The 56,128-nt window shown below is 63.7% G+C and carries 56 protein-coding genes (2 of these 56 only partly in view); 14 read left to right on the top strand and 42 right to left on the bottom strand.

The window, feature by feature from the left end:
- On the top strand, positions 1-34 hold the 3' portion of the coding sequence (locus ACYVNQ_RS12720) for a DUF3331 domain-containing protein (protein WP_460902851.1). 257 nt of this gene lie to the left of the window's left edge; only the last 34 of its 291 coding nucleotides appear in the window; its start codon lies off the left edge, out of view; its stop codon occupies positions 32-34.
- Positions 35-76: 42 nt separating this feature from the next.
- Here the strand turns inward: ACYVNQ_RS12720 and ACYVNQ_RS12715 are convergent, their stop codons facing one another.
- Positions 77-595 (bottom strand): thioesterase family protein, encoded by a 519-nt coding sequence (locus ACYVNQ_RS12715; RefSeq protein ID WP_460902850.1) that lies wholly within the window; start codon positions 593-595, stop codon positions 77-79.
- Positions 596-773: 178 nt separating this feature from the next.
- Here ACYVNQ_RS12715 and ACYVNQ_RS12710 point away from each other — a divergent pair, with 178 nt between their 5' ends.
- Entirely contained in the window at positions 774-1,421 is a 648-nt protein-coding gene (locus ACYVNQ_RS12710) for a hypothetical protein (RefSeq protein WP_460902849.1), read from the top strand.
- Positions 1,422-1,505: 84 nt separating this feature from the next.
- Positions 1,506-2,324 (top strand): alpha/beta hydrolase, encoded by an 819-nt coding sequence (locus tag ACYVNQ_RS12705; protein WP_460902848.1) that lies wholly within the window; start codon positions 1,506-1,508, stop codon positions 2,322-2,324.
- A gap of 123 nt (positions 2,325-2,447) precedes the next feature.
- Here the strand turns inward: ACYVNQ_RS12705 and ACYVNQ_RS12700 are convergent, their stop codons facing one another.
- Positions 2,448-3,173 (bottom strand): response regulator transcription factor, encoded by a 726-nt coding sequence (locus ACYVNQ_RS12700; protein WP_460902847.1) that lies wholly within the window; start codon positions 3,171-3,173, stop codon positions 2,448-2,450.
- Positions 3,174-3,469: 296 nt separating this feature from the next.
- Here ACYVNQ_RS12700 and ACYVNQ_RS12695 point away from each other — a divergent pair, with 296 nt between their 5' ends.
- Complete coding sequence (locus ACYVNQ_RS12695) at positions 3,470-6,022, top strand: adenosylcobalamin-dependent ribonucleoside-diphosphate reductase (protein ID WP_460902846.1); 2,553 nt, start codon at positions 3,470-3,472, stop codon at positions 6,020-6,022.
- Between the two features lie 41 nt (positions 6,023-6,063).
- Here the strand turns inward: ACYVNQ_RS12695 and ACYVNQ_RS12690 are convergent, their stop codons facing one another.
- From ACYVNQ_RS12690 to ACYVNQ_RS12680, 3 genes are all read right to left on the bottom strand, one after another.
- The gene (locus tag ACYVNQ_RS12690; RefSeq protein ID WP_460903572.1) at positions 6,064-7,401 is read right to left on the bottom strand and encodes a type II toxin-antitoxin system HipA family toxin; all 1,338 of its coding nucleotides are present in this window, start codon (positions 7,399-7,401) and stop codon (positions 6,064-6,066) included.
- Positions 7,401-7,847, bottom strand: coding sequence for a helix-turn-helix transcriptional regulator (locus ACYVNQ_RS12685; RefSeq protein WP_460902845.1), 447 nt, complete (start codon positions 7,845-7,847; stop codon positions 7,401-7,403). The genes ACYVNQ_RS12690 and ACYVNQ_RS12685 overlap by 1 nt, the downstream gene beginning before the upstream one ends.
- Before the next feature lie 265 nt (positions 7,848-8,112).
- Entirely contained in the window at positions 8,113-8,781 is a 669-nt protein-coding gene (locus ACYVNQ_RS12680; protein ID WP_460902844.1) for a 2OG-Fe(II) oxygenase, read from the bottom strand.
- 306 nt (positions 8,782-9,087) lie between these two features.
- On the opposite strand from ACYVNQ_RS12680, the gene ACYVNQ_RS12675 reads away from it, so the two are divergent.
- A complete protein-coding gene (locus ACYVNQ_RS12675) occupies positions 9,088-9,987 on the top strand; it encodes an exodeoxyribonuclease III (protein ID WP_460902843.1) in 900 nt (299 codons plus the stop codon).
- A gap of 69 nt (positions 9,988-10,056) precedes the next feature.
- Positions 10,057-11,019 (top strand): alpha/beta fold hydrolase, encoded by a 963-nt coding sequence (locus ACYVNQ_RS12670; RefSeq protein ID WP_460903571.1) that lies wholly within the window; start codon positions 10,057-10,059, stop codon positions 11,017-11,019.
- Positions 11,020-11,105: 86 nt separating this feature from the next.
- On the opposite strand, the gene ACYVNQ_RS12665 is transcribed toward ACYVNQ_RS12670, so the two are convergent.
- Together ACYVNQ_RS12665 and ACYVNQ_RS12660 are read right to left on the bottom strand one after the other, a co-directional pair.
- Positions 11,106-11,426: a DUF4148 domain-containing protein gene (locus ACYVNQ_RS12665; RefSeq protein ID WP_460902842.1), complete on the bottom strand. Its 321-nt coding sequence runs from the start codon at positions 11,424-11,426 to the stop codon at positions 11,106-11,108.
- A gap of 311 nt (positions 11,427-11,737) precedes the next feature.
- Positions 11,738-11,968: a hypothetical protein gene (locus ACYVNQ_RS12660; RefSeq protein ID WP_460902841.1), complete on the bottom strand. Its 231-nt coding sequence runs from the start codon at positions 11,966-11,968 to the stop codon at positions 11,738-11,740.
- 152 nt (positions 11,969-12,120) lie between these two features.
- Between ACYVNQ_RS12660 and ACYVNQ_RS12655 the strand changes: the two genes are divergently transcribed.
- A complete protein-coding gene (locus ACYVNQ_RS12655; protein ID WP_460902840.1) occupies positions 12,121-12,285 on the top strand; it encodes a hypothetical protein in 165 nt (54 codons plus the stop codon).
- A 10-nt stretch (positions 12,286-12,295) separates the two neighbouring features.
- Here the strand turns inward: ACYVNQ_RS12655 and treF are convergent, their stop codons facing one another.
- From treF to ACYVNQ_RS12580, 15 genes are all read right to left on the bottom strand, one after another.
- Positions 12,296-14,125, bottom strand: a complete 1,830-nt coding sequence (treF, locus tag ACYVNQ_RS12650) for an alpha,alpha-trehalase TreF (RefSeq protein ID WP_460902839.1) — start codon at positions 14,123-14,125, stop codon at positions 12,296-12,298.
- 222 nt (positions 14,126-14,347) lie between these two features.
- A complete protein-coding gene (locus ACYVNQ_RS12645) occupies positions 14,348-15,037 on the bottom strand; it encodes a GntR family transcriptional regulator (RefSeq protein WP_460903570.1) in 690 nt (229 codons plus the stop codon).
- A gap of 140 nt (positions 15,038-15,177) precedes the next feature.
- Entirely contained in the window at positions 15,178-15,594 is a 417-nt protein-coding gene (hpxZ, locus tag ACYVNQ_RS12640; protein ID WP_460902838.1) for an oxalurate catabolism protein HpxZ, read from the bottom strand.
- A complete protein-coding gene (locus ACYVNQ_RS12635; protein ID WP_460902837.1) occupies positions 15,594-16,268 on the bottom strand; it encodes a cysteine hydrolase family protein in 675 nt (224 codons plus the stop codon). Before ACYVNQ_RS12635 ends, hpxZ begins: the two co-directional genes overlap by 1 nt.
- Positions 16,269-16,308: 40 nt before the next feature.
- Positions 16,309-17,307, bottom strand: coding sequence for a formamidase (locus ACYVNQ_RS12630; RefSeq protein ID WP_460902836.1), 999 nt, complete (start codon positions 17,305-17,307; stop codon positions 16,309-16,311).
- A gap of 19 nt (positions 17,308-17,326) precedes the next feature.
- Positions 17,327-19,045, bottom strand: a complete 1,719-nt coding sequence (locus ACYVNQ_RS12625; protein ID WP_460902835.1) for an ABC transporter ATP-binding protein — start codon at positions 19,043-19,045, stop codon at positions 17,327-17,329.
- Between the two features lie 2 nt (positions 19,046-19,047).
- Positions 19,048-19,740: a biuret amidohydrolase gene (biuH, locus tag ACYVNQ_RS12620; protein WP_460902834.1), complete on the bottom strand. Its 693-nt coding sequence runs from the start codon at positions 19,738-19,740 to the stop codon at positions 19,048-19,050.
- A 103-nt stretch (positions 19,741-19,843) separates the two neighbouring features.
- Positions 19,844-20,770 (bottom strand): ABC transporter permease, encoded by a 927-nt coding sequence (locus tag ACYVNQ_RS12615; RefSeq protein WP_460902833.1) that lies wholly within the window; start codon positions 20,768-20,770, stop codon positions 19,844-19,846.
- Positions 20,763-21,902 (bottom strand): ABC transporter permease, encoded by a 1,140-nt coding sequence (locus ACYVNQ_RS12610; RefSeq protein WP_460902832.1) that lies wholly within the window; start codon positions 21,900-21,902, stop codon positions 20,763-20,765. The genes ACYVNQ_RS12615 and ACYVNQ_RS12610 overlap by 8 nt, the downstream gene beginning before the upstream one ends.
- Before the next feature lie 90 nt (positions 21,903-21,992).
- Positions 21,993-23,090 (bottom strand): BMP family ABC transporter substrate-binding protein, encoded by a 1,098-nt coding sequence (locus ACYVNQ_RS12605; RefSeq protein ID WP_460902831.1) that lies wholly within the window; start codon positions 23,088-23,090, stop codon positions 21,993-21,995.
- Positions 23,091-23,551: 461 nt separating this feature from the next.
- Positions 23,552-23,959 carry a RidA family protein gene (locus tag ACYVNQ_RS12600; protein ID WP_460902830.1) on the bottom strand — a complete coding sequence of 136 codons (408 nt, stop codon included), beginning with the start codon at positions 23,957-23,959 and terminating at the stop codon, positions 23,552-23,554.
- A gap of 43 nt (positions 23,960-24,002) precedes the next feature.
- On the bottom strand, positions 24,003-24,989 hold the full coding sequence (locus tag ACYVNQ_RS12595; RefSeq protein WP_460903569.1) for an agmatinase: 987 nt from the start codon (positions 24,987-24,989) through the stop codon (positions 24,003-24,005).
- Positions 24,990-25,059: 70 nt separating this feature from the next.
- A complete protein-coding gene (locus ACYVNQ_RS12590; protein WP_460902829.1) occupies positions 25,060-25,722 on the bottom strand; it encodes an amino acid ABC transporter permease in 663 nt (220 codons plus the stop codon).
- Positions 25,712-26,395 (bottom strand): amino acid ABC transporter permease, encoded by a 684-nt coding sequence (locus ACYVNQ_RS12585; protein ID WP_460903568.1) that lies wholly within the window; start codon positions 26,393-26,395, stop codon positions 25,712-25,714. Before ACYVNQ_RS12585 ends, ACYVNQ_RS12590 begins: the two co-directional genes overlap by 11 nt.
- 45 nt (positions 26,396-26,440) lie before the next feature.
- Complete coding sequence (locus ACYVNQ_RS12580; RefSeq protein WP_460902828.1) at positions 26,441-27,289, bottom strand: transporter substrate-binding domain-containing protein; 849 nt, start codon at positions 27,287-27,289, stop codon at positions 26,441-26,443.
- A gap of 134 nt (positions 27,290-27,423) precedes the next feature.
- On the opposite strand from ACYVNQ_RS12580, the gene ACYVNQ_RS12575 reads away from it, so the two are divergent.
- The gene (locus ACYVNQ_RS12575; protein ID WP_460902827.1) at positions 27,424-28,308 is read left to right on the top strand and encodes a LysR family transcriptional regulator; all 885 of its coding nucleotides are present in this window, start codon (positions 27,424-27,426) and stop codon (positions 28,306-28,308) included.
- 51 nt (positions 28,309-28,359) lie between these two features.
- On the opposite strand, the gene ACYVNQ_RS12570 is transcribed toward ACYVNQ_RS12575, so the two are convergent.
- Both ACYVNQ_RS12570 and ACYVNQ_RS12565 read right to left on the bottom strand, forming a co-directional pair.
- A complete protein-coding gene (locus ACYVNQ_RS12570; protein ID WP_460902826.1) occupies positions 28,360-29,523 on the bottom strand; it encodes a mandelate racemase/muconate lactonizing enzyme family protein in 1,164 nt (387 codons plus the stop codon).
- 63 nt (positions 29,524-29,586) lie between these two features.
- Entirely contained in the window at positions 29,587-30,954 is a 1,368-nt protein-coding gene (locus tag ACYVNQ_RS12565; RefSeq protein ID WP_460902825.1) for an MFS transporter, read from the bottom strand.
- 224 nt (positions 30,955-31,178) lie between these two features.
- Between ACYVNQ_RS12565 and ACYVNQ_RS12560 the strand changes: the two genes are divergently transcribed.
- The gene (locus ACYVNQ_RS12560) at positions 31,179-32,282 is read left to right on the top strand and encodes a LacI family DNA-binding transcriptional regulator (RefSeq protein ID WP_460902824.1); all 1,104 of its coding nucleotides are present in this window, start codon (positions 31,179-31,181) and stop codon (positions 32,280-32,282) included.
- A gap of 91 nt (positions 32,283-32,373) precedes the next feature.
- Here the strand turns inward: ACYVNQ_RS12560 and ACYVNQ_RS12555 are convergent, their stop codons facing one another.
- The 4 genes from ACYVNQ_RS12555 to ACYVNQ_RS12540 all read right to left on the bottom strand — a co-directional run bounded on the left by ACYVNQ_RS12555 (position 32,374) and on the right by ACYVNQ_RS12540 (position 37,635).
- The gene (locus ACYVNQ_RS12555; protein WP_460902823.1) at positions 32,374-34,410 is read right to left on the bottom strand and encodes a M3 family metallopeptidase; all 2,037 of its coding nucleotides are present in this window, start codon (positions 34,408-34,410) and stop codon (positions 32,374-32,376) included.
- Between the two features lie 103 nt (positions 34,411-34,513).
- On the bottom strand, positions 34,514-35,212 hold the full coding sequence (locus tag ACYVNQ_RS12550; RefSeq protein WP_460902822.1) for a hypothetical protein: 699 nt from the start codon (positions 35,210-35,212) through the stop codon (positions 34,514-34,516).
- Positions 35,212-35,694, bottom strand: coding sequence for a glycoside hydrolase family 108 protein (locus ACYVNQ_RS12545; RefSeq protein WP_460902821.1), 483 nt, complete (start codon positions 35,692-35,694; stop codon positions 35,212-35,214). The genes ACYVNQ_RS12550 and ACYVNQ_RS12545 overlap by 1 nt, the downstream gene beginning before the upstream one ends.
- A gap of 333 nt (positions 35,695-36,027) precedes the next feature.
- Positions 36,028-37,635, bottom strand: a complete 1,608-nt coding sequence (locus ACYVNQ_RS12540) for a serine hydrolase (protein WP_460902820.1) — start codon at positions 37,633-37,635, stop codon at positions 36,028-36,030.
- 271 nt (positions 37,636-37,906) lie between these two features.
- Between ACYVNQ_RS12540 and ACYVNQ_RS12535 the strand changes: the two genes are divergently transcribed.
- Together ACYVNQ_RS12535 and ACYVNQ_RS12530 are read left to right on the top strand one after the other, a co-directional pair.
- Positions 37,907-38,248 (top strand): hypothetical protein, encoded by a 342-nt coding sequence (locus tag ACYVNQ_RS12535; protein ID WP_460902819.1) that lies wholly within the window; start codon positions 37,907-37,909, stop codon positions 38,246-38,248.
- 502 nt (positions 38,249-38,750) lie between these two features.
- Positions 38,751-39,881 carry a TIGR03118 family protein gene (locus ACYVNQ_RS12530; protein ID WP_460902818.1) on the top strand — a complete coding sequence of 377 codons (1,131 nt, stop codon included), beginning with the start codon at positions 38,751-38,753 and terminating at the stop codon, positions 39,879-39,881.
- A gap of 122 nt (positions 39,882-40,003) precedes the next feature.
- On the opposite strand, the gene ACYVNQ_RS12525 is transcribed toward ACYVNQ_RS12530, so the two are convergent.
- The 7 genes from ACYVNQ_RS12525 to ACYVNQ_RS12495 form a co-directional block, all read right to left on the bottom strand.
- Positions 40,004-40,420, bottom strand: coding sequence for a hypothetical protein (locus ACYVNQ_RS12525; RefSeq protein ID WP_460902817.1), 417 nt, complete (start codon positions 40,418-40,420; stop codon positions 40,004-40,006).
- A 158-nt stretch (positions 40,421-40,578) separates the two neighbouring features.
- Entirely contained in the window at positions 40,579-41,469 is an 891-nt protein-coding gene (locus ACYVNQ_RS12520) for a LysR family transcriptional regulator ArgP (RefSeq protein WP_460902816.1), read from the bottom strand.
- Positions 41,470-41,515: 46 nt separating this feature from the next.
- Positions 41,516-41,929, bottom strand: coding sequence for a hypothetical protein (locus tag ACYVNQ_RS12515; protein WP_460902815.1), 414 nt, complete (start codon positions 41,927-41,929; stop codon positions 41,516-41,518).
- A 164-nt stretch (positions 41,930-42,093) separates the two neighbouring features.
- Positions 42,094-42,936, bottom strand: a complete 843-nt coding sequence (locus ACYVNQ_RS12510; protein ID WP_460902814.1) for an AraC family transcriptional regulator — start codon at positions 42,934-42,936, stop codon at positions 42,094-42,096.
- 73 nt (positions 42,937-43,009) lie between these two features.
- Positions 43,010-43,399 carry a DUF2000 domain-containing protein gene (locus tag ACYVNQ_RS12505; protein ID WP_460902813.1) on the bottom strand — a complete coding sequence of 130 codons (390 nt, stop codon included), beginning with the start codon at positions 43,397-43,399 and terminating at the stop codon, positions 43,010-43,012.
- 350 nt (positions 43,400-43,749) lie between these two features.
- On the bottom strand, positions 43,750-44,616 hold the full coding sequence (locus ACYVNQ_RS12500) for an MOSC domain-containing protein (RefSeq protein WP_460902812.1): 867 nt from the start codon (positions 44,614-44,616) through the stop codon (positions 43,750-43,752).
- 109 nt (positions 44,617-44,725) lie between these two features.
- A complete protein-coding gene (locus tag ACYVNQ_RS12495; RefSeq protein WP_460902811.1) occupies positions 44,726-45,472 on the bottom strand; it encodes a 4'-phosphopantetheinyl transferase family protein in 747 nt (248 codons plus the stop codon).
- Between the two features lie 528 nt (positions 45,473-46,000).
- On the opposite strand from ACYVNQ_RS12495, the gene ACYVNQ_RS12490 reads away from it, so the two are divergent.
- From ACYVNQ_RS12490 to ACYVNQ_RS12480, 3 genes are read left to right on the top strand one after another with little or no spacing between them, the layout of a single operon-like run.
- Positions 46,001-46,951, top strand: a complete 951-nt coding sequence (locus tag ACYVNQ_RS12490) for an aliphatic sulfonate ABC transporter substrate-binding protein (protein WP_460902810.1) — start codon at positions 46,001-46,003, stop codon at positions 46,949-46,951.
- Positions 46,952-46,964: 13 nt separating this feature from the next.
- Positions 46,965-47,918, top strand: a complete 954-nt coding sequence (locus ACYVNQ_RS12485) for an ABC transporter permease (RefSeq protein WP_460902809.1) — start codon at positions 46,965-46,967, stop codon at positions 47,916-47,918.
- On the top strand, positions 47,915-48,676 hold the full coding sequence (locus ACYVNQ_RS12480) for an ABC transporter ATP-binding protein (protein ID WP_460902808.1): 762 nt from the start codon (positions 47,915-47,917) through the stop codon (positions 48,674-48,676). The genes ACYVNQ_RS12485 and ACYVNQ_RS12480 overlap by 4 nt, the downstream gene beginning before the upstream one ends.
- A gap of 222 nt (positions 48,677-48,898) precedes the next feature.
- On the opposite strand, the gene ACYVNQ_RS12475 is transcribed toward ACYVNQ_RS12480, so the two are convergent.
- From ACYVNQ_RS12475 to ACYVNQ_RS12445, 7 genes are all read right to left on the bottom strand, one after another.
- The gene (locus ACYVNQ_RS12475; protein WP_460902807.1) at positions 48,899-49,906 is read right to left on the bottom strand and encodes an ABC transporter substrate-binding protein; all 1,008 of its coding nucleotides are present in this window, start codon (positions 49,904-49,906) and stop codon (positions 48,899-48,901) included.
- Positions 49,907-50,227: 321 nt separating this feature from the next.
- The gene (locus tag ACYVNQ_RS12470) at positions 50,228-50,995 is read right to left on the bottom strand and encodes an amino acid ABC transporter permease (protein WP_460902806.1); all 768 of its coding nucleotides are present in this window, start codon (positions 50,993-50,995) and stop codon (positions 50,228-50,230) included.
- A complete protein-coding gene (locus ACYVNQ_RS12465; RefSeq protein ID WP_460902805.1) occupies positions 50,992-51,723 on the bottom strand; it encodes an amino acid ABC transporter permease in 732 nt (243 codons plus the stop codon). Before ACYVNQ_RS12465 ends, ACYVNQ_RS12470 begins: the two co-directional genes overlap by 4 nt.
- 58 nt (positions 51,724-51,781) lie before the next feature.
- Positions 51,782-52,606, bottom strand: coding sequence for an ABC transporter substrate-binding protein (locus tag ACYVNQ_RS12460; protein ID WP_460902804.1), 825 nt, complete (start codon positions 52,604-52,606; stop codon positions 51,782-51,784).
- 142 nt (positions 52,607-52,748) lie between these two features.
- Complete coding sequence (locus ACYVNQ_RS12455) at positions 52,749-53,372, bottom strand: ATP-binding cassette domain-containing protein (RefSeq protein ID WP_460902803.1); 624 nt, start codon at positions 53,370-53,372, stop codon at positions 52,749-52,751.
- Positions 53,369-54,823: an MFS transporter gene (locus ACYVNQ_RS12450; RefSeq protein WP_460902802.1), complete on the bottom strand. Its 1,455-nt coding sequence runs from the start codon at positions 54,821-54,823 to the stop codon at positions 53,369-53,371. The genes ACYVNQ_RS12455 and ACYVNQ_RS12450 overlap by 4 nt, the downstream gene beginning before the upstream one ends.
- Positions 54,824-54,920: 97 nt before the next feature.
- Positions 54,921-56,128: the 3' portion of an LLM class flavin-dependent oxidoreductase gene (locus tag ACYVNQ_RS12445; RefSeq protein WP_460902801.1), read on the bottom strand. The gene runs 226 nt beyond the window's last position; the window shows 1,208 of its 1,434 coding nt (coding positions 227-1,434); its start codon lies off the right edge, out of view — the gene reads right to left on this strand; it ends in the stop codon at positions 54,921-54,923.

Here is a 56,128-nt window from a genome sequence, read left to right as displayed (position 1 = left end):
CGACATTCTCACCAATCTGATCAGCAATCTGTAGCGACACACACGCGTCATCGTACTGTCATACGTTATTGCAGGATTATTCCGGTGCATCTGCACTGCTTCGCTGCCGATTGCGCGTGAGACCGATCACGCGCCCCGCATGAGCAGGCGGGGGCAGCACAGCCGCGGCAGCCGCCAGCGCCTCGACACGCAGGTTCACGTCGCTGTCGAAAGCCACTGCGCGCGGCCCGCGCGTATCGACGTGCAGCAGCAGCTGTTCGCTTGCAGCGACCGGCGCGCTGTGCGGTTTTGCAAACATCTCGAGGTACAGGTGTAGCCGTTTCGCATCGTGCGCGATGAGCCGCGTATCGACGCGCAAGCCCGCGCCCTGCCGGGTCTCACGCAGATAGAGCAGATGCGCCTCGAGCGTATAGACCGAGCGCTCGCGCGCGGTGCGCGCCGCGGCATCGAGGCCGATGAAATCCAGCACCGCATCGGTTGCGTAGCTGAACACCAGCATGTAGAACGCGTCACGCATGTGGCCGTTGTAATCGACCCATTGTGCATGCACCACGTCGTGGTAAGGCGGTAGCGCCACAGGCGGTTGCTGCGTCATGCCCTCTCTCCTTTTTCTGCACGCAATGCGCGTCGCGCGACGCATGGTGGCCTGCTGCGCCGTTTTGCAGACGATAACGTAACCCGTACTGCAGTTCAGCCGCGGCCTGCCGCGCCGCGCACAGCTTTCGTTGGTGCAGATGCGTTGTACCAACGCATAACCGCTGCACGCGTCACCTATGCGTTGGTATAACCCGCCTCGCACGCCGCATCCCCATGCATTGCCCGGCTATGCCGACGTATCGAAACACGACGCGATCATCGAGAGCGCACGGCTCCTTCGTATCCCTTTACGCTCGCGCGCCGCACGCCTAAATTTCATCCAACGCAAACGCCGGCACCGGCAAGCACTGCAAGCAGCAAACACGCTTGCCGGGCGCAGTTCGCGCAATGCAACACCTGCCCGAACCGTCACGCTTCAGCCGTTTTGCCCAGCGTATCAGCAAACCGGCTGGCGACTCGCATCAGTTAGCGATGCTATTCGTCATTCGCAGGCAGGCGCGTTGCGTTCGATCGATCCGTGCATTGCAGTTCTCATATCTATTCTGGAGGTATTCATCATGAAAAAACTTTCCCTGTTGGTTGCACTGTCCGCCGCACTGCTTGGCGCTCCTGTCGCATCGTTTGCACAAACCAGCGGCGCGTCGGCTAACGTCGAAACAACTCAATCGGTGCATGCGCAAGCCGCCAGCACGCCAGAGCGCACCACCGCCGACTCATACGGCGGCACGACCAGCGGTTCTTCAGCGGCAGGCTTTGGCAAGCACGCGGCCAAACAGGCATGTGTCGGCCCGGTGAGCTTCTGCAACATCTATTTCGGCAGCTAGGCGGGCCGCCGGGTTGCCAGCCAGGCTGACTGGCAACCCGGCGACACAGTGCGACCCATTCCCTATCGAAAGGCAAGTTTCCCAATGAAGTCATCGAACGCAATCAAGACAGCAGCATCCGTGTTGACGTTGTCCGCGGCGCTGTTCTCCGCCGCAGCCGGCGCCGCTACCGCACAACCGCAGCATGCGCAGCAAACCGCCAGCGCGCCCGTCAAGAACATCGTGCTGGTACACGGCGCGTGGGTCGACGGGTCCGGCTGGAAGCCCGTCTATGAAATCCTGACGAAGGACGGCTATCACGTGACCCTCGTGCAGGAACCGCTGACCTCGCTCGAAGGCGATGTCGCGGCCACGAAACGCGTGCTCGATCTGCAGGATGGTCCGACGATCCTCGTCGGACACAGCTACGGCGGCTCGGTGATCACCGAAGCCGGCACCGATTCGCACGTGGTCGGTCTCGTGTATGTGGCCGCGCATGCGCCGAACGTCGGTGAAGACGAAGGCACGCTCGGCAAGGGCAAGCCGAGTTTCACGGCCCAGCAGCCAGGGGCGATCGAAAAGACCGCAGACGGTTATACCTATCTGAATCCAGCAGACTTTCCGCGCGACTTCGCCGCCGACCTGCCGCTCAGGCAAGCGCAGTTCGAAGCACATTCGCAGATGCTGACGTCCGCCAGCGTATTCACCACGCCGCTGACTGCTGCCGCGTGGACCACCAAGCCAAGCTGGGGCATCGTTGCGGGTAACGACAAGATCATCAATCCGGATCTGGAGCGCTGGTACTACGCACGCGCGCACAGCCATACCACGGTGATTGCCGGTGCGAGCCACTCCGTCTATGAATCGCGGCCGAAGCAAGTGGCGGCCGTGATCGAGGATGCCGCACGGCACGCAGTGCAGTGACGGGTGACGCGGCCTCGCCGTTGCAAGGCGAGGCCCGCGTCGGGGCCGGACGTGCGGTTCGACGTCCGGCTTTTTTTGCGTGTGGCTTTGCTGTTACTGGCGGTGCTTCGGCTGTCGCCCCGCCTATTCGCGTTCATCGCCCGTTGCATCGACGTGCCACGGCGTCTGTTGCGCCGCGTCGCTCTGGTTGAACTGCAACCTGATCAGTCTCAACGCATACGCCATCACGACCAGATCCGCGAACGAACTCGCCTGCATCTTGCGCATCAGATTGCTGCGATGGATCTTCACGGTCACATCGCTGATGCCGAGACATTGTGCGATTTGCCGGTTCACCATGCCGGACGTCGCAAGTTGCATCACTTCGCGCTCGCGCTCCGATAGCCGCTCGTAGCGCGCGGCGATGTCGGCATTTGCATTGAGCGCCGCGCGCTGCTTGCGGTCGCGTTCCAGCGCCGCCCAGATCGCATCGAGCAGATCCTGATCGCGCAGCGGCTTGGGCAGAAAGTCGACTGCGCCAGCCTTCATCACCTGCACGCACATCGACACGTCGCCGTGCGCACTGATGAAAATCACCGGAATCGGGTCGCCGCGCGCGTTCAACTCACGTTGCAGCGCGATGCCGCTCGTTACGCCATGCAGCCTGACGTCGAGTACCAGACAGCTCGGGCCTGCGTGATTGCGCTCTGTGGCGAGGAACGTGCCTGCATCGGTAAAGCCGTGCACGGCGAGGCCAATCGATTTGACGAGGTTGCATAGCGCGGCGTTTAGCGCGATGTCGTCGTCGACGATGTAGACGGTCGAGGTGGATTCTTCGGGTGGGGGCGGTTCGGTAAGGTTGGTGCTCACGTTGCAATCGCGGTTGTACGACGCCCGGTCTGGTTGCGCCGCTATCCCGACCGAAGGTCAATGCAGTAAATGAATCGGGCAAGCCCGCTGGCAAATGCCTGCGGCACATATGGGCAGTATCGTGCCGCACCGCTACGCGTGCTACGAAGCCAGATGCATAGCTGCTATGAGCGCTGCGCCCTGCAGCGCCGGGCCAGGGCGTTGCAGGTCATCGCCGACTGCGTTAATGTGAACCTCCGACGAACCCGGCTACAGGGTGCGCAAACGCAGCACTCAATCCGCCCAGAGGGACTCCCATGGCCGATACCGATACCGACCGCGCCCCGCTTGCGCCTGCCATCGCAGCGCAGCAGTTCTCGCTCGACGTACTGCTCGAAAAATACGCAAAAGGCGACGAACGCAGCGTCGACGACGTCTACCGGCGTGTCGCGCGCGGCGTCGCAATGGCCGAGCCCGAGGCGCTGCGCGCCACGGTCGAGGCACGCTTCGTCGACAACCTGCGGCACGGCGCGCTCGGTGCCGGCCGCATCATGAGCGCGGCCGGCACCGAAGTGGCCGCCACGCTGATCAACTGCTTCGTGCAGCCGGTCGGCGATGCGATCCAGGGCGTCGACGAACAGGGCCTGCCGGGTATCTATGTAGCGCTGCTGCAGGCGGCGGAGACGATGCGGCGCGGCGGCGGAGTCGGCTACAACTTCTCGGCCATCCGCCCGCACGGCGCGCGCGTGCGCACCACCAGCTCGTCGGCGTCGGGGCCGTGCAGCTATATCGACGTATTCGACGCATCATGCCGCACCGTCGAAAGCGCCGGCTCGCGGCGCGGCGCGCAGATGGCGGTGCTCGACTGCACGCACCCGGACCTGCTCGAATTCATCGAGGCGAAGCATTCGAAGGGGCGCTGGAACAACTTCAACGTCTCGGTGGGCGTCACCGATGAGTTCATGCAGGCGGTCGAGCGCGATGAACCGTGGCAGCTGGTGCATCGGGCCGAACCGTCGCCGGCGCTGCGCGCGGCCAACGATCTGCAGCAGCGCGCCGACGGCATGTGGGTTTACAGCGAACGGCGCGCGCGCGACATCTGGGACAGGATCATGCGCTCGACCTACGACGTCGCCGAGCCGGGCATCGTGTTTATATCGCGGATGAACCAGGACAACAACCTGCGCGCCATCGAGACCATCCGCGCCACCAACCCATGCGGCGAACAACCGTTACCCGCATACGGCTGCTGCAATCTGGGGCCGCTTAACCTGACGCGCTTCGTGATCGAACCGTTCGCGCAACGCGACGGCGGCACGCCGTCATTCGACTGGCATGCGCTTGCGCAACGCACCCGTACCCAGGTGCGTTTTCTCGACGACGTGCTCGACGTCACGCTCTGGCCGCTTGTCGAGCAATACGACGAATCGCGCGCGAAGCGCCGCATCGGCGTCGGCTTCACCGGGCTCGGCGACACGCTCGTGATGCTCGGTCTGCGCTACAACTCGGCAGAAGGGCGCGAATTTGCCGCGCGCGTCGCACGGCTGATGCGCGATGAAGCGTATCGCGCATCGGTGGAACTGGCGCGCGAGCGCGGCGCGTTCACGCTGTTCAATGCCGCGCAATATCTGGAGGCCGGCACCTTCGCGTCGCGCCTGCCCGATGATCTCAAAGAGGACATCCGGCGCTACGGCATCCGCAACAGCCACCTGCTATCGATCGCGCCGACCGGGACGGTGAGCCTCGCGTTTGCGGACAACGCGTCGAACGGCATCGAGCCCGCGTTCTCGTGGACCTACACGCGCATGAAGGTGATGGCCGACGGCAGCCGCGCATCGTTCGCGGTGGAAGATCATGCGTACCGGCTGTACCGCGAGCTCGGCGGCGACGTCGACAGGCTGCCCGAGGCTTTCGTCAGTGCGCTCGAGATGTCCGCGCGCGATCATCTGGAGATGATGGCCGCCGTGCAGCCGTTCATCGACACATCGATCTCGAAGACCGTCAACGTGCCGGCCGACTATCCGTTCGACGCATTCGAGAGCCTCTATTTCGATGCGTGGAAAAGCGGCCTGAAAGGCCTCGCGACTTACCGTCCGAACGAGACGCTCGGCGCCGTGCTGAGCGTGACACCGCAGGCCGACGATGCGCTCGCCGAGAACGATCTCGATCCACTGCGGGTGGCAATCGATCACCGGCCGAAGGGCGAGCTGCCCGCGATCATCGAGAAGGTCGAATACCTGACGCAGGCCGGCAAGAAATCGCTCTATGTCGCGGTGTCGTTTATCGAGGTGACCGGCCGCATGGCCGGCGCCGACGTGACGATCGAGCGGCCGATCGAATTCTTCATTCCGGTCGGACAGCGCGATGAATCGCAGCAATGGATCACCGCGACGATGCGCTCGCTGTCGCTGGCCGCGCGCGGCGGTTTTGTCGCGCGCAATCTGCAGGACCTGCGCAAGGTGTCGTGGGACCGCGGCCAGGTGCGGCTTGGCGACGTGCAGCGGCTCGACGGTGTGCGCACGCCGCGCTGGCACGATTCGGAAGTCGCGGCGCTTGCGTATGCGATCCAGCAGATCCTGCACCGGCGCGGTTTTCTCGATGCGGAAGGCAACCAGGTGCCGTCGCGGTTGCTCGCGCATCTGCCGCGCGCGCCGCGCGTCGCGCTGCCGCTTGCGGCGAGTTTGAACGCGCAGCAGGAAGCGCCGGGAAATGCGGTGGAAAGCCTGGACGGCGACGCTCACGAAGCAGGTTTGCGCGAGCTGCGCACGATGCACGGCCGCAAGTGCGGTTCGTGCGGTGCGAATGCGGTGATCCGGAAAGACGGGTGCGATTTCTGTACGGCGTGCGGGGAAATTGGTGCGTGCGGGTGACGCTGGTGACGGTGGTGACGAGCGGCCGGCCCGCGCGGCGCTTACTGCGCCGCGCTCAGCCGCGCATTCAGGCGCGTCATTCCACTAAACACCTTGGTCGCGATATCGACTGGAAAGTCGGCGGGCAGCGCCGATGATACTTCGTCGATCACGGCCTTGGTACGCAGCGAAATCTGCGCGAGGATTTCTTCCACCTGCCCGGGCAAAAACCCGACGCGACGGCCCTGCTCGATCCAGTGGCGACGCTGGATCTGTTCAATGTGATAGTGGTTGTTCTGGCCGTGCACGCTCATGGCCAACTTGACCTTTTGCCGCGCAAACTGGTTGCGCCCGCTACCGATGATCGGGTGCGCCGACAGCACATCGTAGAGTGGTGTCGAACGGTACTGGTTCAGCGGGAAATGGGCGATGCTGAAGTTCTTCGCATGGCCGTCGGTTGCGGCAAGCAGCCAGAATACGATCTGCGTGGCGAAGAAATTGCGCTGATCCGTCATGGCATCTTCGGACGCGGCGAGAATCTCCATGATGCGCTCGATACCCGGCCCTCCGTCTGTCTGGTACTTGTATAGCGCGGGCGTTCCGGTTGCCTGACACATGTCCTCCTGAGGCAAGCGCAGAATCCAGCGCCCGTCAGCGGATAACCTGCGGTCAAAACGCGTAACGACGAGCACCTTCTGATCTTCGAAGCGGGCAATGTCGCACGCTGCGATCGGCAAGCCATACGCAGCGACAATTTTCGAGCAAAGCCACTCGTTTTCGACCGAGGTGCGCATGTCAGCCTGCATGTTGCCGACCAACCCCAGCGGAAGCTTGAAGATATGCGTGGTGGGCGTGCTGCCTTCCGGCAGCAGCCACTGGTTGTCGTGCCACAGCAGCGCGGTTTTTTCCTGTGCACCGGCGATCGACAGGCGCAGATCGTCGATGGCTTCGTGCTGGCCGAGCGCGGCTGTCGCGGTGGTGTCGCGCAGTAGCCGCGCAATTGCCGCCTCGTCGAGCGGCCGGCCCCGGATGGAGCGCAGCTCCGCCGGTGTCTGATCAGGCGGCAGCAACTGGATTGCGCCGACGCAGTCGCGGCCCAATTCGGCCAGCAACCCGAATGACGACGTGTCGCGGGTCTTGTAACGCGCAGCGATGCGCCGCCGGATCGACTCGCTATCAGGCAGCAGATTGTCGAAATATGCTGCGACTTCAGCCCCACGGTATGGCTGGTTTCCCGGTGTAAGGGGCAGCGAAAGCGACAGCGGGCGCCCCTGAGGATCGTTCACCCACTCGTCCCAGTACGCCAGCCGGTCTCCCCCTTGGGCAAGCTCCCAGTGGCCGACGGGCAAACCGTTCATCCAGATGTTCAACCGGTTGATACCCGCACCGCGCGCCATGATTACCAGTCCTCCCGCTTGCGGACCACACGCCTGGGTGCGGTCGGTGCCGTTGTTGCCGATTTGGCGTTTTGCCGTTTTTTACCGCTACTGGCTGCCACGGTAGCCGACCCAACCTGCGTTTTCCCGGTGCGCTTTGCGCTGGCGGCGCGCTGTGCGGATTGCCCAGTCGACTGCGGCCAGGCGGCCGCTTTTGACGAGGACCGGGCGCGCGGCGCAGGCCGCCCTTTGCTCACGGACACACTCAGCGTGAGATCGACGCTCAATATGCGCAGCACGCGCAGCAGACGCTCCATGCTGGCCGAGCCCGGATTGAGCTCCAGCGCTGCGTAAGTCTGCTGGGTTACGCCGAGAAGGCTGGCGACACTCGCCTGGGTAAGCCCTGCCGCGTTGCGGAAAGCCTTGAGCATCAGGCGCAGTTCGCTCGCCGTACGAACCGGATATCCCACGGTCGACCTCCGCGTTTGTTGTTGCCATTTTACAGTTTTCCGACTGTAAAACGATACTACAGCCTTTAGTTTGTACACAACACAGATTATAGACTGTAAACTAAAAAAACAACCGATAGGCTGTAAAATCAAAAAACAGTCTAACTCCTGTATTTCCCCCTCCTCCCGGCAGCAGTCAACGCGGGCCGGCAGGCCCTCTCCGGGCGCATCGTCAGATAGCTAAAAAGCGCACGCCGCGCTCGCGCCGCTGCGACGCCGCGTCCAGCTAGCGCCGCCTGAACCAACCCGCGATCGACAACCGCTCGCGCGTCGCAGGCAGCACCTCATGAAGCATGCTGCCCGACATAAACACAGCGATCCGTCTTCCCAATGGCGTGACGTCCACTGTTGCATCGCGCTCCGGATGCAGTCGCAGCGCCCCGCCCTGAGCACTGCACCATGCGTCGTTCAGGTAAACAATCACCGTCACCACACGGCGGTCGTCATGGCGAAACTGGTCGCGATGCGGTGCATAGCACGCGCCCGGCGCATAACATGCGAAATGTCCTTCGTAATCCGCGAGACCCAGACACAGTTCGCGATTCAGCACGATACGCAGCGCTTCCATCTCCGCGAGAAAGCAGTCGCACGCAAGCGACTGCCCGGGCTCGAGCCAGCGGATCTGGTCGCCGCGTACGTCGGGGCGCCGTACGCGCGCGCCGGCTTGACCGACGTGAGCGGGTTGCAGCGCACCGGCGCACCCCAGCGCCCTGCACTCCAGCGCCAACGCGCGCGTAAGCCCCGCAGAAAGAAAACGATGCCGCACCGACCAGCCGTGCCGGTCGAGGTCGTCAGCGACAGGATGATGTCGATCGGCGATGCGCGCATCGACGTGCGTAAGCGATTCCGTATGCAGCAGCACACAAACCCTGGCGAGAATGGAACGAAGCCGCATTCGAACGGCCATCGACCTTCTACAGGCACAGCAGGCACGCGCGGCAACCGCGGTTCGAATGAACGATCTGTACCGGCCGTGCAAGCACCGCCAGGCAGCGCTGCATTGGATCATTTTGCGAATGTCGGCCAAACAAAATATGCGGCGTGAAGCGCAAAAAGCGCATCAAATACGTAGCCGTCGGCTTCGGCTGCGAACGGCGAGCGGCCCGTGTAGCGCGCACTTTTCGTGCGGGCAGTTCACACAGCCCGCAACGCCTGACAGCCATTTGCCCGCAGGTATAAAGATTGCAACCGGAGCTACGACATGAAGATCGCCACCTTCAACATCAACGGTATCCGTTCACGTCTCGCGGCGCTGATCGAATGGCTCGAACGTGAACAGCCGGACATCGCCTGCCTGCAGGAGCTGAAGGCACCCGACAGCGGCTTTCCGGCCGCCGAAATCGGCGCGGCAGGCTATGGCGCGATCTGGCATGGGCAAGCCGCGTGGAACGGCGTAGCGATTCTCGCGAAGGGCGCGATGCCGGTCGAAACGCGGCGCGGACTGCCGGGCGGCGATGCCGACACCCACAGCCGCTATCTCGAAGCCGACATCGACGGTCTGCGGGTCGGTTGCCTGTATTTGCCGAACGGCAATCCGCAGCCGGGCCCGAAGTTCGAATACAAGCTCGCATGGTTCGAGCGGCTGATCGCTCATGCGAACACGCTCTATGCGAGCGGTCGCCCGGTCGTGCTGGCCGGCGACTACAACGTCGTGCCCACCGATTTCGATATCTACAACACGCGTTCGTGGCTCAAGGACGCGCTGCTGCAGCCCGAAAGCCGCGATTGTTACGCGAGGCTGCTCAAGCAAGGCTGGACCGACGCGTTGCGCGCGCAATTTCCGCAGCAGAAGATCTATACGTTCTGGGATTATTTCCGGCGTCATTGGGAAACCAACTCGGGGCTACGCATCGATCATCTGCTGTTGAGTCAGTCCGTCGCCGCTGCGTTACGCGATGCCGGTGTGGATACATGGCTTCGCGGCGAGCCGCATGCAAGCGACCACGCGCCCACGTGGGTCGAACTGGACCTCGCGCGTGCGACGGCTACGGGAAGTCGCGCTAGCGCTGCAAGGAAGGTCCCCGCAAAAAAGCCTAACCGCTCCGCGAAAGCAGTATCCGCTGCCGCGCCAACCCGCAAAACGCGCACGCCCCGCCAGTAACCGCGACGCGAATCGCGCACGGCTGTGGTATTGATGCAGATTCCCGCAAACGACACCCAATCCCCGACCATGCCCTCTTCGGAGCCGCCCCGCTCATCGCGGAAAATCGAACGCCACACATTGCGCACGCGCGATGGCCATCGCATTGCCTTCGGCCTCGCCGGCGCGCCGGACGGCATCCCGGTCGTCGTGCTGCACGGCGGCCCGGGCAGCGGCTCGAATCCGGGTGTGCTCGAACTGTTCGATCTGACACGCCACCGGGTCGTGATGATCGATCAGCGCGGCGCCGGCGCCTCGCGTCCCGCAGGCAGTCTGCGGCATAACAACACCACCTTTCTGATCGACGATATCGAAGCCGTGCGCGCCCATTTGCATATCGAGCGGTGGGGTGTACTAGGCGGATCGTGGGGCGCGTCGCTCGCACTTGCCTATGCGGGCACCTGCACACAGGCAATACGAGGCGTCGTATTGCGCGGCTTGTTCCTGACTTCCGCGCGCGAAGTCGATGGGCTGTTTGTCTCGTCGCGCACCCGCGCACCGCGCGAGTGGCGGCGTTTCGCCGCCGCGGCGCAATGCAGCCATCCGTCGCGCCTGTTCGATGCATGCGTACGCGTGCTGCTAAAGGGCCGCAACCAGCGGCAGCAACAGGCGCTCGCGCTGGCGTGGGCCACTTACGAAAACACGGTGCTCGCCTCCGTGTGGCGCCGCCGCCGGCCGCGCGTCAAACGCCGCCAGCAGCCGCTACTGCGCAAGATGGTCGGCAAATACCAGATCCAGATGCACTACATGCTGCACCGCTGCTGGCTTGGCGAAGCACGTCTGTTGTCGCTCGCACGGCGCGCTGCGCAAGCCGGCGTGCCGCTTGCGGCCGCGCACGGTACGCGCGACCCAATCTGCCCGGCCGACAACCTTGCGCGCTTACGGCGCGCGGTACCGCAGGCGCAGGTGCAATGGGTCGATGCGGGCCATCTGGGCAGCGACCCGGCGCTGCGCGATGCAGTCCGCCAGACGATTCGCACAATGTTTAGCTGACTGACCCTGTCATTCATCAAACAACGCAAAGAGCCGTCGGCACATACACTCCGACGGCTCTCGGTTTTTACCCGCGCGTTACCGGCTTACGGACGTGCGTACGGCGAACCCAGATACTGGTTGTACACCGGCGTATTGCCCGATACACCAGCTTGCGACGAACCGTTCGTCGAAGCGCCGTAACCGCTGTTCGCTGCAGCGCCGCTTTGCGCAACAGCTGCTGCTTCAGCGTGCTGGATGCCATCCGGATAGTGTGCATCGCCCGTGTCGTACAGGCTCGGATGCACGCCGCGCACTTGCGCCAGTTCAGCTTGTACCTGAGCGCGCGTCACCGACGATTGTGCGAACGAAACAGCCGGTACGGCGAGCACCGCGGCGATAGCAATTGCTTTGATCAGCGATTTCATGATCTTTACCTCAAGGGAATTCGTTTGGCGAGTGTCACAGCACTGCTTGTCTGTAACCGTTGAAAAGAGTGTAGTGATACGTCTCTTCAGGGTAAACCCGTCATTCGAAAAAGGACTGTTGTCAGTTTTGCGAGGAATGATTACGGAATACGCAAAGAAGTCGTGCCACCGGAAGGCCACGCGCTGTTCGAAACGACAGGATTGTTTCGCGCCGCAACTATGATTGAGTCACACCCCGTCGAAGTTTCGAAATAACGCTAACGCCAACGCTTCGACCGGCAGCGCCGGCGCGCGCGCACGCGACGCCTACATCAGCACAGAGCGGAGACGATCATGAGCAAGCTCACGGCAACGATCAAGCACGAGTTCTTTGAAATGCTGCCGCCCACGGTGTTTTTCTTCGTGATTCTGCATATCGTCGCGCTGATACGAAGCTTGACGACAGAAGGCACCGGCCTTTCGCTACAGACGTCGATATCGGTGACGATCGCCGCGCTGGTGCTCGGCAAATCGGTGCTACTCGCGAATCTGCTGCCGTTCATCAACCGCTTTCCGGAAAAGCCGCTGATCTGGAACGTCGGCTGGAAAACCGCGATCTACACGCTAGTCGCGCTAGTCGTGCATTACCTCGAGCATTTGTACGACTACTGGAAAGAAGCGCCGGACATCTTCACCGCACGAACAGTTGATCGCGATGATGGACTGGCCGCGCTTCTGGGCGATCCAGATCCTGCTCGTCACGTTGATCATCAACTACTGCACGATTGCGGAACTGGGCCGGCTGATCGGCCGCGGCAAGTTGCGAGCGATGTTCTTCGGGCCCATGCCCGCCGAAGTCACCAGACAACCTGCCGCGTGAGTGCTGCGCGCTATTCGTGCGGCTGCGGCTGCGGCTCTCGCTGTACATCCGCGCCGTCGTGCAGACGATGCGTGGTCTGCGGCGCGGCCGCCGCGGCCGAAGCAGCAGCCGACACGCCGCCTGGCCCTTCGGGCACGTCGACCGGTCTCGTCGAGTTCCCCGCCGCCTGCGGATACATCGCCATCAGGCTGCGCAGCACGCCATTGGTCCAGCCGAAGCCATCCTGCAACGGATATTCGCCGCCGCCCGCCGCAGTGGTGCCGGCCTTCGCATCGACGTCGTATTTCTCGACCAGCTTGCCGGTACGCTGGTAATACGCGACATTCGTTTGAATCCAGCGCGTCGCGATCTGTCCGGCCAGCGCAGACTGTCCATAACGCCGCAGCCCGAGCACCGCCAGATATTGCAGCGGCGCCCAGCCGTTAGGTTCATCCCATTGCTGTCCGGTCTGCACGGTCGTGGTCGCGAGGCCGCCGGCGCGCAGCAGCTTTGCGCGCACGGTCGCGGCTACTGCGTTCGCTTGCGCCCTGGTCGCAATGCCGAAGTACAGCGGATACACAGTCGCCGCACTCAACCGATGCGTGAGACGCTGCGCGTCGAAGTCGTAATCGCCGAATGCGTTCAGTTGCGCATCCCATAGCACGCGACGAATCGCGGCGGCACGTGTCGCCGCGCGCTGCTCGAAACGTTCGGCCTCTCCCGCATTGCCTTGCAGACGGTACGCTTTGCCGAGCGTGCGCTCGAGGTCGGCGAGTAAAGCGTTCAGATCGACCGGTACCAGCGATGTCACTTCGATACTGCCGAGCGTGCTGCCGTCGGCGAACCAGCGCGAGCTGAAATCCCAGCCGGTTTCGCCGGCCGCCCGCAGGTTGCGCCACAGATCGGCGGGCTTGCGCTGCGGCATCTGCTGCGCGGTTTCGGCGTCTTCGCGATACGACTCGTCGCGCGGCGTATCGCGCGCGTCCCAGTAGCGGTTCAGTACCGTGCCATCGCGCAAACGCACCACATGACGATAGGCGCTGCCCGGTGCGACGCGGCTTTCGCCATCCATCCAGTAGTCGTACTCTTTGCGCAACTCGGGCAGATAGTGCAAATACACACGATCGCCTTCGCGACGCGCGGCAAGCTGCACCATCTGCGCAAAAAAAGGCGGTTGCGAGCGGCTCAGATAGTAGGTGCGATTGCCGTTCGGAATATGGCCGTAGCGGTCGATCAGCGTCGCGAAGTTATTGAGCTCGTCGTCGAGCAGATCTTCGCGGCCGCTCTGTTCGAGGCCGAGCATGATGAAAAACGAATCCCAGTAGTAGATTTCGTCGAAGCGGTCACCCGGTACGATATACGCGTACGGTAGCGGCAACAGCGACGACCATCGGCTCGCGCTTTTGTCCGGATCGCGCCGCAGCACGTTCCACAGCGTATCGATGTGTGCAGTGACGCTCTGGTTCGGATCGGACACATAGCGTTTGGTCTCGCGCGTGGGTAGCGTGAAATGCGCTTCGACGAAGTGCTTCAGATCGAAGCCCGGTTGCGTCTTCTGTTGCGTATAGTCCGCGACGATATGCGCCGGCGCCTGGTTAGGCACCATGTCCGCAAAGGTCTTGCTATCCGGATACAGATGCGCGAGTTCGACGTCGCGATACAGCGCGCCATAGAGTTCGGACGGCGGCACCGGCACGACCGGCGATGCGGCGGTCGTGCCCGCGGCAACGCTTGCACCTGAGTTTGCACTTGCGCTCGCCGGCGCTTCTACAGCCGGTGATGCATCGGCTGGCGCCGATTGCGCAAGCGCGGTCAGCGGTAACGCAAGCACGGCGGCAACGACAGCAATAGCAGCGTTCATGCCTCGCGCTTTAAACAACACAAAACGCATGGCATGGGTAAACGACGAACGCGACGAACGCGACGAACGCGGCAAACGGCAAGACATCATCATCGGCATCGGGGCATGTCCTTTGGAGCGTGGTCTATGCTGAAGAAAGACGCACGGCGGCAGACAATGTTCCCCGAAACCTGAAGCGACAGCGAAGTTTGGGCAGCGCCGCGCGGCGCCACCCGCTTCGCGTCAGTTGACGAACGGCAGCTTGCTGTCGCGCGCCGCGGTCAGCATCGACAGCGTGATCTTGCGCACCTCCAGCTTGCTTTGCGTAATATGTGCGCGCAGCACGATATGCGCCTCGGCAAGTTTGCCGCGCTCGAGCAGCGTGAGGATCGCGGCGTGCTCCTCGTAAGTCGCGCTGGTGCGATGCGGCTTCAGAAAATCGAGCCGCCGCACGATACGGATGCGCTCGGTCACTTCGTTGTGGACGCGCAGCATTTCATCGTTGCCGGTCGCGCCGATCAGGCCGCGATGAAAGCCTTCGTCCAGATTGAACACCGCGCCCGGATCGTTCTCGCGCTCACCGGTCGCCACGCACCAGAGCGCTTTCAATTCGTCGATCACGCGATGCGGCGGCGCGCTGCTGGCCAGACGGTCGAGCGACGCGAGTTCCAATACGATGCGCAAATCGTATAACTGGTCGAGCCGCCCGAAGTCGATGTCGGCCACTTTCCAGCCGCGCCGGAAGCCCACTTCCAGGTAGCCTTCGCGGTGCATGCGGAACAGCGCATCGCGCATCGGCGTGCGCGACACGCCATAGTATTGCGCGATCTCGCTTTCCGAAAAGCGGTCGCCGGGAAACAGGCGAAAGCTGAAAATGTCGCGCCTGAGAAGTTGATACACCTGCTCGGCCAGCGGATTGGCGCTGTACGACACCTTTTCCGTGCCGCCGCCCGGCTGTGCCGCGCGTACAGATGCGTCTGCATCCTTCACGCGCGGCGCACACTTGATCAACGTAATCGGTTCGATACCCTGTCTCCCGCGGGCGGGCGGCGCGGCCCGGTCGCGCGTGCCGCTCACGGCGCTTCGATCAGGCTGACATGCGCGGCCACGATGGTCCAGCCGCCAAAGCGCATCGCTGCTACGGCATCGGACGGTTCGAGCTTGACCCACGTCTGCATCTGCCGGCCGAGCAGCGGCGTGGCGTCGCTGGTGAATTCGGTGCTGACCGTCGCATAGTCGCTGCCGAAGGTCGTGATCACTGTGCGGTGCAGCGTGCGCGACGCGGGCACCGGCTCGCAGGCTTCGCGCCAGCGGCGGATCGCAGCGCCGCCGTGCTGCACTTCGGCAATGCCGTAGCGCACCGTTTCCGGCGCGGCCCAGAACAACTGGTTCATCGTCGCGATGTCGTTGGCGACCAGCGCGCGTTCGTATGCTTCGAAAGCCGCCTTCACTTGCGCAACCACTTCCGGGCGATTCAGTTCAGCGGCCATCACGTCGACTCCATCAGTTGTGCAAGCTGCGCGGTCCAGCCGACGATGCCGCCTTGCGAACGGATCATCGCGAGCGTGGCCTGCTTGAATGCCGGGAAGTAGCTCGCCGTCGCGTCTTCGATCAACAGGCAGTCGTAGCCGCGGTCGTTCGCTTCGCGCATCGTCGTTTGCACGCAGACTTCGGTGGTCACGCCGGCGAACACCAGATGTGTGATGCCGCGCATCGCGAGTTCCTCGCCAAGGCGTGTCGCATAGAACGCGCCCTTGCCCGGCTTGTCGATCACGAGCTCGCGTGCGAGCGGCGTCAGCTCGGCGACGATCGCGTTGCCCGGCTCGCCGCGCACGAGAATGCGCCCCATCGGGCCGACGTCGCCGATGCGCGCATTCGGCGCGCCGCGCAAGCGTTTGGCCGGCGGGCAATCGGACAGATCGGGCGCGTGCGACTCGCGGGTGTGCACCACCAGCCAGCCCTGTTCGCGCGCAAAGGCAAGCAGCGCCGCGACGCCCGGCACGATCGCGGCCAACTGCGACACGTCGTTGCCAAGCGCCGCGCCGAAACCACCCGGCTCGATAAAATCGCGCTGCATGTCGATAACCACCAACGCGGTCGTGCGCGGATCGAAGCTGAAAGGCGCAGGCTGCGCGCCGTGTACCGTCATTTGCGTGAATGCCATCCTTGCGGCCCTCGTTTAGCCCGTTGTAACAGCCTCGGGTTCAACCCTTGTACTTGCGCTCGGGCGGCGGAAAACCGCATGGTGTCCCGTCGGTCACACGCACCTGTGCCTCCCACGGCAAGCGGTATTCGCCGCGCACGAGGTCCTGCATGAAGGTGTACGGGCAATCCTGCGCACCGCCCTTCACGGCGACATAGCCGCGATGGCCGAACTGATAGATGTTGTTCTCCACGCCCCAATGAATGCGTGCTTCGCGCACGAGGTCCGGACGCATTTCGCAGGTGATGATTTCGTCGGGGCGATGGCTGCCGTCCACCATGATCGTGCCGTCGAAATCGCAGAACATGCCTTCGCCCATCGAATCGAATGTGCCGTCGCTGCCGCACAGGCAGACGCTCGCGGTTTGCGCGAGATTCTGAAACGCATTCGACTGGTTCGTGATGCGCCACGCGTGCCGGATCGGCGCCGTATAACCGGCGGTGCGGATAATCACTTCCGCGCCCTTGTAAGCCGCCTCGCGCGCCATCTCGGGGAACATGCCGTCGTGGCAGATGATCAGCGACAGCAGCGCGCCATTCGGCCCCTTGCATACCGGCACGCCGAGATTGCCCGGCTCCCACGGCTCGACCGGCACCCATGGATGCAGCTTGCGGTAATACAGCTGCACGTCGCCATGATCGTCGATGATCAGGCCGCTGTTGTACGGATTGCCACCCGGATTGAGCTCCATGATCGAAAAGCAGCCCCAGATCTTGTGCTCGACGCAGGCCGCCTTGAATGCCGCGACTTCCGGGCCATCGAGTCTGCACATGATGGCTTCGTCGGTGCGCATCGACAGGCCGTGCAGCGCATACTCGGGAAACACCACGAGATCCATCGCAGGGTTGTTGCGACGCGCCTTGCCGACCAGTTCGACGATGCGCTGCGTTTGCGCGGCAAGCTGCGCGGGTGTTTCGACGTCGGGGTTCTGCAATTGCACGAGGCCGATCACGATACCGTTCGGCGCCTTGTTCAGGCCACCCAGTCCACTCGAACTCATTGTCTATTCGCTCCTGTTTTCAGGCTTCAGCATGCAAGGTTGTGGGCGCAACGGCCGCGCCTTCGTGCGCGTCACTGTGGCCCGCCATATGACGGCCGAGCGACACGCGGTCCGCGCGCTGCGCGGCGGTCTCGAATACGATGCGGCCTTCCGCCATCACCGCGATACGGTCTGCGAGCTCCAGCAGTTCGTCGAGATCTTCGCTGACGAGCAGCACTGCGGCACCCGCATCGCGCGCTGCGACAAGCCGTGCATGAATGTCGGCGACCGAAGAAAAGTCTAGTCCAAATACCGGGTTGGCGACGATCAGCACGTCGACCGGCTGGCCGAGTTCGCGCGCCAGCACGGCGCGCTGCACGTTGCCGCCGGACAAGGTACCGATTGCGCGTTCGGGCAGCGGCGGACGCACGTTGAATTCGGCGATCAGCTGTTCGGCGCGGGCGCGCATTGCGCGCCGGTCGATGCGCCAGCCGCCACGTTTGACGGGCGCGCGGTCGAAGTCGCGTAGCGCGAGGTTCTCGGCCACCGACAGGTTCGCGACGCAGGCATTGCGCAGCGGTTCTTCAGGCAGCGCGAACAGGCGCAGGCGCGTCATCTCTTCACGCGTCGCACGATAAGGCTCGCCGTGCACACGCATCTCGCCCGCCTGCACGCGACGCTGGCCAACCAGCGCTTCGATCAGTTCCTTTTGACCGTTGCCCGACACCCCGGCGATGCCGAGAATTTCGCCGGAACGCACGTCGAGCGACACGTCGCGCACCGCCGTGTGACCGCGGTCGTCGATCACCGACAGTGACGACAGTGCCAGCCGCACCGGTGCGTCGGCGGGCATCGCACGGCGCGGAGCACGCGTCGCTTCGTTTTGCGTGGCCTCCTCGTGCGCGATTTCGTTGCGCATGGCTTCGCTGGATGCGGCATCGATCTGCACCGCTTCATCACGCGCTGCGTCCTGCACCGCTTCGCTACCCATCATCCACGCAGCAAGGCGATCGCGATCGGTATCAGCCACTGCGCTCGTGCCGACCAGACGCCCTTTGCGCAGCACCGTCACATCGTCCGCATACGCCATCACTTCGCGGAACTTGTGCGTGATCATCAGCACGGTCAGTTCGCCGCGCGATGCCATGTCGCGCATCAGGCCAAGCACTTCGTCGGCCTCTTGCGGCGTCAGCACCGAAGTCGGTTCGTCGAGAATCAGGAAACGCTGGCGCAAATAAAGCTGCTTCAGAATTTCGAGCTTCTGCTTTTCGCCGGCCGCCAGCGTCGCTACCGGCGCATCGAGCCGCAGCCGGAACGGCATGCTGCGCATAAATGCATCCAGCGCCGCACGCTCCGCAGCCCAGTCGATGCGCCACGGCAAACGCCCGCGTGCCAGCAGCAGGTTCTCTTCAACCGACAGCCCCGCGGCCACCGTGAAATGCTGGTACACCATGCCGATACCAAGCGCCTGTGCATCGCGCGGCGACGCGATGCGCACCTGGCGGTTATCGGCAACGATGTCGCCCTCATCGAGCAGCCCATAACCGACGAGGCCCTTCACGAGCGTGCTCTTGCCCGCGCCGTTTTCACCGAGCAGCGCGTGCACGGTGCCGGCGCGCACCTTCAGCGTCACGTTGTCGAGCGCGCGAAAGGCACCGAAGCTCTTGCTCGCGCCGACCACTTCGACGCCGAGCCCGGTTCTCGCCGCCGCGCGCGCCGCGGCGGCCGCTGCACCGCGTGCCTGCAAACGCGTCACCATGATCAGCGCCCGAGCGCGGCGACCAGCGCCGTGGAATCGGACACCGTGCCGAACACGCCGCCCTGCATCAGGATCATGTTCAGCGCCGCCGCGTGATTGCCCTTGTCGGTGGCGCCGCAGCAGTCCGACAGCACGGTGCATTCGAAGCCGCGATCGTTCGCTTCGCGCATCGTCGTGTGTACGCAGACATCGGTCGTGATACCGGTCAGCACCAGATTCGCGATGCCGCGCGTGCGCAGGATCAGTTCGAGATCGGTCGCGCAAAACGAGCCTTTACCCGGCTTGTCGATGACGATTTCGCCGGGCAGCGGCGCGAGTTCGTCGATGATTTCCCAGCCCGGTTCGCCGCGCACCAGAATGCGGCCGCACGGGCCCTCGTCGCCGATACCGATGTCGCCGGTACCCGCGCGGCGGCTGCGCCAGCGCTTGTTGGCCGGCAGGTCCGACAGATCCGGGCGATGCCCTTCACGCGTGTGGATAATCGTGAAGCCCTGCTCGCGCATCAGCGCGAGCACGCGTTTGATCGGCTCGATCGGCGCGCGCGTCAGCGACAGGTCGTAGCCCATCTTGTCGACGTAACCACCGATGCCGCAGAAATCGGTCTGCATATCGATGATCACGAGCGCGGTGTTATCTGGACGCAGTGCGCCGTCATAAGGCCACGGATAGGGGCTGGCTTCGATAAAACGGTTCATGTCGGTTCTCTGAATAAAGGCGTGCGGATCGTGCGTCGCGAAGTGAAGCGCGAAGTGAAGCGCGAGGTGAGTCGCGCGGTGAGTCGCGCGGTGAGTCGGGACATCAGCGCGTCAGGCTCAATTCGCCGGGCGCGCCTGCCAGCGTGCGGTCCGGCCGGCAGTTGACGATCATGATCGCGAGCGTCAGCACATAAGGGGCGGCGTTATACAGGTAGTAGCCGCTGGTCACGCCGACCGACTGCAGCGCCGGCCCGAGCGCGCCGGCAGCGCCGAACAGCAGCGCGGCCCACAGGCAGCGCAGCGGCTGCCAGCGTGCGAAGATCACCAGCGCCACCGCCATCAGCCCCTGGCCGCTCGACAGCCCTTCGTTCCAGCTGCCCGGATAGACCAGCGACAGATACGCGCCGGCCACGCCCGCGAACACGCCGCCTACCGCGGTCGCGGCAATCCGCACACCGGTGATCGGATAGCCCATCGCACGCGCGCTTTCCGCGTTTTCGCCGACGAGGCGCAGCACCATGCCCCAGCGCGTATGACGCAAACCCCACTGCAACGCGAACGCGAGCACCACGCCGATGATGAACAGCGGATTCACGCGCAGTGCGTTGTGCAGTTGCGAGGAAGCCGCGCCGCCGGCCAGATCGAACGACGCGAGCATCGGCGCCTGCGGCTCGATAAACGGCTTGCCGAGATAGAACGCAAGGCCGACGCCGAACAGCATCAATGCAATGCCGAACGCAATGTCCGACACACGCGGCAACGAGCACACCAGACCATGCAGCACGCCGAGCAGCAGCCCGGTGCCACAGGCAGCCAGCACGCCGAGCCACGGCGAGCCGGTCAGATACGACGCGGCATACGCAGTCATCGCGCCCGACACAAGAATGCCTTCGAGCCCGAGATTGACGCGGCCGCCCTTCTCGGTCAGACACTCGCCGAGGCTCACGAACAGATACGGCGTGCTGACACGCAGTGCGCCGGCCAGCAGCGACATGGCCAGCACGGCAAAAGTGGAATGCAGATCAGGCATGCTTGCCCTCCAGTGATGCGCTGGTTTCGCCGGCACGTGCGGCGGCCTGCAGTTTCGTGCGCCAGGCGGTGAGGCGCACACCGAAGGCTTCCCATGCAAGCAGGTTCGCGAACAGCAGCCCTTGCAGTACCAAGGTGGTGGCATCGGGCAAGCCGAGACGGCGCTGCAGCAGGCTGCCGCTCGCCTCGATACCGCCCACCAGCACCGCGCACACAACGATCGCGAGCGGGTTCTGGCGCGCGGCGAACGCGACCAGAATGCCGGCGTAGCCATAGCCGACCAGCATCGATGCATTCGCGCTGCCCTGCACCGCCGCGACTTCAAACATACCGGCGAGGCCCGCCGCTGCGCCGCCGAGCGCGCACGCGAGAATCGCGAGCCGGTTCACCGGCAATCCGACCAGACGCGCAGCGCGCGGATTGCCGCCTGCCACACGCATGGCAAAGCCTTTCGTGCTGTGTCGCACGAACACCCATGCTGCGATACACGCGACGAGGCCCCACAACAGGCCCCAATGCACGTCGAGGCCGGGCAACGAACCGATCGTCATCGCGTCGGGCAACGGCGGCGTCGACGGCTTGTTCAAGGTGGCCGGATCGCGCAGCGGACCTTCGACCAGATGCTTGAACAACGCGATCGCGATGTACGACAGCAGCAGGCTGCTGATCGTCTCGTTGACGCCGCGCAACTGGCGCAGCGCGCCGGCAGCGCCGACCCACAGGCCGCCGGCGAGCATGCCGAACAACGCCATCAACGGCGTCGCGACAAACCACGGCGTAGCGGCCGGCACCAGTTGCGGCACGATGGCCGCGGCGAGGCCGCCGAGCGCAAGCGCCCCTTCGCCGCCGATCACGATCAGGCCGACTTGCGCCGGCAACGCCACGCACAGCGCCGTCAGCATCAACGGCGCGGCACGCTGCAGCGTGTTCTGCCAGGCGAACGACGAACCGTACGCGCCCTGCACGATCAGGCCGAGCGCATCGGCGGCCGGCTGACCTTGCACCAGCAGAAACAGCGAAAACAACAGCAACGTGCCGACGAATGCGCACACCGTCGGCACGGCGGGCAGCACGCCGAGCATCAACCGCGCGGCGCCGGCCGCAGGGCGGCCAGACGAAACAGCAAAACCCATCACAACTCCTTGCGCGGATTGACGTGGAGAACCCTGGCTACAGGCAGGCTGGTTGCGCGGCGGCCTCACGGCGCAGCCGCGCTACCTTCATCAGATCTGGCCGATCACACCCGCGACCAGATAATTCATGCTTTCAAGCGCGATATCGGTTTGCGGATGCGTGACCCCGGAAGCGACTGCGACACCGCCCTTGTTGTCCTTCAGCGGTCCCTTGAAGATCGGATACTGGCCGGCGACCATCTTCGCCTTCACTGCGTCGGCGTTGGCTTTGCCTGCCGCATCGACCTTCGGCCCATACGGCGACATCTTCACGAAGCCTTCCTTCAGGCCGCCGCGCATCAGGTTCGGCAACGGCTTGCCGTTCTGCACCGAGCTGACGATGGTCGTGTACGGCGTCGCCCAGTCCCACTCGGCGCCGGTCAGATAGCCCTTCGGCGCGAGCGGCGCCTGGCTTGCGTGATAGCCGCAGGTCATCGCACCGCGCTTCTCCGCGGTCTCGACGATCACCTTCGGTCCATCGACGTGGCAGGTGATCACGTCGCAACCCTGGTCGATCAGGCTGTTGGTGGCTTCCGCTTCCTTGACGGGCATCGACCATTCACCGGTGAAGATCACATGCGTGGTGATCGACGGATCGACCGATTGCGCGCCAAGCGTGTACGCGTTGATGTTGCGCAGCACCTGCGGAATCGGCTTGGCGGCGACAAAGCCCAGCTTCTTGGTCTTGCTCGCATGGCCGGCGACCACGCCGTTCAGATACTGGCATTCGTCGATATAGCCGAAGTAGCTGGTGATGTTGACCGGATCACCCGCTTTCCACACGCCGCCGCAGTGCGCGAAGCGGATTTTCGGGTACTTGGCCGCAACTTTCAGCACGTGCGGATCGAAGTAGCCATACGATGTGGCGATGATCAGCGTCGCACCGTCCTGCTCGATCATCGCTTCCATGGTCTTTTGCACGGCGACGGTTTCGGGCACGTTCTCTTCTTCGACCACCTTCACATTCGGCAGCTTCTTGATGATCGCGGCGGCCTGCGCCTGAGCCTGGTTGTAGCCAAAATCGCCGCGCGCGCCGACGTAGATCACGCCGACAATCAACGGCGTGGCGGCAAATGCCGCTTCGAACGGCAGTACGCTGCCGAGCGCGAATGCACCGGCACCTTTGATGAAATCGCGGCGGTTGGTCATGGTGTGGGTTCCTGTTCCTGTGATTGGTTTGGGATATGAAAGCGTTTCGGTGGCGCTGACGTTAATGGCTCACGCTGTGAGCCAATCGGCGCAGGCGGATTCGTGATGGCGGAAGCCCAGCAGAGCGCTGTGCGCCGGTGTGGTGTCAGTCATGCGTTCAATCTTGAATACAAGTTGCGCACGCATTTGCAGCTTTCGTGCCGGGAGGCACTGCGCGCAGGCAAATGCATGATGGATAAGGTTTTACGGGATCTGGCGGCGGATCAAGCCGCGCGGCCGCGTGACCCAACGTGGGTCGCCGCGGCGTTCATCGTGGTGCAGCGCTCCCTGGGAGCGTGCGTGATGACGGAGATTCGCAGGTGTGCAGGCGCACAGGATCGGACGCCCCTGCTATTCAGATACGTTCTTCAGATGCGCAAGATGCGCAACGCGCCGGCAGTGCCGACGATTCAACGATACGACTACGGCTTTACTGCAATCACATCCACTTCAACCACCCACTCCGGCCGCGCCAGCGCCGTCACGACGAGACCCGTCGATACCGCGTGCACGCCCTTCAGCCAGCGCCCGACCACGCGATACACCGCTTCGCGATAGCGGATGTCGGTCAGATAGATGGTGACCTTGCAAATGTCTTCCAGTTTGCTGCCTGCTTCTTCTAGCAGCATCTTCACGTTCGCCATCGCGCGTTCGGCCTGGGCCGCTGCGTCGCCGATGCCGACCGATTCGTTGGTATCGAGGTTCTGGCCGATCTGGCCGCGCAGAAAGACCATCTTGCCGGCTACGACAGCTTGCGCAAGATCGTTGTCGAGCGCCTGTTCCGGGTAGGTGTCGCGCGTGTTGAACGGACGGATGCGGGTATGTTCCATGACGTGGTTCAGTTCGGAGTGAAGGAGGCGCTCATGCAGACGCTCATTTGGACGCGGTCGCAGACGCTGATGCGTGCCGGTCGAAATAGCCCGCGCGGATCGCGCTGCCGATCAGGTTCAGGATAAGGCGCCCTGCGGTAATGCACGAAATCTGGTTGACGTCCTTCTCCGGCTGGATCTCGACGATGTCCATGCCGACCACGCGCCCCTTCTTCACCAGGCCGTGAATCAGCTGGCGCGCCTGCACGAAGGTCACGCCGCCCGGCGCGGGCCCCGCCACCGCCGGCATCACCGAAGGATCGAGCCCGTCGGCATCGATCGTCAGATAGTAGTTGCCGCCATCCGGAATCCGTTCGAGCACCGCCGCCATGCCGACTTCGTGCAGTTCATATGCGGTCACCAGTTCGGAGCCCCACGCGCGCGCCGCGCGCAATTCCTCGGGCCGTCCGCTGCCTTGCGCGCGCAGGCCGATCTGCACGATCTTCGTCACGTGTGCCATCTCCGACGCGCGGCGGATCGGGCTCGACAGCCCGTCGCGCACGCCATTCACTTCGTCGCGCCAGTCCAGATGCGCATCGACGTGTACCAGCGTCAGCGGCGCCATGCTGTCGAACGCGCGCAGCACCGGCGTCGTAATACCGTGATCGCCGCCCATCACGATCGGCAGCGCGCCAGCCGCGAGAATCTTGCGCACCGCGCTTTCCACGCGCTGATAGTGGCTGCCCGGCGCCGCCAGATCGGCGACCACGTCGCCGCAATCGACGAAGCGGATGTCGGTGCGCTCCTGCAAGAGCGGACCATCGATGTCGAAATCGTAATGACCGGGCGAGCGCACCACGCGGTCGGTCGCCGCGCGGATCGCGCTCGGTGCGTTGGTCTGGTCGTTAGTGAAATCGGCTGCCGAATAGGCAGAACCGTAGGGCATGCCGAGTACCGCAATGTCGGCTTCGAGATGATCGAGATCCAGTGCGAGGTCGGAATACAGCAGCGTCTTGTGGCCGGTTTTCGGCGGCACGGTGAGCGATCGCATCATCAGGCTCCAGCGTTCAAGGTTGAAGGAAAGGTCGCGCGCTTATGCGTGCTTGCGCGCTTACGCACATCTACGCGCGGCGGTAGCGCGTTGCATAGCGCTCGGACCACTGCCCCGCGACATCGAGCAGCACGCTGCACGCCCAATAGATCAGCGCGGTCGTGCCGAGTACCTCGACGTACGCGAAGGTGTCCGCGGTCAGCAGGTTGCTTTGATAGGTCAGTTCGGCAAGGCTCATCACCGAGAACACCGAGGTGTCCTTGAACATCATGATCGTCAGGCTGGTAGTAGCCGGCGCAAGGAAGCCGAAGATCTGCGGCAGCACCACATAGCGCTGCGTGTGCCATTCCGACAGGCCGAGCGAGCGCGCAGCCTGCAACTGTCCGCGAGGCAGGCTGTGCAGCGCCGCACGCAGGATTTCGCAGAAATAACCGCCGGTGTAGAACGCCGTCGCTGCCACGCCGATCGCAAACGCCGACATCGCGACGCCCAGCTTCGGCAAGCCAAAAAAACTCAGATATACGAGAATCAGAAACGGTACGTTGCGCACAACTTCGACATAGGCGGATGCCAGCGCGCGCACGGCCCGCGCCGGCGCGTCGCGGCAATAGGCGGCCACGGTGCCGGCTACGATGCCCGCCGGAATGCCGAGCACACACACGTGTGCAGTCACCGCAAGGCCCTTCAACAAAGGCCGCACTGAAGTTTCGACCACACTGAAATCAATGGCCATGGGGCAGCACCTTCGCCACGCGGCGTTCGAGCCGGCGCGACACCGACGATACGACGAACAGAATCGCAAAGTAGATCGCCGCAGTGATCGAAAACAGCTGCAGCGGCAAACTGGTTTGCAGCGTCGCATCGCGCGCGGCAGTGGCAAGGTCGTGCACCGCGATGATCGACATCAGTGAAGACGCCTTCAACAGCATCGTGAATTCGCTGGTGAGCGGCGGAATCGAGCGGTAAAACAGCTGAGGAAACACGATGTAGCGCCACACCTGCCAGCCGTTCATGCCAAGCGCGCGCGCCGCCGGTAACTGGCCGCGCCCGAGCGAGTTCAGCGCGCCGCGCAGGATCTCGGAGATATACGCGGCAGTGTTCAGCGCAAGCGCCAGAATGCCGGCCGGCAGCGGCGCAAGTGGAATGTTCAACACCGCCGGCAGCACGTAGTACGCAACCAGCATCTGGATCAACGCAGGCGTGCCGCGAATCAGGCTGACGTAGACGACCACGCATGCAGCCAGCGCGCGGCCGCCGAGTTGCCGCACAACCAGCAGCACCACACCGATCAGCGTGCCGAGCGCGAAGGCCGCGACGCTCGATACAACGGTTGTCGCGGCGCCTGTGGCAAAGTCGCGCACGAATGGCGCGCACGTCGCGAATATCGGGGCGAGCGCAGCCGGCATCGCGAGGCTCACGATCGTTCCTGTCGCTCTGGCTCGACGCCGCGCTTAAACCGCGCCTTCCGGCAAGTAACCGCTGGTCGGCAGATTCATCGTGTAGCCGAACCACTTCTTCTGCATCTGCGCGAGCTGGCCGTTTTGCGCCAGCTCGGTCAGCGACGTGTTGATAAAGCCGCGAATCTCCTTGTCCTGCGGATGCGCAACCCATGCCAGCATTTTCGGCTCGCCGATCTTGCCGATCACCCGGTACTGGCCCGGCTCGCGCTTCATCAGCACGGCCACGATGTTCGACGGCATGATGCCCACGTCGAGCGTCTTGTTTGCGAGCGCAACCATCACGTCCGGGTACGCCTGAAACAGCTTCATATCCGCGAAACCCGCGCCTTTCGTCTTGAGCTGCGTATCGAAGGTCTGCGCGATCGGCTGCGACGACGAGCCCATCTGCGTACCCACCACATGGCCGGCCAGATCGTCTGCCTTGCTGATGCGGTTCTCGCCCGAGCGCACGACCAGCACGGTATCGACCACGCCCACCGGCTCGGAGAACGCAAAGCGTTTCGCACGCTCCGGGTTGATGCCGACGCTGGTCGCGACGAAGTCGAACTTGTGCGTCATCAGGCCGGGCAGCAGGCCTTGAAACGGCAGATTGACCTGATTCAGCGTGACGCCGAGTTTGCCCGCCATGTACTCGAGAATGTCGTGGCCGTAGCCCACCACCTTGCCGTTCTCGACGAACTCGAACGGTTCGTAAGCCGCCTCGGTACCCACGGTCAGCTTGCCGCGCTGGCGGATTTCGGCGAGCGTGCCGCCCTCCGCGAACGCAACGGCGGGCACGGCAAGCGCGAGCGAGACGCCGCCCGCTACGGTCAGAAATTTGCGTCGGTCGAGCGAGATCATGGGGTTCCCCGAGGTCAAGGCCAGTCGTTGGTGAACTGAATGTAGGCAGACAAAAAAGTTTTGGAAAACCATTTTTTCGTTGCTATGGTTTCGGAAATCAAGACCTTTCGGAAGGTCGGCGACGGAGCCGCGCGATGAAGAAAATGGACCTGAACGAACGCGACCTGCGCTCGCTGCGTGTGTTCTGCGCCGCTGCGCAGGCCAGTGGTTTCGCCGCTGCCGAGCGCGTGCTGGCGATGTCGAAGGCATCGATCAGCCGGCATATCAACGAGGTCGAAACGCGTCTGGGCGTGAAGTTGTGCGAGCGCGGCCCTGGTGGGTTCCAGCTGACCGAAAGCGGCACGGTGGCGCTGCGCGTCGCGCTGCAGGCGCTCGAATCGCTCGAACGCATCAAGCCCGAAGTGGATGCGGTGCGCGGCGTATTGTCGGGGCCGCTGCTGCTCGGCACGTCCGAACATGTGATGACGCACGAAGGCTGCCACGTACCGAAAGCGCTGGCTGAACTACAGCGTGTCGCGCCACTGGTCCGGCCATCGCTTTCGGTCATGACGTTCAGCGATCTGGGCGCCGCGCTTGCGGAACGGCGCGTGCAGATCGCGATTCGCGGCGCCTACCGGCAGATGCGCACGTTCCGGCACTATCCGTTGTTCACGGAGACCCATCGCGTGTTTTATTGTCCGGCCGCGGCGGGAGAAATAAGCGCACTGCAGGACACGCGCACATTGCCGCTTGCATACCGGCCGCATCCGTTCGTCGAAGATGCGCTAGCGAATCACGGCTTCAAACAGGGGATGGACGTGAGCGGCCTCGAAGGCATCGCGATGATGGTCGCTACCGGCCGTTGCGTCGGTCTGCTGCCCGAGCACTACGCAGCGCGGCTCGCACCGCGCTACGAGTTCGCGGTGCTGCCGGATACACCGTCCTATGCGATGCCGTTTTGCGCGATTGTCGAGGAGGCCCGGCCGCTGACACGCAGTGCCGAGACGTTTCTCGACCTGCTGTTGAACGCGCATCGATAAGGCCTATGCGTCTGCGTCTGCGTACGCGTGCGCCGCCTCACTTTTCGGCTGTTACTGATCGACGACGAACCCATCGAAATGCGGCCGCATCGAAATCGGCTTCGACAGCGGCGGCCGGATTTTCTGCGCATCGGGCAGCAATGCCATGCCGAGGCCAGGGCCGTCCGGAATATCGACGAAGCCATTGTTCGGCAGCGGCACACGGTCGACGATATCGCTGCCCAAATGCTTGCCGGTCGATTCGAACACCCCCGCCTCGAATCCGGTCGCGTACTCCTGGATCGCGAAGTTCGGAATCGCGGCCGCCACCTGCAGGCATGCCGCGAGGCCGATCGGCGAAAGCGGATTGTGCGGCACGACCTGCACGTGATGCGCTTCGGCCAGTGCGGCGACTTTCTTCGCGCCGGTAATGCCGCCGCATACGGCCACGTCCACCCGCGCATATTCAACTGCATTGCGCGCGAGCAGCGCCTGGAATTCGTAGATCGTGCAGAAGCGTTCGCCGGTGGCGATCGGCACCTTGATGCGATCGGCGACGCGCGCCATCGCATCGGCGTTTTCCGGACGAATCGGGTCTTCGACGAACATCGGCGTGGTCGCTTCGATACCGTTCGTGAAAGTAATCGCTTCAGCGGGCGTCAGGCGCCGGTGCAGTTCGACCAGCAGGTCTACCCGTTGCCCGACTACCTCGCGCATCCGGTGCACGTTCTCGATCGCATCGCGCATCTTGCGGATGTGCGTCTTGAAGTAGACCTTGTCGTTGCCTTCGTCGAGAAACGGGTTGATGTGCCCGAACGCGTTGTAGCCCGCTTCCATCTTGCGCTGGCATTCTTCCAGCACCTTGTCGATCGAGCTCTCGTAGATGTGTCCGTAGATGCGCGCTTTCTTGCGTGCGGGGCCGCCGAGCAACTCGTAGATCGGCACGTTCAGCGCGCGGCCCTTGATATCCCACAGCGCGATGTCGATGGCGGAAATCGCCGCATTGATGGCGAGCCCCTGAAAATAGCTGAAGCGATGCATCACGTTCCAGTGATGCTCGATGTCGAACGCGCGCTTGCCGACCAGGTACTCGGCGAAGCGCCGGATCGCCGTGCCGGCGGCTTCTATATGCCCCCAGATGCCGGCCTCGCCGTAGCCGGTAATGCCTTCGTCGGTATCGATCCTGACGAACATGAACTGGCCGACGTGCAGCGGTTCGACTTGGGTGATTTTCATGCGTGCTCCTTGTGTGTCGATGCGGAAAATGGCGAATCGGTGAATGCGGGTGTCGACGCAATGTCAATGCGTGGCGTGCAGCGGATCGCGTGGGTCGGGCGCGGCGGCCTGCGCCGGTTCGGTTGCGCTCGCAGCGAAATCGCGGCCGCGCGTCTCGGGCCCGAGCAACACCGACACCGTGGTAATCAGGCCGAGCACGACCACGTACCACGCAACCAGATGCGGCGAACCGCCGCCGGCTGCGAGCAAGGCCACCGCGATCATCGGCGCGATGCCGCCGGAGATCGGCGAAGTCACTTCGCGCGCCAGCGAGAAACCCGTGTAGCGCACCCGCGCCGGGAACATTTCGGCAAGCCATGGGCTTTGCGCGGACGTCATCATCGTCTTGCCGACCGACGACACCAGAAAGAGCCCGGTATAAATCCAGAACAACTGGCCCGACTGCAGCATCGCGAAGAACGGGAAGATCGCGAGCCCGGAAATCAGTGCGCCGCCGATATACACGGGCCGGCGCCCGATCAGGTCAGACACCCAGCCGAACAGCGGCACCGTGATGAATTGCAGCGCGGTGCTGAACATCAGCGCGGTGACGATCGTGTCGCGCGCCATATGCAGTTGCTGCGTCACATAGACAATCACGAACGACTCGTAGATATACGCCAGCGAGTTGTCGCCAAGGCGCGCGCCCCACGCGCATAGCATCGGCCGCAGCGACGTGCTGAACACCTCCTTCAGCGGCGACTTCACCACGGCGTTCTTTTTGCGCAGTTCCTCGAACACCGGCGTTTCCTTCAGGCGGCTGCGCAGCACGAGGCCGAGCAGCACCACCACCGCGCTCAACAGGAACGGAATGCGCCAGCCCCACTCTTCGAAAGCGCCCTTCGAAAGCAGCGACGACAGATGGAAAGTGGCGAGCGACAGCAACAGGCCGAGTGCAACACCGGTGTAAGGCAGCGCGCCGTACAGGCCACGTCGGCGCGGCGGCGCATACTCGACCACCATCAGTACGGCCCCCGCGTACTCGGCACCGGAGCCCAGCCCCTGGAACGCACGCAGCACGCACAGCAGCACCGGCGCCCACACACCGGCCGACGCGTACGTGGGTAACGCCCCCATCAGCGTGGTCGACCCGCCCATCAGCAACAACGTGATGATCAGCACCGCCTTGCGCCCGATACGATCGCCGAGCCGGCCAAACAGCACACTGCCGCCGGGCCGCACGACAAAACCGATCGCGAAGCTCGCATAGGCGAGCAACGTGCCGGTCAAGTGATCGTAAGAAGGGAAAAACAGCTTGTTGAACAGTGTCGCGGCGGCGGTCGCATACAGGTAGTAGTCGTACCACTCGACTGCGGTGCCGACCATCGCGCTCAGAATCGCGTTGCGTACGGCACGCCTCACCTCGGGCGTGTCGTGGAATGCGTGTTCCAAATGTCACCTCGTCTGTGCGGACGCGCGACGCCGCGGCGTGCACGGGTGCGAAGCCCCGCCGCGCTGGCGTCGTGCGCTGTCTCTCTCCATTGGCCGCGGCTCGAGCGCCGCGGAACCAGGCTTGCGGTGCGCATCCGGTATGAGTGGGTGTTGGAAACGTTTCCCGGAAACGTTTCCGAACAATAGATGCTGTAGACTGCGATGTCAAGAACCCAGAGGAAGTCATGAGCAAGGACACGTCGGACGACACGCGCGCCCCCACCGGCATCAAGGCGGTGGCTGCGCTCGCGGGCGTCGGCATTGCATCGGTGTCGCGTGTGCTGTCGGGGCAGCCCGGCTCGAGCCCGCAATTGACGCAGCGCGTACTGGAGGCCGCACGCGAACTCGGCTACGCACCCAATGCGCTGGCGCAAGGACTGCGCCGCCGCGCCACGCGTTCGATCGGCTTTGTCGGCTCGGACATCACCAACCCGCTGATCGCATCGATCGTCAGCGGCGCGGAAAGTGTGCTGTCGGTTGCCGGGTTTTCGGTGCTGTTGACGAACTCCGGCGGCGTGCCGAGCGTCGACGCGGAGCGCATCGAGGTGCTGTTGCAGCGTCAGGTGGATGGACTGATCGTGCTGCCTGCGCTCGAAGACGATCCGGCTACGCTCGCGGCGCTGCGCGGTACGAAGGCACCGGTGGTGCTGATCGACCGGACCCTGCCCGCGGACGTTCGCGCGCATTACGTGCTGTCCGATCACGGCCGCGGCGTCGGCGATGCGGCGCGCTATCTGTTGACCGCCGGCCATCGCCGTATCGGCCTCGTCGCGGGCCGCGATGTGCGGCCGACGCGCGAACGGATTCGCGCGGTCGAAGGCGCGTACGACAGTCTCGGCCTTGCGCGCGAGCTGTGGGTACATCGTGGCACGCTGTCGCCGGAGCATGGCGAGGCTGCGCTCGATACGATGCTGGACGCCGCCGATGCGCCGACTGCGATCATTCTGGGCGGCAATCAGCTGCTGGAGGGTGCGCTTGCCGCCGTGCACCGGCGCGGCTTGCAGTTGGGCCGCGACCTGTCGCTGGTCTGTTGCGACGACGTGCCGCTAAGCCGCTTCCATCAACCGCCGATTGCTACCGTGATGCGCGATGCGACGCTGCTTGGCGAGCGCGCGGCGCAACTCCTGCTCGCGCAGATCGAAGCGCCCAGCGCGAGCGAGTCGGTCACGCTGCCAACGTGGTTTGAAGCGCGAGCCAGCTGCGCGCCGTTGCATGCTGCGCTGCGCCCGGGGCTGAACGATGCGCGGCGCAAGCGCGCGTCGCGCAAGGCGGATGCGACGCACGAGTGAGTGAGTAGCGAGCGACACGCGCCGCTCGCGCGCGCAGCGCGCGTAGCATGCGCCCGCCGCACGCCGCCGGCATGAACGATTGGCTGGCCGCTCACGCCGTCAACAAACCCCGCTTGCGCAACATCGGCGTGACCTGCGGATCGCGCCCGCGAAAGGCGCGAAATGCCGCGCGTTCTTCACGGCTGTCCCCTGCGCTATAGATATAGCGTCGCAGCTTGTCCGCGAGCACCGGATCGAACGCGTTGCCGTTTTCCTCGAACGCGTCGAACGCCTCGGCTTCGAGCACCTCGGCCCACATGTACACGTAGTAGCCGGCCGCATAGTACGAGCTGCTGAAAATATGCGAGAAATGCGGCAGACGGTGACGCATGCCGACTTCCGGCGGTACCCCAAGGCACTCGCGCTGCTCGGCTTCGAAGCGCTCGATGTCGATCTGCTGCGCGTTCTTCTGCTGATGCAATGCCATGTCGATCAGCGCCGACGATGTGTACGACACCGTCTCGAAGCCCTGGTTGAAGGTCTGCGACGCGCGAATCCGCTCGATCATCGCCGCCGGAATCGGCGCACCGGTTTCCACGTGGCGTGCATGCTGCGCCAGCACTTGCGGTACCGTCGCCCAGTTTTCCATCAGTTGCGACGGCAGCTCGACATAATCCTGCGGCACGTTGGTGCCTGCCAGCCGGCTATAGGTGACGTCGGACAGCATGCCGTGCATCGCATGGCCGAATTCGTGGAACAGCGTGCGCACGTCATCGAAGCTCAGCAGCGTCGGGCCATCGCTGCGCGCGAAGTTGTTGTTGTTGACGATGATCGGCTCGGCCGTGCCGCCGTTGCGCTTCTGTTTGCGGTAGCTATGCATCCACGCGCCACCCTGTTTGTGCGGCCGCGCATAGTTGTCGCCGAGAAACACGCCGACCCGCTTGCCGTCGCGCTGCACTTCCCACAGGCGCACATCCGGGTGATACAGCTCGATGCCGCGCTGCTCGACGAACTGCACGCCGAACAGCCGCCCCGCGCAATCGAACAACGCGGCGAGCATCGCATCGAGGCTGAAGTACGGTTTGACCTCGGCATCGTCGAGCGCGAAACGCGCGACACGTACCTTCTCGGCGAGGTAGTACCAGTCCCACGGCTCGATGTCGGTCGGCTCGCCCAGCGCGGCCGCCTGCTCGACCAGTGCCTGCCGCTCGCGCGCCGCGCTCGCCTTGGCCGGCTCCCACACTTCGCCGAGCAATTCATGCACGGCGGCAGCGCGACCCGCCATGCGGTCGGATAGCGCGTAATCGGCGAACGTGTCGTAGCCGAGCAGTTGCGCCTGCTGTTCGCGCAACGCGAGGATTTCGCGTGCTAGCGGCCGGTTGTCGCGCGCCGGCGTCTCGCCACGCGAGGTCCATGCGCGCCACGCGGTTTCGCGCAGATCGCGGCGCGTCGAGAAAGTCAGAAACGGCTGCACCAGCGAACGCGACAGCGTGATCACGTAGCCCTCTACGCCGCGTTCCTGTGCGGCGCCGCGCGCGGCCGCGCGCAGGAAGTCCGGCAAGCCGGCGAGGTCCGCTTCGGTTTTCAACGGCAGCCGATAGGCGGCTTCGTCGGCCAATACGTTTTGTGCGAAATTCGTCTGCAGTTCGGCAAGCCGCACCGCCAGCGCAGCGAAGCGCTCGCGCGCGGCGCCCTGCAGCGCGGCACCGGTGCGCACGAAATCGGTATGTAGACGCTGCAACAGCCGCTGCTGCTCTTCGTTCAGGTTCAGCGAAGTTGCATCGCGATGCAGCGCGTCGAGCCGCGCAAAGAAGGCCGCATGCATCGCAACCTTGCTGTCGTGAGCGGCAAGACGCGGCGCCATGTCGCGCTCCACCGCCTGCAACTCGGGCGGCGCTTCGGACGAACACAGATTTTCGAAGGTCAGCCGCACGCGCTCGAGTCGCGCGCCGGCGGCATCGAATGCGGCTGCCGTATTGGCGAAATCCGGCGCGGCCGGATCGGTTGCAAGCGCATCGATTTCGGCGAGGTGCTGTTCGCACAGCACCGCGAAAGCCGGTGCGAAATGTTCGGGACGGATCTGCGCAAACGGCGGCAATCCGTACGGGGTTTGCCAGTCCTGCAACAGCGGGTTGCTGCGGTCATCCATGTCGAGCCTCGGGAAGTCTGCCTTCGGAAAGGCGAGGAACTCACATGATATGACAACGTGCCGGTGCGCCGGCGCACGCGTGATAGCCGCCGGCGCAGGCGTTTTATGAAGCTCCGCTGTAGATCGGCCCTTGCCCGCCCGGCGCGAACGACGCGAAGCCATCCTGATGCGCATGACCTTGCGCTTGCGGGGTTGCATGCGGCAGCGGCGCGGCGGCCGGTTCGCGCAGTGTCACCGCGCTATCCGGCGTAATGGGTACGCTCGGCTTCGCCAGCAGTTCGGTTTTGCGCATCGAACCGGCCGACGTGCCGAAGTAATAACCGATGATGCTGATCCACGCCGTACCCAGCGCGCCGACCACCACGTTGACCAGATCGCGATTTGCTTCAGGCAACGCCTTCAGCGCCATCAGCAGCAAGATGCCGAAGAAGCCGGCCGTCACCGACATCGCCAGCACCTTCGGCACCCAGTCCCTGTTCGCGATGCCCATCGCGCGTGCATCGGCGCGGTCGCCCGCTTCGATGCGTGCCAGGTCGGTCTCGTAGGAGAGGCGCGCCTGTGCGGCGGTCACCATCAGCTGCTGCAGTTGCAGCGCATTCGCACTTTCCGCCTGGCGCACCTTGTCGAGTGCCGCGGGGTCGTTCAGCGCGGTCTCGATCGCAGCCGGATCGTTCGGCGTATTCAGTGCGTGCGACAGGATCGCCGCGGCGGCCGTCACGCCGAGCCCGACCGGCCCGCCCACCAGACCAGCCAGCAACGGTGCCGTGCTGCCGATCGTCGATGCCACTTTCGACCAGTCCATCATGCTGCTCCCAAAAGAAGGTTGGCTGCCATGCGTTCGGTCCAGCCGCGGCTGAAACTCGGCCATGCATGCAGGTTTTTCAGGTAGCGCAGCCGGTATGCGACGAAACGCATCACGAACTTCGCCGGTTCGGCACTTTTCACGGCCTCGATCGTCAGTGGGCCGAACTTGCCATCGGGTTCAGCACCGGCTGCCTTCTGCATCCACAGCACGACCAGCCCGCCGTTGTAGTTCGCATCGAAAATCTGGAACGCGACACGCGGATCGAATTCGTCGAGATGCAACGGATTCCAGTACCGTTCGCGTGCAATCTGCTTCGCGGTTTCCAGCGGCAGGTCCTTCATTGCGCCGGTGTAGCCGCAGCTGCGTGCCACGCGCGCCGTGACGCCCCACATCGTCTCGCCGCCGGGATCGGCTGGATGGAACGAATATCCGCCCTCGCTGCCGATCAGCGCCTTGAATGCATCGTCGAAACTGTCCATCGAAGGTCTCCTGTTCATGCTTTGCACACCAGGCTGCTGTTGGCTAATTGGCAACCTGTGAGTGCAACATCGCATTGATCATGCCAATAGCCGCGCTAACCGTGTGGCAACGGTTGCGCGTAGACGTAGAGATTCGCGGGCGGGAAAAGCGTTGTTGCGCAACCAACATTCGGCGCAATCTGGTTGGCTGCGCAACGACAGATATCGGCAGTCTCGGCCGAGATGGCGTCGCCGCTGCCTGACGCCGATGCCGTGTCGACTGCAAGCGAGAGTGTTGAAAACACCTCGAGAGAATTTATAAGGCCTGAGTGACAGGCCACAAGCCAGGCTGCTTCACGACGCCCTATCGCAGCGCACGAAGGTGCCAAGCTTGTCGTCGTCGTAATACTCGAGCGTCACACGATCGCTCAGAAAGCTCGCTTTCGAGATCGTGCCGGGTTCGGCATTCTCGTTACGCAGCGTGAACGTGAATACGTCGCCGTCCCAATGCGTCAGCGGCAGCACCAGCGGCTTTGCACCGAGTGTCAGCGTCAGCGCGCCCTCGCGTTCGCTCACCTTCAGTGGGCCGTAGTAGTCGTTGCAATAGGTACCTGTGTAGGCGGCCCGCGCACGGGCCGGCAGCGGCGCCACCGGACGCGCCACGCCGACCAGCGAGCCCTTCGGCTTCGACATCGCGAGGAACGCCTGCTGGTACAGCTTCGCCCAGTCGCGCTGCAACGAACCGAACTGCACCAGATCGAAGAACTGCGCGGTGAGTGTCTCCGGAATGCCGAGCGGCATGCCGTTGGTCAGCGCGACGATTGCAAGACCCGTGGATGGCACCACCACGAAGTTGGTGCCCGCGCCGAGCGCAAAAGCGCCGGAATGACTGTACGTCGCGCGCCCGGTCGCGCTCACGCCGACATTGAAACCGTAGCCGTAGTAGCTTGCTGCACGCCCATCGCCGGGCGGTGCGGACTGCACCTGCGCGCTGACCGCCGCGACCAGCGCGTCGGCATCCGCGACGCGCCGGCCATCGAATACGCCCACGCCCAGCATCATCGCGAGCCACCTGGCCAGGTCGTTGACCGACGAACTGACGCCGCCCGCCGGCGTCTGCGCGTCGGGGCGCGTGCCCGGACCCGGCACCCAGCGGTTGCCCTGCTTTACGTGGCCCAATGCACGATTGGTACGCGCCGCGAAATCCGCATAGCGCGAGCTGGTGCTCGTCATACCGAGCGGTTTGTACAGCGCGCGTTCCGAAAGCGTTGCCCAGTCGACGCCGGCTGCCGCCGCGACCGATTCCGCCGCCGCGGTCACGCCAAAGTTCGTGTAGAAATACGAGCCGCGAAATGGCGCGAGCGGTAAATAACGCAGCCGCCGCAAGATCTCGGTCTGGCCGTAACCCATGTCCTCGAGTTCGTCGCCGGCGTGATCGGGTAGGCCCGAGCGATGCGCGTACAGATCGCCGATGGTCACCGCCGCGCTCACGTTCGCATTGGCCAACGCGAACCACGACAGATGCGCGCGCACTTTCGTGTCCCAACCGACAGCGCCGGTGCCGATCTGATGCGCAATCACCGACGCGCCGATCGGCTTCGACAGCGACGCAAGCTGGAATACCGTATCGGCATCCACCGGCAGAGCAGAGCCGGTCTCCCGTATGCCGAAGCCTTTTGCGTAGACGGTCTGCGTGCCGTGCACCACCGCGACCGCCATGCCGGGCACGCCCGAACTCGCCATCAGGTCGGCGGCGAGCTTGTCGAGCTGCGCAAGCGCATGCTCGATCTGCGCAGCGGGCAGCGGCGCGTGCTCGCCGGCGAGCGGCGCGGCGCCATGGGCTGGACTGCTAGCCGCGCTACCGGTCGGACTACCCGCCGCGCAGTCACAGGCGCCGTGCGCGGCCAACGGCGCAAACAGGCTGGCGCCCAGCAGACGCCGGCGATTTTCGAAGCGGCTCATCGTGCATCTCCAGGCATGGGTGCGGCGACAGCGCACCACGACCACGGCAGGTTCGCGCGACCGGACCCGGCTGCGCATGCGCGGCGATTCTCGCAACGCAATCCGCATAGTCTCGCGAGGCTGTGTTGGCATCGATAGTACGTTGCCGCGCGTAGCACAGCAAAGAGTCCGCGATGATGCGACGCGCGCACGCGCATCCGTCATGCGAACCGGGGCAGGATCAATTAGCGAGGCGGTACGTCAGCAAGCGTGTCGTACGGTGGAATCCCGCATGCAGATAGACCGGGAAACCGGCCGGCGATGCATGCAGCGCCGCACGCGTCAAACCCGTGGCCTTGCACACGTGCTGCAACGCATGGTGCACGGTGGCAAGGCCATACCCTTTGCGCTGCGCTTGCACGAGTCCTCTCGTAACCGCATGGACGGACTGATGGCCGTGGGCAGCATCGTGTCATGCCGGCTGGACCGACGGCACGCGCCGGGTTCTTCGGTGTACTGGCAAGCCGCCGCGGACATCACGGGTCTGCCGGCTACGCAAGCTGTGCTGCGCAAGACCTGCCGAAGAGAACGCGTCAAGGCGTGCTTTATTCCGCGGCGGCTTTCACTTCGTTAGCTTGCGATCCACGACAGCGGTTCGATGTCGATCTCTAACAGATCAGATAGTCGAAGTGCACGGATGCTGGCTGCGTAGTGCGGGCGAAGCATCGCACCTTGCAGCGAAGTATTTCAACGCAGCCAGTGCACACCACCGATCGCCCAGCGCCCTTCGACAGAGGTTTCTCACGGCTCGTCCGCACCCGCATTCTTCTTTATCGCTCAAGGCGTTAGCGCATTCAAAAATACCGCTCTGCACAACCTGGCGGCGACACTATCGCACACAGCACGCTGATAAAAATCGCACGAAAGCGGCGGAATAATCTTCAGCGGATAGGCGTTGAGCAAGGGACGATTGCGACGGCACGCATCGAATGCAAATTCGAGCACATGGTTCCACAAGATCCGTGTCCCCCCGCCCCCCTTGATTCGCAAAAGTTGATCCGTCGCGCATCGCAGTTGCGCGTCTTTATCGTTAAACATCACCTCCCATCTTTCTTTATTAGCGAGACTCACAAAAAATGAAGCTCAAGAAAAATGTAGTACTTCTCAGCGTGCTGATGTGTGCGGCTTCGGCAGCATTGACCGCTTGCGGCGGCGACGATAACAACAACAACAGCGGCAGCAACACTCCGCCGCCGACAGGCCAGTTCCGCGCGACGGTGCTGACCTCCGACGGCAGCGTGACGGCCGCGAACATCGACGCGAACCTGCAGAACGCATGGGGCCTCGCGGAAAGCAAGACGAGCACGATCTGGAATTCGGACAACGGCACGAAGAAGTCGTCGCTGCATGACGGCAACGGTGTGACGCAAACGCTGGTGGTCGACATTCCGCCGAACGCCGCAAACGCGCCGGCTGGCCCGACGGGCATGGTGAACAACCCGAGCACGACGGACTTCGTGATCACGGCGACCCTGAACGGAAAGACTGTATCTGCACCTGCCGTGTTCATGTGGGCTACCGACGCTGGCACGATCGCCGGCTGGGCGCCGACCGTGCTGCCGGCCACGGCCGTCAACGAGCATGACGACAGCGCCAATGGAGCGGTCTACAAGGGCCTGACGGTTGCGAGCAACAACGGCGCGAACTTCCTGTACGCGGCCGACTTCCACAACAAGACGGTCAACGTGTTTAACAACACGTTCACCAAGGTCCAGCTCGCAGGCAGCTTCACCGACCCGAATCTGCCGGCAGGCTTCTCGCCGTTCGGCATTCAGGCAATCGGCACCTCGATCTTCGTTGCCTACGCTGAGCTCGGCCCGGACGGCAAGACTCAGGTGAAGGGTGCAGGCCTTGGCCTCGTCGACCAGTTCGACACCGCAGGTAACTTCGTCAAGCGCCTGGTATCGAACGGTGGCGTGCTGAACGCACCGTGGGGCATGGTGATGGCGCCGGCGAACTTCGGCGCGGCGAGCAACCAGCTGTTGATCGGTAACTTCGGCGACGGCGCGCTCAATATGTTCAACCCGACCACCGGCGCGCTGGAAGGCCCGCTGCTGCAGACCAACGGCCAGCCGTTCGTGCAGTCCGGTCTGTGGGGTCTGCTGTTCGGTAACGACACGAACAACCAGCCGTCGAACACGCTGTTCTATTCGGCTGGCCCGACGCCGACGACCGGTGTATTCGGCCGTATCGACCTGATGCCCTGATCGATCTGGATGCTCACGTAGTTGCTCTGATAGTCAGCCGCATTGATGTAGTTTGACTGGCAGGTCGCTTCGGCCGCGCGTTGCGCGGCCGAAGCGTTTTTACAAGGTGGACCGCCGATGCGTCATTGGCGCTCCGTGATCGGCCCATCGACGTCGATCCGGCCGACTGCGCCCGCGGGTCCGCGAACCGTCAGCGGGCCACGTACCTCGAAGTCGCCGCGCACGGTCAGCGGACCACGCACGGTCAACGGACCGTAGAAGTTGTTGTCGCCATTGACGCGATCCGGTGTCGAATCGTCCGGCGGCAGTTGCGATACATGAGTAGCGGTCAGCGGCCCATGCACCGACAGATTGCCGCGCACGGTCAGCGGACCTTCGACGGTGACAGGCCCGCGCACGAGCGCCGAACCCTTCAGTTCCAGCGGACCGGTCGTGACCGGTTCCGCACGGGCGACATGCATCGCGACGATGGTGCACATCGCGACGCACGCGAGCGCGCAGCGCAACGACCGTGGTACACGGGCAAACGGAAGATTCACCAGCGCCTCCCTTGCGGTAAGACCGTGTCCTCGCGGACCGGCCTGTCTGTGTGATGTCACGGTTCAGTCTAATGGACCGGCAGGCACTGACACACTCCGCTACCCGGGCTTTGCTCGCAGACAGTGCGTTATTTCCGCGCGGCGTACCGGGCTATCGCTTAACGCGCAAATGCATCGCGCAGCGCGATGCCGAATTCTTCGAGGGTATTGATCGCGACGTTCCAGCTATGCCAGTAAAGCTCGATGCTAAAGAAACGCTCGGGCGCGAAGCAAACGAGTTCGCCATTGTCGATATGCGGTGTGGCCACATGCACCGGCAACACGCCCCAACCCATACCGTGCAGACACGCGCGCAGCAGCCCCGACACATTGGGGATCGTATGCACGGGCGGCTCGATCGACGCGTGCGTGATACTGCGCGTAAAACGCTGCGCAAGCGACGACACGCCGCTCAGATCGATGCGCGGCGCGACCGCGAGCGCATCGCGATCGACACCAGCGGCAAAGAAGCGCTGCGCGAACGATAGCGCGCAGACCGGCACATAGTCCATGCGCCCGAGATGGATCGCGTGGCAACCGCTGATTGGTTCGGCTTGCGACGTCACCGCGCCCTGCACGCTGCCTTCGCGAATCCGCTGCATGGTGTGCTCCGCGTCGTCGACCACAATGTCGAGCAGGATGCGGCGCGCTCGGCACACATCGGCGACCGCGTCGATAAACCACGTTCCTACGCTGTCGTAGTTGACCGCCACGCGCAGCGGCAGCCACGGCGCGTCGCTGTCCTCGTCGCGGGCCGGCAGTGGAAATGCCTCGTTCAGTTCGACTTCGAGAAAGCGCACGCGCTCGACGTGCCGGCACAGCAGCGCACCGGACGTGGTCGGCACGCATGGCTGGCCGCGCACGATCAACAGGCTGCCGGTGCGCTCCTCGAGCAGTTTGACACGCTGCGACACCGCCGAGGGCGTCACCTTCAGTTCGCGCGCCGCGGCCTCGAACGAACCGTAGCGCGCCACTGCCAGCAGGGACATCAGATGGTCGTAGTTCAGCATGCGTCGAACCGGGTGTTATTGAACGGGCCGAGACGCCCCGTCCTCGTCAAACCATGATATCGATCGAGCGCGGCCGGTGTTGCGAAGCCGAGCCGCCGGACTGCGCTCCTGTTCCTGCTGCCATTGCGGTTGCCGTTCCCGGCTGCTGCATTTGCGCCTGCTGCTCCGCCTGCAGATTCTGATTGACCTTCTCGGTCAGCTCCTTCTTCATCAGTTCGCGGACTTTTTCCTCGACTTTGGCGCGCTCTTCAGGCGGCATCTGTGCCAGCTGCTCCTTGGTGATGCCCAGTTGCGCGAGAATCTCGCTGTTCATCGCATCCGCGATGTTGCCGCTGCCGAAATCCTGCAGTTGGGACAACAGGTCCTGAAACGAAGGTCCATCGTTACGGCTGTTGCCGGCTGCTCCCGTGGCAGACGCAGCCGCGTTGGCGGACATTGACGTGGTATCGCTAACTTGCATGACTGTGGGCTCCTGTGACGTGGTCTTCGAACGAAGCAAAGCGCAGCGCGATGCTGCTCCAGTTTCCAGCATAGCGGCCGAAGGTACGGTTCGATCGATGAATAAGACGGAAAACTTGCCCTTACTTTTTCCTTTCCCACCCGGTCCGTGGACCTGATCCAGCTTTAACCCGTTACCGCAAGCTGGAAGGCCTTTGGCGTCACGCCGGTGTATTGCTTGAACACCCGTGTGAAATGCGCCTGATCCGCATAGCCCGCTTCGCTTGCCACCAGCACTGGCGTTGCACCGACGCTCAGGCGCCGTTGCGCATAGCGAATCCGCACCTGTTGCTGATACGCGTGCGGAGAAAGCCCGGTGCTGCGCACGAACGCGCGCAACAGCGTAAACGGCATGACCCCTTGTGCGGCGGCCAGTGCGTGCAGCGTGAGCTTGGCGCCGAGTTCCGCGTGCAACTGCTCTTTCACCGCGCGGATCACGCGTGGCTCGACGTGCGGCGAGGCCAGTTTCGCCGGACCCGCCGCATGCAGCGCAACGAGCCGGCCAATCGCGGCAGCAAGCGTTTCGCTGCGTTTGAACGGGTCGTCGTTCACTTCCGAACACCAGCTGATGCCATACAGCCATTGCGCCAACGTCGCATCGCGCAGCACCGGCGCGGCGACGTCAAAGCGCGAGCGCACCGGCAACCCCGTCGACTCCGTATAAGCCGCCAGGTCGGCGGCGAAGAAATGCGCGACGCGCATTTTCCAGCTTCCCGATGGCCCCGCGCGACCCGCATGAACGGTATCCGCATCGATCGTCACGATGTCGCCGCGGCGCAGCATCTGCTCGTGCCCAGCGACGTTCACGATCAGACTGCCGCTCGTAATCAGCGCAACGCAATGCGTATCGTGAGCATGCGACGGATAGCGATGCTTGACGAAGCGGCCTTTGAGCATGACCGCGTCGAGCACGTCGGGCGCGCGCCATACCTTGCTGCTGCCGCGGGAAAGATTCGACGCGTGGGCCATCTGGGAGATCTGACAGGTGCATGCAGCATGCGCAGTAGCGCACATGATAGGCGAAAACGGCGCGCGCCGGCCTTCACTGCATCAAGTCGAACGCGCTGACCAGTTTGCGCAGCGCCTTGTTTTCTCCCACCACGCCGATAGCCAGATACGCGAGGTCCGCGGTTGCGACGGTTCTGAGCGCATCGCGAAACGCGCTGTAGTCTTTCGTCTGCTGGCCTTGCACCGGAAAATCGACCACGTCGAAGGCGTTGGTCAGCGCATCGGCGCGTAACCGCGACAAATCTGCCGCCGAAGCCTTCAACACTGAAATGCCGAACGGAATCAGGCCGGGATGCGCGACACCGTCTGCATCGACGAGCGGCGCACCGACCAGTTGAGGATGCTGCGCGCCGAGCGTCAGCGCCACAACTGCCGCAGCGTTACACGCTTTGCCGGGCGGCAGCGTCTCATTGATGACGATCACGCAGCGCGGCACGAGCGGGGTTGGATTTGGCGTGGCGGGTGAATACCCCGCTTGCGCGTTTGGACTCGGCGTCAAAGGTGAATGGCCTGCTTGCACGGAATAGCGCTCCCTGGTTGCGGATTCTGGCGAACGCACCGCACGCGGCGCGCCCGTTCTTCGCAAAGCGTAAAGAAGCGCGTTCCGTTTGTATTGAAGAATCTTGCACCGGCCGTCAGCCGTCCATGCCCGAGCCGGCCCGCCATGGTCGATATTCAGCGCGACCTGTTCTACGACTATTGACAGGTTCGTCAAAAATCTCGGCGGGAAGCAGTTTTCAAGTAACGCGCGGCCCATTCACGGCGCGCCACACGCTATTCCGGAAAATTCCACTCGCAACCGGCCGCATCGCCCACTCTGAGCTGGCCTCCCTGCCCCGCAACCACGATCGCGTTCTGTCCGAACGTGAGGCCGCCATCCACGCGCGGGTCGGCACGCCACACTGCGAGCGTATCCAGCGGCTCGTGCGGCCACGCAGGGTCAGGTGTGCCGCGCACCTGATCGACGGTTGTGATCGGACAGCGCGCGCAGGGTTTGACCAGACGCAACACCACGTCGCCACGCTCGCCCAGCACCACGGTATCGACATAGTCTTCGTCGAAGGCGTCGAGGTCGCCGGCCAGCACGATGTTGGGTCGAAAGCGGTTCATCGGTACCGCGCTTGCGCCTTTGTCTGCGAGGCGACGGTTCACCTCGTCAAGTGAAGACTGGTTCGTGACAAGCAGCGGAAAGCCATCGGCGAATTGCACCGGTGTTTCGATATCGCCGGTCCATTTCCGGCTGGCATGGCGCACCGGGTCGTGGTCGAAGCGCACCAGCCGCACCGGCGTTGCGAGCGCATGCGAAAACCAGCGCGCGGCGGCGTCGCCTTCGTCGAGTGCGCGGAAGCTGTCCTTCCATACCGTCACGCTTACCGCTCGCGCCTGTGCCGGCGCGACGAGCGGCAACGTCAGCGTCGCAGATAGCGACGGCGCCGATAGTTCAAGCGCGTCGGCCGACAGCGCAGTGCGGATCGTCGCCATCGACGGATGTTCGCGTTGCGAAACGAACCGGCCGTCGGCGTCGATCACCATCCAGTGGCGATCCCATCGGAGTCCGTGCGGCACGACGTCAACCGCTTGCAGCGCAATGCCTGCACAGGATTTGACCGGATAAATGTGTAGCGCGCTGATGAAAGGCATGGTGGATGCGCAAGCGTAGGGTTCGAGAAAGGATTCTTACGCGCCGAAAATCAGCTCGCAACTTCGAGCTTCACCGGATGTCACAGCGCGTTTGCCCTGCACGCCGGAGCTACGTGCCGGTGCGCTCGAAGGCGATGCATCCGATGTATCCGTCCTGCAGCGTCAGCCAACGATAGACAAAGCCGCACACAGCCGCCAGCGGACTATCGCTGGCAATCGACGCAGGCAACCCGCCGTCCGCACCCGACAGATCGACCGTGAGGTCCGGCATATAGTCGCCGATGCCCGTTCCGACTCCCTTGACCAACGCCTCCTTGGCGGTCCATATGCGCAAAAATGCCTGCGAGCGTAACGATGGCTGCATCTGTTGCAGCCACTGAAGTTCCCGTTCCGAACACACGAGCCTGGCGGGGCCGGTCCAATCGAATGCATCGTCGAACCTTTCGACGTCGACGCCGACGTGCCGCACAGCGGAAATCGCAATCAGCACACACGCGCCCGAATGCGTGACATTGAAGGACACCTGCGGGTAGTCGCTCAGATGAGGTTTGCCGTGCTGCCCGGCAGCGAAGTGCAACGAGTCAGGCCGCAGGTTCAGATGAGCGCCGAGCAGACCGCGCAGCGCGTGGCGCGCCGTGACGAAGCGGTCGCGATCTGCAGGCTGCCGGTACTGCTCCGCCCGCTGCCGCTCCGCCGGCGCCAGGCCATGCGTCAGCGCGGTTTGCCCGGCGGCACCGTCAGGCACCACGATCTGCCACACGGCAACGTCGTCGGGCCATCTGCTGGCAGACGGCAGCAACATTGCCGGCACCATCAACGATGACGGCGTACGCGCGGATTCAGATGACGACTCCATCAATCGAACTTCCCAAATGAGAACGGTTTTCAATTGTGCCAGAGATTGAGCAACATGAACGCCTCGCTCAAGCCGCCGATGTGATGCCTGTGAATTCGCTGTCGCCGTCCGCCATCGAAGCTCCGTCGCACAGCGAAGCGCAAGCAGCACGCTCGCAGCAATCGCAAGATGCGATCCGCCTGCTGCTGTCGCGCCGTTCGCACCGGCCACTAGCCACTAGCCACTAGCCACTAGCCACTAGCCACTAGCCGAGCCTGCACCGAATGCCGGGAACTCGCCCAGATCTCGATGTGGCGCGCTGCCCACACCCGGCGTGTAACAACGGCGTTGCCCGTCGCCTCTCGCGACATATGCGCACAGGTGCTTTCGATGTGAGCTTTTGTTGGTTTCCTCCACCCGCCGCCGTCGCCTACAGTGCACGACCGGGGTTAATCGATAAAGAGGGATACCATGCCGCACCGTTGGCGCACATCGTTCGCACAGACAATCAAATCAGCCCTGTTCGCGGCAAGCGCAGCACTGGCCTTGATGAGCGCAGCACCGGCCGGCGCACTCGCCGCCGGCCCAGCCGCACCGCCGGAACTGAAACTCGACTACGCGTACTATTCGCCGGAAAGCCTCGTGATCCGCCGCAAAGGCTGGCTCGAAGACGAGTTCGCGCCCGACCATACGAAGATCGACTGGGTGCTCAGTCTCGGCAGCAATCGCGCGCTCGAGTACCTGAATAGCGGTGCGATCGACATCGGCTCGACCGCGGGTCTGGCCGCCGTATTGGGTAAGGCGAACGGCAATCCGATCCGGACCGTCTATATCTTCTCGCGCCCCGAGTGGACCGCACTGGTGGTGCGCAAGGACTCGCCGCTCAAGACAGTGGCAGACCTGAAGGGCAAAAAGATCGCCGCAACCAAAGGCACCGATCCGTATCTGTTCACGCTGCGCGCGCTGCATACCGCAGGGCTATCGCGCGACGACGTGGAGATCGTCAACCTGCAGCATCCCGATGGACGCACCGCGCTCGTCAACGGCCAGGTCGACGCATGGGCCGGCCTCGATCCACACATGGCCGCCGCGCAGATCGACAACGGCGCACGGCTGCTCTACCGCAATGTCGATTTCAACACGTGGGGCTTTCTGAACGCACGCGAGGATTTCATCAAGCAATACCCGGATACGCTCGCGCGCGTGCTGAAGGTCTATGAAAAGGCTCGCCAATGGATCGCCGCCCATCCGGACGAGGCCGCGCAGATCCTTGCGGACGATTCGAAAGTGTCGCTCGCAGTTGCGAAGCTGCAGCTAAGCCGCTCCGACTTCAGCAAACCGCAACCCGGCGCGCAGCAAATCGCTGCGTTGAAAGCGGCCGCACCGATTCTTGTGCAGGAGCAACTGGTGAAGCCAGGCACGGATCTTAACCATGTAATCGATGCGCTGGTCGACGTGCAGATTGCGCAGCCGGTAATCGCGTCGACAGGTTCGAAATAACAGGCCTGATGCGATGGCGGCCGAAGACTCGCTGAGCGACACGTTCAGGTTCGACACTCACGGCGCGGCCCGGACGCCTGCGCGGGCGGAGCCACGCGACAACAGTGCGACGCTTGCGGTACCCGCGAGCGCGCCTGCCATTGCGCCTGCCGTGGGTCACGCGCAAACACCGCCGGCGCTTCAAAGCGCTTCTCGACATCTGCCGCGCTGGCGCATCGCCGGCCTGCTGCTGCCGTTCGCGCTGCTCGCGCTGATCGAATTGCTGGTACGCACCGGTGTGCTACCGGAGCATCTGGTGCCGGCGCCAACCACCATCGCAGCAACCCTGCTTCAGCTTGGCGTGGGCAGCCTGTTGCGGCATGTCGGTGCAAGTACGCTGCGGGTCTTCGCGGGTTTCGGCTGCGGCGCGGCACTTGCTGTGCTGATAGGCGCAGCCATGGGACTCAGCCGCCGCCTCGACGCGCTGCTCGATCCGAGCTTCCAGGCGCTGCGTGCGATTCCATCGCTGGCGTGGGTGCCGATCCTGCTGTTGTGGATGGGCATCGACGAAGCGCCGAAGATCGCGCTGGTCGCCATCGGCGCATTCTTTCCTGTACACCTGGCCGTGGTAGCCGGCATTCGCGACGTGGACCGCAAACTGATCGAACTCGGCGATGTGTACCGCCTGAGCCGCGCCGCGTCGTTCCGGCGCATCCTGTTACCCGCGTCGCTGCCGCAGATTTTCACCGGCTTGCGCACCGGCCTCAGCCTCGCGTGGATGTTCATGGTCGCAGCCGAACTGATTGCCGCCACCCGCGGCCTCGGCTATCTGCTGAGCGACGGCCGCGAAACCGGCCGCCCCGACATCGTATTCGGCGCGATCCTGCTGCTTGCGTTGCTCGGCAAGCTGACCGACGGAGCGATGAAATTCGCCGAAACGCGCGTGCTGGCGTGGCGCGATACCTTCGATTCAACGGACGGACGATGAGCACCACGACTGCGCTGCTCGACGTCACGGTCGACACCAAACGCTTCGGCACACGCGTGCTGCTCGAGAACGCGACGCTTGACGTCGCGCATGGAGAGATCGTCAGCCTCGTCGGCCCGAGCGGCTGCGGCAAGAGCACGCTGCTGCGCATCGTCGCCGGGCTCGATCGAGATTACACAGGCACGGTCGCGCTCGAAGGCGTGGTGCAGCGTGGCCCTTCGCCGCAACTCGGCGTGATCTTTCAGGAACCGCGTCTGCTGCCATGGCTCAGCGTTGCCGATAACATTTCGTTTCCCGCACGCGCGCGCGGCGCTGCCGGCGAGCGCGTCGAACGCTTGCTGGAAGAAACCGGGCTTGCGGACATCGGCCGCCTGTGGCCGAAACATCTGTCGGGCGGCATGGCGCAGCGCGTCGCGCTGGCGCGCGGGCTCTTCACGCAACCGCGTCTGCTGCTGCTCGACGAACCGTTCAGCGCGGTCGACGAAATCACACGAATGCGCCTGCAGGACCTGCTGCTCGACATTACGCACACGCACCGGATGGCCGCGCTGATCGTCACACACGATCTGGACGAAGCGCTGTTTCTGTCCGATCGCGTGTTGCTGATGGCTGCGGCGAATCAGCAGCGTCCGGCGCACATCGCACGCGAGTTCACGCTCGACGCGCGCGCACAGCAGCCGCGCACGCGCGGCGACCCGCGCGATGCGGCGCTGCGCGCCGAGTTGTTCGCGAGCCTCGCAGCGCTGGTGCCGGCCTGACGCGGCGGCCGCGCAATCGAGCTAAGGCGGGTCGTGGCCGACATAATGCTTGGACAGTGCGTTGATGCTGATCACCTGCGGCTCCCAGATCGGCTTGGGAGACGCGCTCCCCGACGCGAAAATCTACCATCGCGATTCCGGGTTGGATAGCCAACAATATCTGATAAGCAATACAGAGCGGCGCTGCACAACGCATGCGTGTGCCGCTATAAACGATGCCCGTCAGTGCAGCGTTTTCGATTCCGTGTAGGGCCCGGTCGCGAACAGATCGGCTGGCAGTGTGCCCTTGATCACGCCCCCGTCGACGAAGATCTGATGCTCGCGCTGCAGCGTGCCGATATCGATCGGCTCGAAGGTCACGCGATTGATATCGGACCAGCGCGCCGCGTACGCATCCGCATCGGCTGCGGGCAGGTTCGCGCTTTTCTGCAGAATCGCCGCGACGTCGCTGCGATGCGCGGCGCCCCATTGCAGCGCATCGCGCATGCCGGCGATCAGCTTCGCCACGTCTGCCGGATGCTGCGTCAGATACTCGGCGCGCACTGCGCTGACGCCGATATACGGCGTGGCATCCGACTTCGTCAGCTTCTTCCATTCGTCGCCGAAGGTACCGAGCCGTTTGACTTTCAGGTCCTTGATCTGCGCAATGGTGACCGAACGCAAGGCCGCCGCATCGACCTGCTTCTGCACGAGGAATTGTGCAAGCAAGCCCTCGTTGCCGGGCACCAGCGAAAAATCGCCGGGCTTGATGCCGTCATTGCCTTGCAGCACCGCGGTAGCGATTGCCGCCACCGAACTGCCGGCCGGCGACATGCCGACGCGCTTGCCGCGCAAATCGGCCAGCGAGCGGATCGGCGAATCTTGCGGCGCGACGAATTCCACGTCGGCCGGTTGCGTGGCGAGCACCACTTTCAGCGGGATGCCATCCGCGGCCGCGCTGAATACCGCGGCCGCCGGCGCGGCAAACGCGAAGTCGATCGCGTTGGCGGCCAATGCGCGGTTCGGTGCATTGACGTCGGCAAAGCGCACGAACTTTACGTCGAGCCCACGCTGCTGCAGGAAGTGCTGCGCTTCCAGCACCGCGCCAAAGCCGAGACTGACACCGCTCGTCCAGTAGCCGACGCGCACCGGCTCGGCGCTGGCCTGATGTGCAAAACCAAGCAGGGTACCCGCTGTCAATGCGGCTAACGCCGCTGACGCCATCTGCCCAAGAAACACCTTTCGCTGCATCTGCCTGCTCCCCGGAGTCGTCAACCTGTGATCGTCGTGGTCATGATGCCACCGCAGTCTATCGTGCAGGCACGCCAGCCGCTTGCTTCGCACAAGGAACCGACACGCTCGCTGAGCGCCGGTAAATCGCTGTCGTGATCAGCTCACCGCGTGCACGTAATTCTGCCAGGTGCCATCGTAACCGCGTTATGCGCAATCGCTAACCAATCAAACGTCACAACCATTTTCATGTTACCGATACCGTGAGCAGCTCACGATGCGTGATGCGCTGCTTTGCTTTGCATTTTTTTAGGCGCGCAGCCCGGGCGCGCGTGCTGCGATTCAGGCTGAACCCGCGTCGTGCCGCGCGGCGCGGCGATCCACGACGACGCGGGCAGCCGGCGCCACGCCGCTGGACGCGCTTCTACACGATTTGCTGAGCAATCGGCCCACCGCCCACTGCAACGCCGAGCACAGCACCAGATAAACCAACGCCACGAACAGAAAGATCTGTACCGGATACACCATCAGCCGATTGTTGACTTGCGTGGCAAGAAACGTGAACTCAGGCACGCCGACGATATAAGCCAGCGACGTATCCTTGATCAGCGTCACCCATTGGTTGACGAACGACGGCGCCATGATGCGCAATCCCTGCGGCAGCTGCACATAACGCAGCGCCTGCCAGCGCGTCATGCCGAGCGACAGCGCAGCCTGCTGCTGCGCCGCGCCGACCGCCGCGAGCCCCGCCTGCACCGAATGCGACAGGTACGCGCCGCCGATCAACGCGAGCGCGCATATCACGCAAGCGAGCCCCGGCACGTCGACGTGCAGCAGCATCGGCATCAGGAAAAAGGTCCAGAAAATCAGCAGCAACACAGGAATCGCGCGGAACAAGCCGATCACCGCAAGCAGCAGGAAGTGCAACGCGCCGCGCGTCATCGCGAGTGCAATGCCGCCGGCCAGACCGGCCAGTGCCGACAGCAGCGCCGATACGATCGACATCGCCACGGTCAACGCCGCGCCGCCGAGCGGGCCCTGCGGAAACGAGCCGAGCAGCAGATAGCGCAGCGTCGGCCACCACTCGTGCAATTGATCCAGCAGGTTCATCGCGCGCCTCCGTGCCGGCCGTATGCGCCACTGCGGCGCACCACCAGCAACGCGGCTTCGAGTACGGCAATCGTCGCGACGTACAGCACCGTCGCCGCGCCGAACGCCTGAAAGGTCCTGAAGGTTTCCGTATCGACCTGACGCGACGTGTACGACAGCTCGGCAAGGCCAATCGCCATCGTCAGCGACGAGTTCTTCACGATGTTCATGTACTGGCCGGCAAGCGGCGGTAGCGCGATGCGCAGCGCCTGCGCCAGCACCACGTAGCGGAATGTCGCGAACGGCGTCAGCCCCAGCGCGGCAGCCGCCTGCTGCTGGCCACGCGGCACGCCCTGCATGCCGGCCCTGAACTCTTCGCCGACGAAGGTCGTCGCATAGCACGTGAGACCAACCCAACCGGCAACGAATTCAAACGACGGCCACGCGAGCGTCAGGCCGCTCACGACCAGCGTATGCGGCGCGTTCAGCCAGTTCATCCACGCCTGCGGCAACAAGGTCGCCGCGCCGAAATACCAGAACAGCAGCTGTACCAGCAGCGGCGAATTGCGAAACGTCAACACGTAGAGCGCGGCGGCGCGCGTAATGGCGCGTCGCTGCGCATGACGCGCGAGTCCCAGCGCAAAGCCAAGCGCAGTCGACGAAACGATTGCACACACACTCAGCACGAGTGTGGTCATGAAGCCATGCAGGATCAACTGCGTGTACTTCGGTTCCAGCCAGTTGCCCATCCGCAAGTTCAATCAGTTCGTTTTGTCGACCGGCGCATCCAGCATCCGGCGCCGGGCATCAACTCTTTTGCGCGTCGCCGATGCGAAACAGCCGCGGCAGCGGCGCACGGCTCGACGGCCCGAACCACTGGTCGTAGATCTTCGCCGCAGTGCCGTTTGCCTCGAGCCCTTTCAGCGTGTCGTCGACGGTATTGAGCAGGCGTATTTCGCCCTTCGGCACGCCCACGCCTTCGTAGTCGTTCGAAATCGCGAACGGCGGAATTTCGTAGTTGGTCTTGTCCGGCACATTGGCGAGCAGCGCAACGAGCTTCGGACCGTCTTGTGTAATCGCCTGCACATTGCCGGCTCGCAATGCGGCAAACGCGAATGGCGTGTCGTCGTATGCGACGATCGTCGCACCCGGGAACTGCGTGCGCACCTGCTGTTCGTTGGTAGTGCCCTTGGCGGCGCCGATACGCAAGGCGTTCAACTGCTGCGCCGACTTGAGCACGCCCTTCTTCGCGAGGAACTGCGTGCCCGATGCGAAATACGGCGTGCTGAAGTCCACTTCCTTCTTGCGTTCGTCGGTGATCGTGAAGTTCGCGAACACGAGATCGACCTTGCCCGACGTCAGGAACGCGATGCGATTGGCCGGATTGGTCGGCTGGATCTCGAGCTTCACGTTGAGCCGGTTGGCCACCGCACGCGCATAGTCGACGTCGAGACCAACGATCTGATTGCTCTTCGGATCGACGAAGCCGAACGGCGGATTGCTGTCGAAGGTGGCAACGCGCAGCACGCCCGCCTTCTTGATGTCGTCGAGCCGGTCGGCATGCGCAGCCCCGGAAACCGCGCATAGTGCGACGACAATGGCTGCGGCTGCGGCGAATGGTTGGAATTTCATGTTGTTGGAATCTCCTGGCAGCGGTGGTGAACGCCGCGACGCAGCACCTTGCATCGTGTGCCTGCGTAGCGGCGAGCGGCGACTTTACCAATCCGCACGCGCGCGGCGAACCAACAAATCGTCAGGTGCTAAGCGTTGCGCGTCATATGCACGGACGAAGCTTGCAGCCACCTGTGCGATGCGGTTCTCGTCCTGAACGCGTCGATTCGCGGCCCGCTGAAGCCTTTAGTGCGATGCGTCCGGAATCCACGCGGCCTGCAGCACATCGGCGCGCCGGAACGCAGCGAATTTCGCGCCGAGTTCGTCGACGTTGTGAATATCGTTCTTGACCAGATCGTCGCGCGTGATCAGCGTCGGTTTCACTTCGATATGACGTCCCGGGTCCTGCCCGGCCACCAGCAACGCAGCCGCTCGCACCGATACGGCGCCGACCACCGCAGGATTGGTCGCGCAGGTTTTCCGCCACCGACAACGTCGGCACCACGGCATCGGCAATCGCCTGGTGCATCGTCGCGACACCGAGAGCCTTTGCGTCCTGCGTCGACGCCGGCTCATACGCGCGCCCGCACAATTCGAGCGTGCCGCTGTCGGCGCGCAGCACGCCGCTCAGAATATTGACGACCGTCGATTTGCCGGCGCCGTTCGCGCCCATCAGCGCGACCACTTCGCCCGCTCGCACGATCAGGTCGACATGGTCCAGCGCGCGCGTCGGCCCGAAACGCTTCGATAGCGCACGCGCTTCCAGCACGATCTGTGCGGTGCTCAAGCAGTCGCCTCGTCGTCGACGTCGTGCGCGGTCGGCTCATAGCGAATCAGCAGCAGAAACACGATCGGCGTAATCGCTGTGAGTGCGACGATCCAGAACATGTCGGTGCCGAAGCGCGCCTGCAGGATCGGCAGCACGAACAGCGCGAGCGCACTGCCGATGCCCGTCAACGAGCGGCCGAAGCCGACGCCGGTGCCGCGAATCGAGGTCGGATACGACAGCGCCGGATAGATCATCATCTGTGCGCCCGGGCCGAAGCCCTCGGCAAACAGCCATGTGCCGAGCATCAGCAGCGCAACGCCGATGCCAAGCGCGGCCTGCGGATGCCCGATCAGCGCAAGCGTCACCAGCGAAATGAATTGCAGCGCAAAACCCGCGATCGCCACGTGCCGCGACGGATAGCGATACGCGAGGCGCATGCCGAGCAACCCGCCGGTCAGCGCAAACAGCACGTTCAATGCAAGCGATGCGGCAATCGTTTCAAACACGCCGGCGCCAAGAAAGCGCGCGAGGATCGACGGCAGGAAAAATGCGATTGCCGTGTACTCGAACGGAATGCACAGGTTCATCACACTGGCGACGATCGTGCGCTTCAGATACGGACGCTGAAACAGCACACGCAGGCTGACCGGCGGCTGCTTCGAAACGTGCTGCCCCGCATCGGCCGCCTCGTGCGCGTGAATGCCATACGATTCGCGCAGAATGCGTGCGGCGTTCTTCAGGTCGCCCTGGTTCGCGGCCCATAGCGGCGATTCATTCATAAAGCGCCGCCGCACCAGAATGATCACCAGCGCCGGTACTGCGCCGAAGATCAGCGACGCGCGCCACAGCCAGCCGGCGTGCACAGGCGGCAGCAGAAAGTACAACGCAAACACGATCAGAAAGCACACCGACGACGCCGCGTACCACATCGGGCACCACGCAGCGAGTCGCGATGCCTTGTTGCCGCGTCCGCTGAATTTCGAAAACTCGGCGAGAAACGCCATCGCGACGGGTAAATCGATGCCCACACCAAGGCCCATCACGAAGCGCGCGCCGATCAACACCCACGCATTGGGCGCGAGGCCCGCTGCGATCGCTGCGACGACGAAACACAGCATGTCCGCCATAAACACCTGATAGCGGCCGATCTTGTCGGTCAGCCAGCCGCCCACGACGCTGCCGAGAATCGTGCCGAGCACGATCGCCGAACTGACGAGGCCGGTGAGTGTAGGCGTCAAGCCGAATTCGCGCCTGACGTCCTCGATGCCATACGACAGCGTGGTCAGATCGTATGCATCGAGAAACACGCCGCCTAGCGCGAGCAGCACGATCACGCGCGCGTGGCTCGCGGCGGCGCCGCCTTTGTTGATCAGCCGCGATACGTCGCTGGCCGAGCGGATCGGCGTTGACGTAGCCGGGGAAATGGCTGGGGAGGCCTGCGGTCTCGTATCGAGTTCGATGGTGCTCAACGTGCTCTCCTGTTACTTGAGTTAAGGACGTCAAGCGTTTATACGGAGATGCACGGCCATCACCAACCAATTAGTGTTGCTTTTAATATGAGCGAAGCTACTCTGCAATCGCAGCGGTTTCGGCGGTGGCGTTGGCCGCGGCTTCGCGTTGAGCGGCGGCGCGCTTCACGCTCTCGATATCGCGGTACTGCGCGGCCGGATGATTGTCGGGTAGACGTGCGCCGCCGCCGAACAGCTTCTCGCGCAACGTGCCTGCGCGATACGCGGTTGGATAGGCGCCGCGCCGCTGCAACTCGGGCACCAGATAGTTGACGACATCCTCGAAGGTCTCGTGCGCCACCGCATACGCGAGATTGAAGCCGTCGACGCCGGTCGCCTCGACCCACTGCTGCAGGATGTCGGCGACGGTCGCCGCGGAACCGACGAACACCGGCCCCATGCCGCCGATGCCGCCCCACCTCGCAAGTTCCTCGATGGTCCACGTGCGGTCGCCGCCGGCCAGATGCTCGACGGCGGAAACGATCGCGTTGGTCGCGACGCGCTTGACCAGATCGGTCGGCGCGTATTGACCGAAGTCGATGCCGGTCCAGCCCGACATGAACACCAGCGAGCCGTCGTACGACACGTGGCGCTGATACTCTTCAAACTTGGCTTGCGCTTTCGCATCGGTTTCGTCGACGATCACCGTGACGAGGTTGTAGATCAGCAGCGAGTTTGCATCGCGGCCTGCTTGCGCGGCCTGGCTGCGCACGTCGGCCACATATTGCTTCAGCACCGCCTGAGTGGGTGCGCCGACGAACACGCATTCGGCGTGCTGCGCCGCGAAGGTCTTGCCGGGACCCGATGCACCTGCCTGATACAGCACCGGTGTACGTTGCGGCGATGGTTCACACAGGTGATAACCCGGCACATCGAAAAAGCGCCCTTTGTGGCCGATTTCGTGCACTTTCTCCGGATGTGTAAATACACGCCGCTGCCGGTCGCGCACTACCGCGTCGTCTTCCCAGCTGCCTTCGAATAGCTTGTACAACACCTCCACATATTCCTCGGCCACCTCGTAGCGGTTGCTGTGGTCGCGCAAACCGCCCTCGCCTACGTTCTTCGCGCCGCTCTCGAGATAGGACGTGACGATGTTCCATCCGACGCGTCCCTTCGTATGATGGTCCGCGGTCGAGAGCCGGCGCGCGAACGTATACGGATGCTCGAATGACGTCGACGCCGTGATGCCGATGCCCAGATGCTCGGTGACCATCGCGATCGGCGCAGCAAGCTGCAGCGGATCGTTGACTGGAATCTGCGCAGCCT

This window comes from Paraburkholderia jirisanensis (assembly GCF_054782355.1).
The sequence above is the reverse complement of the archived record's forward strand: the minus strand, read 5'-3'. Positions and strand labels throughout refer to the sequence as shown.

Excerpts from the sequence above, each read along its gene's own strand:
- ACYVNQ_RS12715 (WP_460902850.1), bottom strand. The coding sequence starts at position 595 with ATGACGCAGCAACCGCCTGTGGCGCTACCGCCTTACCACGACGTGGTG.
- ACYVNQ_RS12710 (WP_460902849.1), top strand. The coding sequence starts at position 774 with ATGCGTTGGTATAACCCGCCTCGCACGCCGCATCCCCATGCATTGCCC.
- ACYVNQ_RS12705 (WP_460902848.1), top strand. The coding sequence starts at position 1,506 with ATGAAGTCATCGAACGCAATCAAGACAGCAGCATCCGTGTTGACGTTG.
- ACYVNQ_RS12695 (WP_460902846.1), top strand. The coding sequence starts at position 3,470 with ATGGCCGATACCGATACCGACCGCGCCCCGCTTGCGCCTGCCATCGCA.
- ACYVNQ_RS12680 (WP_460902844.1), bottom strand. The coding sequence starts at position 8,781 with ATGCGGCTTCGTTCCATTCTCGCCAGGGTTTGTGTGCTGCTGCATACG.
- ACYVNQ_RS12675 (WP_460902843.1), top strand. The coding sequence starts at position 9,088 with ATGAAGATCGCCACCTTCAACATCAACGGTATCCGTTCACGTCTCGCG.
- ACYVNQ_RS12670 (WP_460903571.1), top strand. The coding sequence starts at position 10,057 with ATGCCCTCTTCGGAGCCGCCCCGCTCATCGCGGAAAATCGAACGCCAC.
- ACYVNQ_RS12665 (WP_460902842.1), bottom strand. The coding sequence starts at position 11,426 with ATGAAATCGCTGATCAAAGCAATTGCTATCGCCGCGGTGCTCGCCGTA.
- ACYVNQ_RS12660 (WP_460902841.1), bottom strand. The coding sequence starts at position 11,968 with ATGAACGGCAGCAGATTCGCGAGTAGCACCGATTTGCCGAGCACCAGC.
- ACYVNQ_RS12655 (WP_460902840.1), top strand. The coding sequence starts at position 12,121 with ATGATGGACTGGCCGCGCTTCTGGGCGATCCAGATCCTGCTCGTCACG.
- treF (WP_460902839.1), bottom strand. The coding sequence starts at position 14,125 with ATGAACGCTGCTATTGCTGTCGTTGCCGCCGTGCTTGCGTTACCGCTG.
- hpxZ (WP_460902838.1), bottom strand. The coding sequence starts at position 15,594 with ATGGCCGCTGAACTGAATCGCCCGGAAGTGGTTGCGCAAGTGAAGGCG.
- ACYVNQ_RS12635 (WP_460902837.1), bottom strand. The coding sequence starts at position 16,268 with ATGGCATTCACGCAAATGACGGTACACGGCGCGCAGCCTGCGCCTTTC.
- ACYVNQ_RS12630 (WP_460902836.1), bottom strand. The coding sequence starts at position 17,307 with ATGAGTTCGAGTGGACTGGGTGGCCTGAACAAGGCGCCGAACGGTATC.
- ACYVNQ_RS12625 (WP_460902835.1), bottom strand. The coding sequence starts at position 19,045 with ATGGTGACGCGTTTGCAGGCACGCGGTGCAGCGGCCGCCGCGGCGCGC.
- biuH (WP_460902834.1), bottom strand. The coding sequence starts at position 19,740 with ATGAACCGTTTTATCGAAGCCAGCCCCTATCCGTGGCCTTATGACGGC.
- ACYVNQ_RS12615 (WP_460902833.1), bottom strand. The coding sequence starts at position 20,770 with ATGCCTGATCTGCATTCCACTTTTGCCGTGCTGGCCATGTCGCTGCTG.
- ACYVNQ_RS12610 (WP_460902832.1), bottom strand. The coding sequence starts at position 21,902 with ATGGGTTTTGCTGTTTCGTCTGGCCGCCCTGCGGCCGGCGCCGCGCGG.
- ACYVNQ_RS12605 (WP_460902831.1), bottom strand. The coding sequence starts at position 23,090 with ATGACCAACCGCCGCGATTTCATCAAAGGTGCCGGTGCATTCGCGCTC.
- ACYVNQ_RS12600 (WP_460902830.1), bottom strand. The coding sequence starts at position 23,959 with ATGGAACATACCCGCATCCGTCCGTTCAACACGCGCGACACCTACCCG.
- ACYVNQ_RS12595 (WP_460903569.1), bottom strand. The coding sequence starts at position 24,989 with ATGCGATCGCTCACCGTGCCGCCGAAAACCGGCCACAAGACGCTGCTG.
- ACYVNQ_RS12590 (WP_460902829.1), bottom strand. The coding sequence starts at position 25,722 with ATGGCCATTGATTTCAGTGTGGTCGAAACTTCAGTGCGGCCTTTGTTG.
- ACYVNQ_RS12585 (WP_460903568.1), bottom strand. The coding sequence starts at position 26,395 with ATGCCGGCTGCGCTCGCCCCGATATTCGCGACGTGCGCGCCATTCGTG.
- ACYVNQ_RS12580 (WP_460902828.1), bottom strand. The coding sequence starts at position 27,289 with ATGATCTCGCTCGACCGACGCAAATTTCTGACCGTAGCGGGCGGCGTC.
- ACYVNQ_RS12575 (WP_460902827.1), top strand. The coding sequence starts at position 27,424 with ATGAAGAAAATGGACCTGAACGAACGCGACCTGCGCTCGCTGCGTGTG.
- ACYVNQ_RS12570 (WP_460902826.1), bottom strand. The coding sequence starts at position 29,523 with ATGAAAATCACCCAAGTCGAACCGCTGCACGTCGGCCAGTTCATGTTC.
- ACYVNQ_RS12560 (WP_460902824.1), top strand. The coding sequence starts at position 31,179 with ATGAGCAAGGACACGTCGGACGACACGCGCGCCCCCACCGGCATCAAG.
- ACYVNQ_RS12555 (WP_460902823.1), bottom strand. The coding sequence starts at position 34,410 with ATGGATGACCGCAGCAACCCGCTGTTGCAGGACTGGCAAACCCCGTAC.
- ACYVNQ_RS12550 (WP_460902822.1), bottom strand. The coding sequence starts at position 35,212 with ATGGACTGGTCGAAAGTGGCATCGACGATCGGCAGCACGGCACCGTTG.
- ACYVNQ_RS12545 (WP_460902821.1), bottom strand. The coding sequence starts at position 35,694 with ATGGACAGTTTCGACGATGCATTCAAGGCGCTGATCGGCAGCGAGGGC.
- ACYVNQ_RS12540 (WP_460902820.1), bottom strand. The coding sequence starts at position 37,635 with ATGAGCCGCTTCGAAAATCGCCGGCGTCTGCTGGGCGCCAGCCTGTTT.
- ACYVNQ_RS12535 (WP_460902819.1), top strand. The coding sequence starts at position 37,907 with ATGCAGATAGACCGGGAAACCGGCCGGCGATGCATGCAGCGCCGCACG.
- ACYVNQ_RS12530 (WP_460902818.1), top strand. The coding sequence starts at position 38,751 with ATGAAGCTCAAGAAAAATGTAGTACTTCTCAGCGTGCTGATGTGTGCG.
- ACYVNQ_RS12520 (WP_460902816.1), bottom strand. The coding sequence starts at position 41,469 with ATGCTGAACTACGACCATCTGATGTCCCTGCTGGCAGTGGCGCGCTAC.
- ACYVNQ_RS12515 (WP_460902815.1), bottom strand. The coding sequence starts at position 41,929 with ATGCAAGTTAGCGATACCACGTCAATGTCCGCCAACGCGGCTGCGTCT.
- ACYVNQ_RS12510 (WP_460902814.1), bottom strand. The coding sequence starts at position 42,936 with ATGGCCCACGCGTCGAATCTTTCCCGCGGCAGCAGCAAGGTATGGCGC.
- ACYVNQ_RS12500 (WP_460902812.1), bottom strand. The coding sequence starts at position 44,616 with ATGCCTTTCATCAGCGCGCTACACATTTATCCGGTCAAATCCTGTGCA.
- ACYVNQ_RS12495 (WP_460902811.1), bottom strand. The coding sequence starts at position 45,472 with ATGGAGTCGTCATCTGAATCCGCGCGTACGCCGTCATCGTTGATGGTG.
- ACYVNQ_RS12490 (WP_460902810.1), top strand. The coding sequence starts at position 46,001 with ATGAGCGCAGCACCGGCCGGCGCACTCGCCGCCGGCCCAGCCGCACCG.
- ACYVNQ_RS12485 (WP_460902809.1), top strand. The coding sequence starts at position 46,965 with ATGGCGGCCGAAGACTCGCTGAGCGACACGTTCAGGTTCGACACTCAC.
- ACYVNQ_RS12480 (WP_460902808.1), top strand. The coding sequence starts at position 47,915 with ATGAGCACCACGACTGCGCTGCTCGACGTCACGGTCGACACCAAACGC.
- ACYVNQ_RS12475 (WP_460902807.1), bottom strand. The coding sequence starts at position 49,906 with ATGCAGCGAAAGGTGTTTCTTGGGCAGATGGCGTCAGCGGCGTTAGCC.
- ACYVNQ_RS12470 (WP_460902806.1), bottom strand. The coding sequence starts at position 50,995 with ATGAACCTGCTGGATCAATTGCACGAGTGGTGGCCGACGCTGCGCTAT.
- ACYVNQ_RS12465 (WP_460902805.1), bottom strand. The coding sequence starts at position 51,723 with ATGGGCAACTGGCTGGAACCGAAGTACACGCAGTTGATCCTGCATGGC.
- ACYVNQ_RS12460 (WP_460902804.1), bottom strand. The coding sequence starts at position 52,606 with ATGAAATTCCAACCATTCGCCGCAGCCGCAGCCATTGTCGTCGCACTA.